Genomic DNA, 43,504 nt, shown 5'->3' with positions numbered 1-43,504 from the left:
CCGCCGTTGCCGCTGGCACGGCAGGCGGCACCAGCCGGGCGATGGCGGCCAGCGCCGCCGGCCATTGCGTCAGCAGCTCGCCCAGCGTTTCGTCGAGTTGCTGTGCCGTGGCGGGGCCGGGACTGGCGCAGCATTGCTCCAGCGCCGCCAGGCTGGCGGCCAGTTGTTCCAGGCCCAGGTTGGCCGCCACGCCGCGCAGTTTGTGGCTCTGCGGCAAGAGCGCCAGGTGATCGCGCGCCTCGATGGCGGCCAGCAGGGCAAGCGGCAAGCGGGGATGCTCGTGGCCGAAACGGGCCAGCGCTGCGTGGTAGGCGCTGTCGTTGCCGGCCCAGCGCTGCAGGGCGCCCGCATGGTGCAGCACTCTTGCGCCAGCGGGCGCGCGGCTGTCATCGGCCGGGGCCGCCGCCAGGCCCAGCACGCGGGCGATTTCCTGCGACAGCGCCTGCCATTCGACGGGCTTGGTGGCGAACCCGTCCATGTCGGCCGCCCGCGCCGCCTTGCGGTGCGCATCGAGCACGCTGGCCGTCATGGCGATCACGGGCACGCGCGGGCGGCCATCGCGCAGGGCGGCGGCGCGGATGGCTTGCGTGGCGGCCAGGCCATCCATGCGCGGCATTTGCAAGTCCAGCAGCAGAATGTCGAAGTCGTCCTGCTGGGCCAGCTGCAAGGCTTGCGCGCCATCACCGGCCGTGACCACCGTGTGGCCGCGCTTGCCCAACAGCAGACTCAGCAGTTCCAGGTTTTGCGGCACGTCGTCGGCGGCCAGCACGCGCAGGGGCGGCAGGCGCACGCTGCGGCGTTCGCTGGCGGGCAGCGCCGCCTGGCGTGCCGGCAACAAGGGCAGCATGACGTGGAACACGCTGCCGTGCGGCACGCTGGCGTCGGCCCAGATACGCCCCTGCATCAGGGTCACCAGCTGCCTGCTGATGGTGGTGCCCAGGCCCGTGCCGCCAAAGCGCCGCGTGGTCGAAGCGTCCGCTTGCACGAAGGGATCAAAAATGGCGTCGCGCCGTTCCGCGGAGATGCCGATACCGCTGTCCCGCACCAGCAGGTGCAGCTGGCCATCGTCGAGGCGCGCCGTCAGGCTGACGCCGCCGCTGGGCGTGAACTTGATGGCGTTGTCGAGCAGGTTGCCCAGCACTTGCCGCATGCGCAATTCGTCGCCATGCAGCACGGCCGGCAGTTGCGGGTCGTACTGCACCTCCATGCGCAAACCCTTGTTGCGCGCATGGACGCCATACGTGGACGCCAATTCATCGACCAGCGCTAGCAGGCTGTAGTCGCGCATTTCCAGCGCCACGGCACCCTTGTCCAGCTTGGCCGTATCGAGCACTTCGTTGAGCAGGCGCAACAGCGAGCGGCCGGACTGGCGCACGGTATTGAGGTGACGCCGCTGCTCCGGCGCCAGCGGCGAGTCGAGCAGCACATCCGTGAAACCGAGGATGGAATTCATCGGCGTGCGGATTTCATGGCTCATGTTGGCGACAAAGCTGGCCCGCGTGGCGGCCGCCAGTTCCGCTTTTTCCTTGGCCATGCGCAAGTCCTCCTCCATTTGCCGCCTTTCGCTGATGTCGAGGATGACGCCGTCGACCCAGCGCACGGCGCCTGCCGCATCGTGTACGACGGTGCCCCGCTCCCACAGCCAGCGCGCCGTGCCGTCGGCATGCAGCAGCCGGTATTCCAGCAGGTAGGGCTCGCCGCTGGCCACGCTGCGGTTGAAGACGCCGACGACGTAGGCGCGCTCTTCGCTGGCGATCAGGCCCGTGATGCTGCGGCGCGGCGTGGCGCCGATAAAGTCGGCGGCCGGATAGCCGGTGACGGCTTCCACGCCATCGCTGATGAACAGCATGGGCTGGTTTTCCGCCGTGGTGCAGCGAAAGGCGATGCCGGGAATATTACCGATCAGCGAGCGCAACTGTTGCTCGCTTTCGCGCAGGGCGGCCAGCATGGCGCGCCGTTCGCTGATGTCGGTAATGAACAGCACATACAAATCCTGGTCGGCCAGGCGCGCGCTGGCCATCGAACGTTGCACGGCCACGGGGGCGCCATCCTTGCGCAGGTAGACGATTTCCTCGCTGGTGTGGGACACCTCGCCTTCGCCCGTGCGCAGGTAGTGCAGCAGGCCGTGTCGTTCCGACTGGCGCACGTCGCTGACCAGCACGCTGATATGGCGGCCGACAATTTCCGCCGACCGCCAGCCGAGGATGCGCTCGGCGGCGCCGTTGAAGTCGATGATGCTGCCGTGCCGGTCGATGGTGATGACGCCGTCGACCGTGCTCGTCAGCAGGGAACGCATCCAGTGTTCGCTCTGGTTCAGGTGGCGAAACAGCTCGCGGTAGCGCAAGAGGCCCACGGCCGAGGCAACCAGGATGGTCAGGGCGATGGTCAGCAGGGTCACGCTGATCACCAGTATCGGCCGGTTGGCATCGGCATCATTGCCGGGCGGAATCGTCCCCACGAAGCGGGCCGCCTGCATGCCCATGTAATGCATCCCCGTAATCGCGCAACCCATGACGCAGGCGCTGATCAGCGTGCGCTGCGACGAGGGCACGCGGCTGCTCCAGCCGCGCAAGCCGAAACGTATCCACAGGGCCAGGGTGGCCAGCGCCACGGCAACGACGAGCGACAGCGCGAACAGCAGCGGATCGTAGCGCAGCGACAGGCCTACACGCATGGCCTGCATGCCCGTGTAATGCATGGCGCCAATGCCCAGGCCCACCAGCAAGCCGCTGCGCAGCAGCAGCGGCGCCGTGACGGCGCGCCGGCTGATGGTGGCCAGGGCCACGAACGAGGCCGCCACGCTGGGCACGATGGACAGCAAGGTCAGGCCCGGGTCGTAATCGACGCTGGTGCTCAGCTCGAAGGCCAGCATGCCGATGAAATGCATGGCCCACACGCCGCAACCCAGCGCCAGGCTGCCGGCCAGCAGGCACAGCAAGTGCAAGCGGCGGCTGATGCTCGCCTGGGCGCGGCTGTACGCCGTCATCTGGAAAGCCATCCACGACGTGAAAATGGCGATCACGAGCGACAGCAGCACCAGACCCGGCGCATGCTGGCCGTGATGCAGCTGGGCCGGGTCGGCGGGAAGGTGGAACAGGTGCTGGACGCTGGCAGGTATCATCGTAGGCAAACGGGTGGCGCGTTGGCGCCGGCATGGACGCCTGCCGCCACTGCGGGTGATCGATGCGAATTACCTTACCAGATTTCAGGAAACAAATATCTTAATTGTAATTATTTTCCCTGTCGTGCAAGCTGTTCCCGAGCGGGACAGGTGGGTCGCGGACTTGTCGTGCCCGTGGAATGGCGATGCTGGCGAGGAAGTTGCCATCAGGAATTGTGTGGTTTTTTTGCAAGGTGCGACGCCTTGCCGGGTGTCATGCTACATTCGCGTCCTGTTTTTTCTGAAAGGATGACGATGCCTTTAAGTGACAACTTCTTGCGGCATAATCAGCAAGCCTGGGATGCCCAGGCTGTACAGAACAGCCCATGGTCGCAGCCTGTCGACAGCGCCACCATCGCCGCGGCGCGCGCCGGGCGGTGGCAAATCCATTTGACGCCCGGCCCCTTGCCGGCCGGCTGGCTGGGCGATGTGCAAGGTAAGCGTATCCTGTGCCTGGCCGGTGCCGGCGGGCAGCAGGCGCCCGTGCTGGCCGCCGCCGGCGCACACGTGACCGTCTTCGATTTATCTGGGCAGCAACTGGCGAAAGACCGCATGGTGGCTGAACGCGACAGCTTGCACCTGGCCACCGTGCAGGGTGACATGCGCGACCTGCGCCACTTTGCCGACGCCAGTTTCGATGTCATCGTGCACCCCGTGTCGAACCAGTACGTGCCCGACATCGCTCCCGTATGGCGCGAATGCGCGCGCGTGCTGGCTGACGGCGGCGTGCTGCTGAGCAGTTTCTTCAATCCGGCCGTGTTCATCGGCGACCGCGATCCGCAATGGGCAAAGCAGGGCTTGATACGTCCCCGTTTTGTGCTGCCGTATTCGGATGTGGAGGATATGCCAGCCGATGCGCTGGCGGCCCGCATGGACAGGGGCGAGGCGCTGATCTTCGGCCATGGCCTGGACAGCCAGATCGGCGGCCAGTTGGCGGCGGGTTTCGTGCTGGCAGGCTACCACGAGGAAATGCATCCCCACCCGCGCTTTGAAATTGAAAAATACCTGCCCAGCTTTATCGCCACGCGCGCCGTCAGGCTGGCGCGCGCGATAGCTTAGTTGTACGGCTGCAGATCGAGCCACACGGCATACGACAGGCGCTTGCCGTTCCACAGACCGCCGCCGCGGATGACGGCGTCGCACGAGGTCAACTGGCCCACCAGGTCCATGCGGCCCAGGTTGCGGCGCAGGCGCAGCGCGTCGTTGTGCGACAGATAGCCGACCAGCACGCCATCGATGAAGACGGCGATGGCCTTGTCCTGGAACGGGTTGGCGTCGTCGCAGACGAGCAGTGCCAGGCATTTTTCTTCCGCATTGCCGGGACCGTGTTCGCCGGCCAGTTTGGCGATGGCGGGCTGGTACATCGCTTCGTTTTCCACTTCCGACGCAAAGCGGCCCTCGTCGCTCCAGTGGTGCGCGGGTGCGCCGGGAGGAATCGCGGGCACGTACTGGCGTACCGAGACGAGCGGCTTGTGCAGCGGTTTGACGGGCGTGCGGCCACTGAAGACGTAGTACAGCAGGGCGATGACGATCACGATGGCAAGCAGGTAAAGCATGGTATCTCTCTGATTTCGAAGGGGGGAGCCGGGCTCGCGGGCGCGCCGCGCGGCGTTGCCGCTACTATAGCAAGTTCGCCGCCCGGATCCGGGTATATCTGGCCATGATCTGCCGCCGGCGCCGCAGCGCCAGCGGGTCGGCCAGCACGATGGGCGAGGCGCCAGTCAAGCCCGAATAATACTGGCCGTGGCGGCGCAGCACGAAGGCGTAGGCGCGCAGCGCGTGGCCGTGCGCCAGCATCCGCGCGTCGCAATCGACCTCGATGGCAAAGCGCAGCCGGTGCAACTGCCACCACAGGGGCAGGTTCCAGGGCATGAGCACGATCAAGGCATGCGCCACGGCCAGCAGCAGCGGATCGCGCGCGGCCAGCCGACATCGCTCGTGCGCCAGCAGCAGCGCTTGTTGCTGGGGCGGAATCAGCTGCAGCCAGACGGGCATCACGATGCGGGGGCGCAGCAGCCCCGCCACGCAGGGGCCGATGCCGCCGCTCAAAAATACCGGCGTGCCCAGCAAGGTGCTCTTTTGCCAGCGGCGCTGGTGCGACAGCAGCCAGGCGCTGCGCAGTAGCAATATCAACAACATGCCCATCGACAAGACAAACCAGCCCAGCTTCAGCTGCGCCTGTTCCGCCGGCATGGCCCCTAGCACGCCGGGCAGCCATGCCAGCGGCAAGAGGACGGACGCGGCGATGGCCGCCAGCCACAGCCAGCGCGTCGTGCGGCCGCGCCGCTGCAGCACGGGCTCGGCGCGCCAGGCGGCAACGCTCAACAGTAGCGCCAGCGCCATGCTGGAAGCCAGCCAGGCCGGCACTAGCGTGTCAGCGCCATGCCGACGGAGGCGGGCGCCGTGTGCTTGAAGCCGAATTGCGCATACAGCTCTTGCGCCTGGCCATCGGCGATCAGGCTGACGTACGCGCTTTCAGGCACCTCCGTCTCGATGAATTGCATGATCTCGCCCATGATGCGCTTGCCCAAGCCCTTGCCCTGGTGGGCCGGCAGCACGGCGATATCGGTGACCTGGAAGAAACAGCCGCCATCGCCGATGACGCGGCCCATGCCCACCACCTCGTCGCCATCCAGGATTTGCACGGCAAACAGCGAGTTCGGCAAGCCCTTGGTTGCCGCCGCCGCGCCTTTTGGGCTCATGCCGGCGGTAACGCGCAGGTGCTGGTAGGTGGCGATGGAGGGAATGGCCAGGCGGATGGTGTAGGGCGATGCTGCGGTCAAGACGGTCTCCTGTGCAATATGGATGGAATGACCATTATAGGCGGCACGCTTTATTCGCCGCGCGCTATGTTGTCCGGAGCGCTTTTGCGCTATGGTGGCGTCATCCATTTATTTGTTGAAAGCACGCCATGTCCGCAGGATTTACCGCCACCGAGTTGTCCGTCATTAATGAAGACGACGCCCTGATCACCACCCTGGCCGCGCCAGCCGGCAAAGGCGAGCCCGTCTACCTGATGCTGCAGCGCGCCGATGAGTATGACGAGCAGGACGTGGCCATGGGCATGGACGAGCCCTACATCGAATACTGTGGTCAGGAGTTCGCCTGGTATGGCCACATGCACGCCGTGATTTTGCATCCGAACCGTTTGTCCGTGCAGATGGATGCCGAGGCGGCCATGCAGATGGATGACGACGGCCAGATCGACGTGCGTTTCAATTTGACGCCGGAGCGCTACGCCCAGCTGCAGCAGGCGCTGCGCACCACGTTCGAGGGCTGTGATTATTATCGCGAGGAACGTTGATTTGCGTGGACGGCGCCGGCCAGTTGGCCGGCTTGCTTGCTCACGCAGGCACTGGCGTAAAAAAACCCGCAGTATCTGGCGATGGGCGGGTTTGATCAGGTACAACCAAGTGTTCTGTGGTGCCGGGAGCCGGAATCGAACCGGCACGCTGTTTCCAGCGCGGGATTTTGAGTCCCGTGCGTCTACCTATTCCGCCATCCCGGCAACGCGAGACGCATTATCACTGATTTGTCACAATCTGGCAAGTTTTATGCTTGGCGTGCGTTTGCAGAAGTATGGAGACTCTTTGAGCGCGCCGATTCCAGCGCAAGAAGCGGAGTGCCGCGCCTGGCCTGCCGTCCTATCGTATCCCTTCATTCACTTGGAGGGATATCCCATGAAGCAACTGGAAAACAAGGTCGCCATCATCACGGGCGCCAGCTCGGGCATCGGGCATGCGGCGGCGCGGCTGTTTGCCCGCCATGGCGCGCGGCTGGTGCTGGTGGCACGGCGGCGGAAGGAGCTCGATGCGCTCGTGGCACAGCTGGCGGACGGCGGCGCGCAAGCCGTGGCTTGCGTGGGCGATGTGGGCGACGCCGCGTGCGCGCAAGGGGCCGTGGCGCTGGCGCTGCAACGCTTTGGCGGCCTCGATATCGCTTTTAATAATGCGGGCACCCTGGGGCCCATGGGGCCCACCCAGGAAGTTGCCCTGGAAGACTGGCGGGCGACGGTCGATACCAACCTCACCAGTGCCTTCCTGGCGGCCAAGTATCAGCTGCCTGCCATGGCGGCGCGCGGCGGCGGCTCGCTGATTTTCACGTCCACGTTTGTCGGCCATACCTTGGGCATGCCCGGCATGGCGGCGTATGCGGCCAGCAAGGCGGGCGTGATCGGCTTGACGAAGGCCCTGGCGGCCGAGTATGGCGCGGCAGGCATCCGCGTGAATGCCTTGTTGCCAGGCGGTACCGATACGCCGTTGGGGCGGCAAGTGGCCAGTACGTCCGAAGCGCTGGCCTTCGTGGCGGGACTGCATGCATTGAAACGCCTGGCCACGCCGGACGAGATCGCCCGCTCGGCGCTGTACCTGGCCTCCGATGCATCGAGCTTTACCACCGGTACGGCGCTGCTGGCCGACGGTGGCGTGTCCATCGTACGGGCATAAAGAGGTGCTGAAACGCCGACGGCCCGGGGATGAGCCGGGCCGTCGGTGGTGCTGCTAGATCAAACTCAGTTGTGAGCCGAGTTCAGCTGACGCGCGATGATGTCGTGGTTGAGCCAGACGACCGGTGCCGGCGGTTCCGACATGGTGTGGAACATCAGCGGGCCCGTGCCTTCCAGTACCAGCGAGCTCAGGTGGTCGGTGATCAGTTCCTTGCGGTCCTTGTGCAGCTTGGTGATGTCGTCCGAGGTGCCGATCATGACTTCGGCCAGCTCCGGGGTGTTGTCCATCGGCCAGGCGGCGAAGTTGCGGAACTGCACGCTGGTGGCGTCGCCATTGTAGGCGGCGATACGGTCGAGCAAGTCTTGCAGCGCAACGCCGTCTTCCAGCAAGCCCTGGCAGGTTTTCCACTGCTCTTCGGCCCAGGCCGCGCCGCCTTCTTTTTTCAGCGCGTCGAGCAGCGGGAACAGGGACAGCTCCACGCCGACGAAAATGTCGGACGAGTTCGTGCGGATTTCCGGGCAATTGAACACGGTGGCCTTGATGCCTTTGTCCCACGCGGCCTTGGCCACGTTTTCCAGGCGCATCTTCGCCAGGCCTTGCGTGTAGTTGCTGTAGGTTTGCCACTGGTACTTGCCGTCGATCAGGATTTCGGTACCGTGGTAGCCGTAGGCGCTGTAGCGCACCTGGCCGCCCGTTTGCTCGATGCGGGCGCGGATGGCGGCGCTGCCGTCGATCAAGTGCTGCAAGGTGTTGGCCGTGACTTCGTCGAAGTTCATCAGGATCAGCTTGCCCAGGTCGCTGTCGAGCAGGGCGCGCGAGGACATGAAGCGCTCGCCGCGGCCTTTGTAGATGCGGTTGGCGATCGCCAGGAAGACTTTGACTTTCGGAATGCCGCCAGCCATGGTGTGGGCGAAATACACATTGCTGCCGTCAGGAATCAGGCTGTCCAGCTCGGCCATGGCTTTCGCCACGGAAGCGCTGAAACGGGCGATGCCGGCTTCGCGGCAGCGTTCGATCTGCGCCCAGTCCAGCTTGTCTTCCTGCCAGCTCTTCAGGGTCATGTCGGCCAGCAGGGCCGTCGGCGTCGGTTCGCCGGCTGGCGCGTCGAGGTCGAAACCGGCCATCAGCGGCACATTGATGATGCGCCCGCCCAGGTTGGCTTCCGCTTCGGCCAGCTCTTCCGCGTTCAGCGGGCGCAGCGCCATGTTTTCATCGCGGCGGCCGACCGTCATGCCGACGATATTCATGCCCGCCTTGCGCGCCTCGTCCAGCAAGCCATTTACATAGCCGCGGCCGAACAGCTCGCCGAACAGCACAAAGGTGTCGCCCTTGCGGAAGATATTTTTTTGCGGGATGTCTCTTAAGGACGTGATCTCGGTCATGGTGTCAATTCATTCTAAAATTAGCAGGGCAGATGGCTGATGCGACTGCCCGCTGGTTCAACATAGTTGTAAATTATGCGCCATTTCAGCGAGGAAAATCCTGTTGCGAACGATTCTCGTCTGGAATGGCATCTTCTTCTGCATGCAGCTCTTATTCTTTCGCCATGGCGTATTTTACGCTGCCACGGGGCACAGCGCCCGCGGACAGGGTCAGATAAGCCCGGAAGGCGCCGATATTACCTCAGCTTGGCCGCGCAGGTAAGCAGAATTGATTTAGAACAAATCCTGCTGGCCCGACACAAGCCGTGAAAAATCGTCGCCCAGGAAGGGCAGGATGGCGTCGGCCACCGGCTGCAGCTGGCGCGTCAGGTAGTGGTGGTAGTCGATGGGCGAGCGCTGCGTTTCCAGCGGTTCCGGCCCCGCCACCGTGATGACATAGCTGATCCAGCCGCCGTTCTGGTATTGCAACGGCCGGCCCTGCGCCAGGTTATAGGCATCGGCCGTGCGCGCCGCGCGCACGTGGGGCGGCACGTTGCGCTGGTAATCGTCGAGCGGGCGGCGCAATCGCTTGCGGTAGACCAGCAAGGCGTCGAATTCGCCGCGCACCGTGCGCGCCACGTAGTCGCGCACATAGTCCTGGTAGGCGGCGCGCTGGAAGATGCGCCGGTACAAATCCTGCTGGAATTGCTGCGCCAGCGGCGTCCAGTCGCTGCGCACGGTTTCCAGGCCCTTGTAGACCATGTCCTCGCTGCCGTCGGGTTTGCCGACCAGGCCCGCGTAGCGCTTCTTGCTGCCTTCTTCCGAGCCGCGGATGGTGGGCATCAGGAAACGCCGGTAATGCGTCTCGAATTCCAGCTCCAGCGCGTTCTCGAGGCCAAACTCGTCGCGCAAGTGGGCATCCCACCAGGCATTCACGTGCGCCACTAGGGCGCGGCCGATCTTGCCCGCCTCTTCGTCGCTATGCGCCGTTTTCAGCCACACGAAGGTGGAATCCGTGTCGCCATAGATCACTTGATAACCGTGCTCGGTGATCAGCTCGCGGGTGCGGTGCATGATGTCGTGGCCGCGCAAGGTGATCGACGAGGCCAGGCGCGGATCGAAGAAGCGGCAGCCGCTCGATCCCAATACGCCATAGAACGCGTTCATGATGATTTTCAAGGCTTGCGACAGCGGCGCGTTGCGCTCGCGCTTGGCCGTCTCGCGCCCTTGCCACACCTGCTTCACGATGGCCGGCAGGCAATGTTTGGCCCTTGAAAACTGCGCACCCCGGTAGCCGGGCACGGTATCGGCTTCGTCGCCACTGGTACCCACCACCAGGCCTACGGGATCGATGAGGAAGGTGCGGATGATGGATGGATACAGGCTTTTGTAGTCGAGCACGAGCACGGAGTCGTACAGGCCCGACTGGGAATCCATGACGAAGCCGCCGGGACTGTTTTCGCCGGAGACGTCGCCCAGGTTGGGCGCCACGTAACCTTGCCGGTGCATCAGCGGCAAATATAAATGCTCGAAGGCGGCCACGGAGCCGCCGCTGCGGTCGGCCGCCAGGCCCGTCACGCTGGCCCGTTCCAGCAAGAAGGTCAGCAACTCGGTCTTGGCGAAGATGCGTGTGACCAGCTCGCAATCCTTGAGGTTGTAGCGGGCCAGCGCCGGCTTGTCTTCGCGGAAACGCCGGTCGATTTCGGCCATGCGCTGGTAGGGATTGTCGATGGACTTGCCTTCGCCCAACAGCGTTTGCGCCACGTTTTCCAGGCTGAACGAGGAAAAATTCCATGTCGCGGACTTCAATGCTTCGATGCCGTCGATGATCAGGCGTCCCGCCGCGGCCGCGAAATAATGTTCCTGCTTGCCGCCATGCTCGCGCCATTCCATGACGGCGCCGCCGCGTCCCAGTTTCAACGGTATCTGGTAGCGCTCGGCGTGCTGGCGCAGCACGCGCAAGTCGAACTGCACCAGGTTCCAGCCGATGATGGCGTCGGGATCGTGGCGCTCCATCCACGTGTTCAGGCGCTCGAGTATCTGTGCGCGGCTGTCGCAGTATTCGAGGTCGAAGTCCAAGGCGTCATCGCCGCCGTTTGGCGGCCCCAGCATGTAGACCTGGCGCTGGCCGCAACCTTCCAGGGCCAGCGAATACAGCTCGCCATGTGCCGTCGTCTCGATATCGAGCGACACCAGTTTCAATGTGGAGCGGTAGCCGGGCGCAGGTTTCAGCTGCACTTCCGTTTCTCCGCTGAACGTTACCGGCGCCGTGATGAAGCGCTCCATCAGGTAGCGCTCGGGCGGGCGGATGTCGGCTTCGTACACGTCGACGCCATGCGCGCGCAGCTGCTTTTCCAGCTTCAGCAAATGCCGGTATTGCTTGCAGTACAGGCCCAGCACGGGGCGGTGGTGGAAATCGCACAGCGACAGGGGACGCAGCTCCGCATGGCGCTCGCCGCGCAGCAGTTGTTGCGCCTGTTCCTGCTGCTCCATGGGAATGAAGGCGACGGCCGTCTGCACGGGCAGGCGCACATGACGGGGCCCGGCGTCCGTTGCCAGCCAGAAATCGACTTCCGTGCCGGCGCTCGTGTCGCGCCAGTGGCGGGTCAGGATGAAGCCCTGTTCGGGCGTGTGCTGGGTGTTGCCTGTCATGGTGCCGTGAGTGTCGGATGTGCTGGCCTGCACATTACAGCAAGCTGACGCAGGGCGGGGGCGGTTGCGGCTATAATTTTCTGCATCGAAGACGATAACAAGAGCGCGCCGCGCCACCCACCCCGGAGACAGCATGCAAGCAATCAGTTATGTACACGGCGCCCACGAGACGCCGTTGATCGGCGACACCATCGGCGCCTACCTGGACGGCATCGCCGCCCGCTACGGCCAGCACGACGCCCTGATCGTGGCGCACCAGAACGTGCGCTGGACGTATCTTGAATTCCAGCAGCGCGTGCACCGCCTGGCCGCCGGCCTGCTGAAACTGGGCTTGCAGCCGGGCGACCGGGTCGGCATCTGGTCGCAGAATTGCGCCGAATGGGTGCTGACGCAGTTCGCCACGGCGAAAGCTGGCTTGATCATGGTCAACATCAATCCGGCATACCGGCGCTCGGAACTCGAATACGTGCTCGACAAGGTGCAATGCAGCGCGCTGATCCTGTCGCCCAGCTTCAAGTCCAGCGACTACCTGGCCATCGTGCAGGACGTGGTGCCGGACATCGCCCGCTCGCGGGCCGGCGCCCTGCAATCGCCGCGCCTGCCGCAATTGCGCCACGTCATCCGCCTGGGCACGGCCGCCACGCCGGGCATGCACAACTTCGATGCCTTGATGGACGGCATCATGAATGCCGACCTGGCGCACCTGGAAGAAGTGAGCGCTGGCTTGCAGTTTGACGACGCCGTCAACATTCAGTTCACGTCCGGCACCACAGGCGCGCCGAAAGGCGCCACCTTGACGCACCACAATATCCTGAACAACGGCTTTTTCATCGGCGAAGCCATGCGCCTCACCGAACGGGACCGCTTGTGCATTCCCGTGCCCCTGTACCACTGCTTCGGCATGGTGCTGGGCAACTTGGCTTGCGTCACGCATGGCGCGGCGATGGTGTTTCCCGGCGAAGGCTTCGATCCGAAAGCCGTGCTGGAAACCGTGCAGGCCGAGCGCTGCACGGGGCTGCACGGCGTGCCGACGATGTTCATCGCCATCCTCGACCATCCTGACTTCAAGCAATACGATCTGTCGAACTTGCGCACCGGCATCATGGCCGGCTCGCCCTGCCCGATGGAAGTCATGACGCGGGTCATCGAGCTGATGCACATGGCCGAAATCACGATTGCCTATGGCATGACGGAAACGTCGCCCGTCAGCTTCCAGACATCGATCGAGGACCCGCGCGAAATGCGCGTGTCGTCCATCGGCCGGGTCCATCCGCACTTGGAAGTGAAAATCATCGATGCGGAAGGGCGCATCGTGCCGCGCGGCGAGAAGGGAGAGTTGCTCACGCGCGGCTATTCCGTGATGCAGGGCTACTGGGGCGACCCTGAAAAAACCAGCGAAGCCATCGACGCGGCGCGCTGGATGCACACGGGCGACCTGGCCGTGATCGATGACAACGGCTTTTGCAGCATCGTCGGCCGCTCGAAGGACATGGTGATACGCGGCGGTGAAAACATCTACCCGCGCGAAGTCGAGGAATTCCTGTATCGCCACCCGAGCGTGCTCGACGTGCAATGCGTGGGCGTGCCGGACGCCAAGTATGGCGAAGAGTTGTGCGCCTGCATCATCTTGCGTCCCGGCACGCAGGCTACCAGCGACGACATCCGCGCCTTTTGCGACGGGCAGATCGCCTACTACAAGATTCCCCGCTACGTGCGTTTCGTCGAGGAATTCCCCATGACGGTGACGGGCAAGATCCAGAAATATGTCTTGCGCAAGCAGGTAGCCACGGATTTGGGCTTGAGCACGGAGTAAGGTTTTCGCCAGCCCATAAAAAAACACCGGGACGCTCGCGCGGCCCGGTGTTTTTTTATGGATTCAGCGTAAAGCTCAGGCCATCGCGGCTTGCGGTGCGCGCGCTGGCGTGCGGCGGCGCATGAAGGCCAGCAAGCCCAGGCCTGCCAGCAGCATGGCATAGGTGCCTGGTTCCGGCACGGCCGACACGTTGACCGTGTTGAAGCCGGCGCCGTTCATCGCGACGTGGCCATAATTGATCGAGCTGACCGAATTGGCGATCAGGGTGCCGTTCATGTCGCCCGAACCCGAGAACGCGCTGTTCGGCGCCAGGATGCTGCCGTTGATGCCGACGTTCTGCAGGTTGGTGGTGGTGGCGTTGGCGAAGTTGAACAGCGTGCGGTTGGCGAAGCTGGCGAAATTGTCGAAGCCGCCGCTCATGGTGATGTTGCTGGCCGTGCCATTGATGATGATGCTTGCCGTGCTTTTCAGCGAGGACAGGTCCAGGGTCAGGTTATGCAGGTTCGACGCATCGATGTTGAAAATATTCACGTCGGCGTTGACATTGCCCACCAGGGTCATGTTGCCGTACTGCGAGATGACGGTACCGTTCGATTGCAGCTTGGCCACGTCGCCCGACAGGGTCGTCAGTTGCTGCTTGGCGCCCGCGAAGTCCAGGGTGGAAGCGTTGCCTTTGCTGATGTTGTTCGTTGGGAACCATTGTGGCGCCGTCAGGGTGGCGTTAGGGTTGCTGACGCCGTACACGGCCGAACCGCCGAGCGTGCCCCAGCCCGTGTTCAGGTTACCGCCAGCAACGACCGAATTGACGGCGTTGCCTGGTTTTTTGTTCGTGCCGACGTTGTAGTTGTCGAGGTAGATATTGCCGCCGGCGGCGATGCTGCCGCCGACGCTGGTAAAGCCGCTGGCGCCGCTGCTGCCGATGTTGCCGAAGATGAAGGCCGAGTAGCCATTGGCGACGCCGAGGTCAACCACGGTGGCCTGGGCCGAAGCGCTGAAGGAGAAGGCGAACAGGGCGGCGCTGATGAGCGGCAAGGTGCGGGTAGCAAATAATTTCATGGACAATCTCATAGTAAATTGGGGGACGAATAGGGCGGGAAAGCAAGACACCGCCATCGCGCAGTCCGCTATTATAATATAAAAAACAATGTTAGTTCAATTTAGGTAATTAACTATATTTTAAGGCAACACTTTTCCTGCGGGCGGCAATTGTCTGGCGGACATAAAAAAACCGGGGCTGGCCCGGTTTTTTTGTACTTACTTGACGCGCTGGTACAGGCGGAAACGCTCCACGTCATCCGTGGGGCGGCGTCCTTCCCACAGTTTGATCCAGTCCGCGCCGTGATGCTCGGGCAGTTGTTCCTTGCTGTCGGGAACCTTGATGCTGTCTTGTAACAAGAACACATCGCATTGCTGCTGCCCCACGCTGGCAAACGGCAGGTGGCCGAAATAGGCGAACGAGGCGCGCTGGGCGGCGCCGACGTTGCTGTTGATGCACTTGCTGCCTGGCGGCAGATGGACGGAAATCTGGTGCGCCACGCTGGCGTAGCTCTTGCTGTAGTTCAGCGGCGGCAGGAACAAGGTCATGATCAGCACCCAGATCAGGATCAGGCCGCCGGACGACAGCACCACGGCGCGCCACAGCACGGCCGGCTGGCGCGAGATGCGCCAGTGCACCAGCGCCACCCAGCCTGCGCTGGCGCAGGCTGCCACGAAGAAAGCCAGCAAGTCCAGCTCGGGCTTGAAGCCGGGCATGAGTTTCAGGGCGTTATGCGACAGTTTCGGTGGCCAGCCCGTCAGGATGGCGAACCAGAACAGCCACAGCGCGAGGGCGCAGATGGTCAGCACCATCACGGAGAACCAGTCGATGGCGTTGATGGCGCCCCGTTTCATGGTCAGCAAGCCGAACGCGGCCATCACGGCCAGCGGCGGCAGCAGGGGCAGCAGCTGGCTCGGGTCGGGATCGGGATGGCACAGGCCCAGGATGGCCAGCATGGCGACAAAGGTCAGCGGCACGACGATGTGCAGCACGTGGTGCTGGCGGCGCCAGGCGTACACGGCCCAGGCGGCGAACGGCCAGGCGGGCCAGAAGAACCAGATGCCGACACGCAAGAAGTATTGCAGGCTTTTCAGGCTCGGGGCGCTGAACTGGCGGCAATTCCACTCCATCCATGCCTGCAGCGGCGAGTGGCCGTACGGACGCAGCCATTCGCCCGGCAGCAGCCAGACGAGGGTCAGCGCGATGCCGATCAGGATGGCCAGCGCCAGATGGCGCACGCTGCGCAGCAGCGGCAGGCGCAGGAAGACGGTGCACAGCAGCAAGGCGATGCTCAGCGCCGCCGGCGTGATCCAGCCGCGTGCGAGGGTCAGGCCGCCCAGCGCCAGGCCCAGCAACGCTGCATTGCGCACGGACGGGCCTTCCACGTAGCGCACGGCGCGGTACAGCAGATAGGCCATCAGGGACACGTACAGCGCTTCGGCCGTGATGTCGTGGCTGTGCTGCAGCAGGCCCAGGCAGCCCAGGTAGATGAGCACGGCGGCATCGGCCAGGGTGCGACCGAAGTCGTCCGGCTCGGGCTGGCCGCCGAAGGCAAGGCGCAGCGGCTGGGCGTCGTTGCGGCGGCCCAGATTGAAGGCGGTGTACCAGACGGACAGTGTGCTGACGACGAAGATGCCGATGGTCGACATGCGCGCGCCGAAGACGTCGCCGTCGATCCAGCCGAACAGCTTGATGAAGATGGCGCCCAGCCAGAAGGCCAGCGGGCCCTCGTCGGGCAGCGACAGGCCGGCGATATTGGGCCACAGCCAGTCGTTCAGGCCGCCATGCGCCATGGTCCACATGATGCCGAAACTGGCGGCGTCATCGTTCTTCCACGGTTCGCGGCCGATCAGGCCAGGCAGGATGTACAGCAGGCCTAGCGCAAACAAGGCCCATCGTGGCAGCGCGAGTGTGGCGGCGGCGGGAAGGCGGACTGGCTTCATCGATAATCGGTATCAGAATAGTGGCAAGACGCGACGAATGGCGTCGGGTATGCGCGAGTATAAAGTAAAGCGGCCAAAGACAAAAAAGGCAGCCGTGGCTGCCTTTTTTCTGGGAGCCGAAGCTGCCCTTTTTTGCCGCAATGCGGCAAAAATTAGCCTGCTGCGACTGCGGTTTTCGAACCAACCGAACCGAACTTCTGACGGAACTTCTCGACGCGACCAGCGGTATCGACGATTTTGTGCTTGCCCGTGAAGAATGGGTGCGATTCAGCCGAAACCTCGATCTTCACCAGTGGGTATTCTTTACCGTCATGGGTGATTTTTTCGCGGGTTTGGATGGTCGAGCGGGTGACGAATTTGAAATCGCACGACAGATCGTGGAAAACAACTTCGCGGTATTCTGGATGGGTATCGACTTTCATGGTCTTCTCTCTAGTTTGGTAGCCAAACAGCACTTCGTCGGTCGTCTTGCTTCTTGACCCGATTGCCGATCACTTGCCAGGGTTAAAATAATGCAACCGCAGATTATATAGCGCTTTCAGGCTGGCGGCAATAAAAAAGCCGCTCGAAAGCGGCATTGCATGATCGCGAGTGATCGGCGTGGCGCAACGTTGGTCGGATTAGCGCGCAAGCGCGTAATCCGACAACACCACCGCCTGCGCCAACAATGTTGTCGGATTACGGCCCTGCGGGCCTAATCCGACCTACGATACACGACAGGCGAATTTAACCGCCGCGGCGCATCATGTCGAAGAACTCGGCGTTATTCTTCGTGGCTTTCATCTTGTCGAGAATGAACTCCATCGCCTCGATCTCGTCCATCGAGTACAGCAACTTGCGCAGGATCCAGATTTTTTGCAGTTCGTTCGGCTTGATCAGCAGTTCTTCGCGGCGGGTACCCGATTTGTTCAGGTTGATTGCCGGGTAGACGCGTTTTTCGGCCAGGCGGCGTTCCAGATGCACTTCCATGTTGCCGGTACCCTTGAATTCTTCAAAGATCACGTCATCCATGCGCGAACCCGTTTCGATCAGCGCCGTGGCGATGATGGTCAGCGAGCCGCCTTCTTCGATATTGCGCGCGGCGCCGAAGAAGCGTTTTGGACGTTGCAGCGCGTTCGCGTCGACACCACCGGTCAGGACCTTGCCCGAGGCAGGGATGACGGTGTTGTAGGCGCGGGCCAGACGGGTGATCGAGTCGAGCAGGATGACCACGTCTTTTTTCATTTCGACCAGGCGCTTGGCTTTTTCCAGCACCATCTCGGCCACTTGCACGTGGCGCGTGGCCGGCTCGTCGAAGGTCGAGGCGACGACTTCGCCGCGCACGGAGCGTTGCATTTCGGTCACTTCTTCCGGACGTTCGTCGATCAGCAGCACGATCAGCGTGATATCCGGGTGATTTGCCGTGATCGCATGGGCGATGTGCTGCAGGATCACGGACTTGCCGGATTTCGGCGATGCCACCAGCAAGCCGCGCTGGCCTTTGCCGATCGGGGCGATCAGGTCGATGATGCGGCCGGTGATGTTTTCCTGGCCATTCATTTCACGTTCCAGGCGCAGCGGCTCGTTCGGGTGCAGCGGCGTCAGGTTTTCAAACAGGATGCGGTGCTTCGAGGCTTCCGGCGATTCGCCGTTGACCTTGTCGACTTTGACCAATGCGAAATAGCGTTCGCCATCTTTCGGGGTCCGTACCTCGCCTTCGATCGAATCGCCGGTGTGCAGATTGAAGCGGCGGATTTGCGAAGGGGAGATGTAAATGTCGTCGGTGGACGCCATGTAGCTGGCGTCGGGCGAGCGCAGGAAGCCGAAGCCGTCAGGCAGCACTTCCAGGGCGCCGTCGCCAAAAATCTGTTCGCCGGACTTGGCGCGTTTCTTCAGGATAGCGAACATCAGCTCCTGTTTGCGCAAGCGGGCCGCGTTGTCAATGTCAAGACCGATCGCCATCTCAAGCAGGGCGGATACGTGTAGGGCCTTTAGTTCGGATAAATGCATATGTGTTGAGTGTCCCGAGACGGGATGTAAAGGTAGGGGAGGGGACTGCGTGGCGTTGATTAATTATTGGGGAAGGCTGTGCACGAATGAGGGCAAAGCCGCTTCCCGGTCTATCCAGTCAGGCGGCGCTGCGGGCGCAGCGCTGCCCATCATACATTAAATGTTGCTGTCGACGAAAGCGGTCAACTGGCCCTTGGCCATGGCGCCTACTTTTTGAGCAGCTGCAACGCCATCCTTGAACAGGATCAGGGTCGGGATGCCGCGGATGCCGAACTTGGCAGGCACTGCCTGGTTGGCGTCCACGTCCATCTTGGCGATCTGGATGCGGCCGGCGTATTCCTTGGCCACTTCTTCGAGGATCGGGGCGATGGCCTTGCAGGGACCGCACCATTCCGCCCAGAAGTCGACCAGTACTGGCAACTCGGATTTCAGGACGTCTGCTTCAAAAGATGCATCGCTAATGTGTTTGATATTTTCGCTCATATTTTCCTCAAATGAGGGTGGGATCAATAATGCCTGGAATTAACCATACGCTGGTTCGCCATCCATGCTTCCTGGAATGCAATGAGAAGATGGGGACAATGGGCACGAATTCAATGTTCTTGGAAGGTGCGACCAGAGGTATGCAGGCGGGGATGGCTGAAATAATAACCCATTTTTTCAAAGCGTGGCGATTATTGCAGAAAAACTTGAGGCATATCGCCAGCATATCGCTCCTGCAGGTGCCGGCAGGGCGCCAAAGCCGCATGCCTGCTGGCCTGCAGCGCCGTACCCGCCCCTCCTGCCTGGTCCTGAGATCAGGCTTGCGCGCTGGCCTGACGCGCCGTGTGCTGCAATTGCAAGTTCACCATCAGCTGCAATTCCGCGCTTTCCATCGGCTTGCGGAAGGTGCCCAATATATGCAGGCCGTTGGCCATGGCCAGGCGCTCGGCCGCCAGGCGCACGGCCGAATGCAGGCCCGACAGCAGGACCACGCCGCCGCGGAAGCCGTTTTCAGCCGCCATGCGCAAGAATTCGATGCCGTCGATGTCGGGCATGGACAGGTCGCAGATCAGCAGGTCCGGCTGGTGCTGCTTCAGGGTCGACAGCGCCTGTTCGCTGTGCGACTCGCAGCGGATGTCGAACGGGCCCATTTGTTCGAGCATGTCGCTGAGCACGTCGAGCATGAAAACGTCGTCGTCCAGCAGCAGCACGCGCAACGGCGCCAGGCCTGCTTCATTGTGTTCCTGGCTTGTTTGGTTGGATACAGTATTCATCGTTCAGTCTTTCTGTTGATATGCATCGCTGTCGATGCCGATACCTTGCCATAGCATAATTTGGCGGTAGCTAATCGTCATTGGCAAAGCTGGTGTTATTCATGATTTGTTCGGTAATCTGTTCCAGCAGGGGCCACAGGCGCGCGACGATGTGCCGTGCCCGCTCCGCCTCGTCGGCCGGTTCGCCCGGCGCCAGGGTTTCCAGGTTGTGGCACAGCTCGGCCAGTCCCAGGGCGCCCACGGTGCGCGCCGACGACTTGATACGGTGCCCCAGTTCGCGCACCTGGTGCACGTCGCCGCGCGCCAGGGCCGCATCGATGTCGCCGAAGCCATCCTGTGTGGTCTGCAGGAACTTGAAGGCGAACTTGCGCACTTTCTCCGGGTTGTAGCCCAGCAACTTTGCCAGGATGGACAGGTCGATCACTTGCGGATCGCCCGCCAGGGTGGTCTTGAAGGCGGGCGCGGCGCGGCTGCGCGCCGGTGGCGGCGGCGTCTCGCGCGCCGGCAGCCAGCTGGCGATGGTCTGGTACATCATGGCCGGCTGGATGGGCTTGGAAATGAAATCGTCCATGCCCGCATCCAGGCAGCGCACGCGGTCTTCGCTGGTGGCCGTGGCTGTCATGGCCAGCACGCGCAAGTGCGCCAACTGCGGGTCGGCGCGGATGTGGCGCGTTGCTTGCAAGCCATCCATCAGCGGCATCTGCACATCCATCAGCACGCAGTCGAACTGGGTCTGGCGCAGCAAATCGAGCGCTTCCTCGCCATTGTTGGCCAGGCAGACGGAGGCGCCCGCTTCCTCCAGCAATTCCAGCGCCACTTGCTGGTTGAAGGTATTGTCTTCCACCAGGAGGATGCGCGCATGCTTGAGCGTGCGCATCACCAGGGCCGCATCGGCGCTGGCGCGCATGGCGGCCGCCGTCTGCACCATGCTGTCGAGCATGGCGGGCGCCGCCTGGTCGGAAATGCCCAGGTTGGCCGTGAACCAGAAGGTGCTGCCGGCGCCGGGGCGGCTGTCGACGCCCACGTCGCCGCCCATCAGCTGTGCCAGCTGCTTGCAGATGGCCAGGCCCAGGCCCGTGCCGCCATATTCGCGCGTGGTGGACGTGTCCGCTTGCTGGAAAGATTGGAAGAGCTTGCTCATTTCATCCTGCGACAGGCCGATGCCGTGGTCGCACACTTCAAAGCGCACCAGACAGTGCTTGGCATCCGCCACCACCTTGCGCACTTTCACGGTAATGCTGCCCTGTTCGCTGAACTTGATGGCGTTATTGGCGTAGTTGATCAGCACCTGCCCCAGGCGCAGCGGGTCGCCCACGAGCACGGCCGGCAATTGCGGGTCGATTTCAAACAGCAATTCCAGGTTCTTGCCGGCGGCGCGCGGCGCCACCACCGTCATCAGGGTTTGCACCACGTGGTCGAAGCTGAAGTTGACGCGCTCGATTTCCAGCTTGCCCGCCTCGATTTTCGAGATGTCGAGGATGTCGTCTATGATGCCCAGCAAGTGCTCTCCGGCAAAGCGGATTTTTTCCAGGTAATCGCGCTGGCGCGGTTCCAGATCCGTCTTGAGCGCCAGGTACGCCATGCCGATCACGCCGTTCATCGGCGTGCGGATTTCATGGCTCATGTTGGCCAGGAATTGTCCCTTCGCCAGGCTCGCTTCTTCCGCCACCTGCTTGGCCTGGTCCAGCTGTTCGGTACGCTGCGCCACGCGCTCTTCCAGATGTTCATTGAGTTCGCGCAAGGCGCTTTCGCTGCGCTTGTGATACGTGATGTCCGTCAGGCTGGCCACCACCATGCCCACCTTGCCGTATTCATCGCGGATGGCCTCGGTATTTACGGACAGCCACGACAGGCTGCCGTCGGGCTGCTGCACGCCCATCAGCACGTCGCGCATGGCGACACCCGTGGACAGGGTGATGTGCACGGGGTGGCTGCGCTGGTCGAAAGGGGAACCGTCCTCGTGGATGGCTTGCCACAGGCTGCGGTTGGACTGACTGGCCGGACTGGCCGCCAGCATGCGCTCGGCGGCGGCATTGCTTTCCAGGATGTGGCCGTGGCTGTCCTGCACCACCAGGCCGTTCGTCACGGCGCCGAACACGGACGCCATGCGCTGGCTCGAGTTCGACAGCGCGATCGACGCCTGGCGACGCTCCGTGATGTCGGTGATCATCGCCAGCGTGCCGCCCGGCTCGCCATTGTCCGACTGGATGCTGGTGCTCGACAGCAAGCCCCACAGGCTGGACTGGTCCTTGCGGAAGAAGCGGAAATCGACCTGGTCCGGCTGGCTGGCGAAGCTGCCGTGGCTGGCCAGGCGGCGCTGCATCAGCAGCTGGCTGTCGCGGTCCATGAAGTCGAGCAGGGGGCGGCCCAGCATTTCCTGCACCGTGTAGCCGAGCATGTGCGCCATCTTCGGATTGACGAAGGTGGTCTTGCCGTCCGCATCCGTCATCCAGATGCCTTCGGCGGCCGTCTGCACGATCAGGCGGTAGCGCTCCGAACTGGCGTGCAGCGCTTCCTCGGCGCGTTGCCGCTGCGTCATGTCGCGCAGCGAGACGATGGAAAACACCTGGCCGGCCATGCGCAGCGGCGACAGGCTGACCTTGGCGGGGAAGTGCGTGCCGTCGCGGCGGCGCGCCATCATCACGCGGCCCGGCAGGCTGTGCCGCCCTTGCGGGTCGCCTGCGGATTGGCCGGCCGTGCTTTCCGGCACCAATTGCTCCAGCGACATGCCCGTCAATTCGGCCAGCGGATAGCCGAAGCAGCGCGCGCCGATCTGGTTGGCGTAATGCACCTTGCCCTCGACGTCGGCCACCAGCATGGCTTCCGGCGCCGCTTCCAGCATCGAGCGCATGCGCGATTGCTCATCCTGCTTGCGTTCGCTGATATCGCAGATGATGCCGCTGGCCTGCGTGGCGGCGCCATCCGAGGCGCGTGTCAGCACGGCGCCGCGCGCCAGCAGCCAGCGCCAGTGGCCATCGCTGTGGCGTAATCGGAATTCGCAATTGAAGGTGCCGGGCGCCTGGCCATCCAGATGCTGGTGAAATGCCAGGCTCAGGCGCGCGCGGTCGTCGCGGTGCACTTCGGCCAGCCAGTCGCCCAGGACATGCTCAAGCTTGGCGCTCTTGTCGCCCAGCACGTCCTGGTACTGGGGCGCGAACTGCAGCCGTCCGGACTGGCGCCGCCAGGTCCAGCCAGCCAAGGCCGCGCCGCGCAAGGCTTGCCCGGCATCCTGTTCCGCCAGGGCGTGCGCGGGCAGGAGCAGGCGGTGCAACCGTTGCCGCAGCCGCCAGGCTTGCCAGCAAGCCAGTCCCGCCAGGGCGGTGGCGCTGGCGGCTGCGTACGGCCACAGCAATGTTGGCGCCATGCCGGGTACCGCCGCCTGCACCGGCAACGAAAGCGCCATGCCTGCCGCCAGCATCGTATGAGCGAGCCGGTGCAGCGCAGGGCGCCGAGGGCGTGATGCGCTGAAACTCGTGTGGCTGCAATACGACAAATGCATCCCTTTCTGGGGCATGATGGAACTGGTCTGACAGTGCATGATGCGCGCTCAAATAAACGCCTGCGGCGCTTTCTGGCGGCAACTATAGCATCGAATATTTGCTCGCAGTAGTTAAGTTCTGAAACGGCCAAAACGGGATTTTTTTTGTCCCGGAATGGCTGTTTTTTTCGCGATTTGGTGAGAATTCGTGAGAAAGTTGGCGCGAAATCGTGCTAACGAATCGCGATGTCTGACCTCAAGTAAAACTTCCCGCGAACTGATAGCGGTGCCCGGGATGCCACATGGTGGCGATCGAGGCGATCTTGCCGCCCGAGCGCGTCTGGCGGCGCAGCACCAGGCACGCCTGTTTCGTGTCGATGGCCAGCATTTCGGCGATGTCGCGCGGCGCCGACAGCGCCTCGATGCTGTAGGTGGCGCCTTGCAGGGGCGCGGCGGCCATCAGGTATTCGTTCGGCGTGATGCTGGAAAAATCCTGCGTCATGTAGTCGGGCGCGCACTCGGGATTGACCCAGCGGTCTTCCACCTGGATCGGCACGCCGTTTTCAAAATGCACGATCAGCGAGTGGAACAGCGGGTGCTCGGGCGGCAGGCCGAATTGCTTGGCCAGCAAGTCGGATGCCTTGGTGCGTTCCAGCAATTGCAAGCTGCTGCGGTGGATATGTCCGCGTGCCCGCACTTCATCGGCGATACTCTTGATTTCCAACAAGGTCGCCTGGTATTTTTGCTGCGCCACATAGGTGCCGGAACCCTGGCGCCGCGTCAGCACCTGTTCGCTGGTCAGTTCGCGCACGGCGCGGTTGACCGTCATGCGCGAGACGCCGAATTGTTTTACGAGGGCTTGCTCGGATGGAATCACGTCGCCTTCCTTCCAGCGTCCGGCGGCGATGCCGGCCAGCAGAAAATCCTTGATGCGCTGGAAAATGGGCGTATTTTCTTGTGTATTGTGGTCGTCCAATGCGGTTTCTCCGGGGCGCGGGCAGGGCGCGCCGCCGGCTGGAGGCGCGATGGCCGATTTTAGCACCGAGCACGATGCCTGCCGCCAGCCTTTTTTGAATTCAAAAGCAAGCGCCGGAGTGTGGCGCGCGCGGGTGCTGGCTATGCTGGTGACTTGGAGCCTATCCCAGTAGGGGATGTATTCATCTACTGGGATAGGCTCTTAATATTGACTTGCACGGAGTTCGCCATGGAACACGCTTACCTGACTGACGATGAACGCTGGGATGCCCTGCAGCGGCGCGCGCCCGATGCCGACGGCGTCTTTTATTATTCGGTGCGCACGACGGGCGTGTATTGCCGGCCTTCCTGCGCCGCGCGTCCTGCCTTGCGCCGCAATGTGGCTTTCCACGTCACGTGCGAGCAGGCGGAGGCGGCCGGCTTTCGCCCCTGCCTGCGCTGCAAGCCGAACCTGCCGCCACTGGCCCAGCGTCAGGCGGCCATCGTGGCCGACATTTGCCGGCTGATCGACGCCAGCGACGAGCTGCCCGACCTGGACAGCCTGGCACAGGCGGCCGGCATGAGCCGCTTTCACTTCCACCGCGTCTTCAAGGTGCACACGGGCATCACGCCGAAAGCGTACGCGGCGGCGCGGCGCGGCGAGCGCCTGAAGGCCGGCTTGCAGGGCGCGGCAAACGTCACGGAAACCTTGTATGCGGCCGGCTTCAATTCCAGCGGCCGCCTGTATGCGGCCACGCCCGGTTTGCTGGGCATGACGCCGGGCGCGTTTCGTGCCGGCGGCAGCGGCGCCGTGATCCGCTTTGCCATCGGCGCCTGCTCGCTGGGCGCCATTCTCGTGGCCAGCACGGACAAGGGCATCTGCGCGATTTTGATCGATGACGACCCGGAAGTGCTGCTGCGCGACTTGCAGGACCGCTTCCCCCAAGCCGAGCTGCGCGGCGCGGAAGCCGACTATGAACAGACGGTGGCGCAAGTCGTCGGCCTGGTCGAGGCGCCGGGCCTGGGGCTGGACTTGCCGCTCGACGTGCGCGGCACCGTGTTCCAGCAGCGCGTGTGGCAAGCCTTGCGCGAGATTCCCGCCGGCAGCACGGTCAGCTATGCCGAGTTGGCCCGCCGCATCGGCGCCCCGCAAGGCGCGCGCGCCGTGGCAGGAGCCTGCGCCGCGAATGCGCTGGCCGTCGCCATCCCCTGCCACCGGGTGGTGCGCAACGATGGCGCGCTGTCCGGCTACCGCTGGGGCGTGGAGCGCAAGCAGGCGCTGCTCGAGCGCGAGGGCGAACGGTGAGGGCGCTGGATTGGCACCAGATCGAAGATGAGCTGAATGCGCATGGCTGCGCCGTCGTGCCGGGCTTGCTCGATCCCGCGCAGTGCGCGGCGCTGGCGGCCCAGTACGACGATGCGTCGCGCTTTCGCAGCCGTGTGGTGATGCAGCGCCACGGTTTTGGGCAGGGCGAGTACCAGTATTGGGCGTATCCGCTGCCCGATATCGTGGCCGCCTTGCGCACGGGCTTGTATTCCCCCTTGGCGGCCATCGCCAACCGCTGGCACGCCAGCATGGGCATCGAGACGCGCTTTCCGTCCAGCCACGCCGATTTCCTCGCGCGCTGCCATGCGGCCGGGCAAACCCGGCCCACGCCTTTGTTGCTGCGCTACCGCGAAGGCGATTACAACTGTTTGCACCAGGACCTGTATGGCGAGTATGTGTTTCCGTTGCAGCTGGCCGTGCTGCTGTCGCGCCCGCAAGACGATTTCACGGGTGGCGAGTTCGTGCTGACGGAGCAGCGCCCGCGCATGCAGTCGCGCGCCGAGGTCGTGCCGCTGGCGCAGGGCGACGCCGTCCTTTTTCCCGTTGCGTTGCGCCCCGTGAACGGCACGCGCGGCAGTTACCGCGTGAACATGCGCCACGGCGTGTCGCGCCTGCGCTCGGGCTTGCGTCACACCCTGGGCATCATTTTCCACGATGCGAGCTGAACGGTAGCTGGGGCGCTTGAGTTTCCATGATTACATGGCATGATGGCTGCTCCTTGTCACTCTTTCATTTCCGCCATGTCCGCGTTGCTCCGCCTGTTGTGCCTGTTGACCATTTTCCTGTTGCCCGCAGCCCATGCGGACGATGCCGTGCCCGCGCTCGTTGCGGAGGCCGGGGCCGTCGTGGCGCCGTCGCAAGCTGCGGCCAGGACGGCGCCGCTGATGTTCGCCAACCGCAAGGTATTCGTCTTTCGCGCCGCGCTGGCCGGCTATCCGCCCGACGAGCGTGCCATCGGTGCGCAGCGCCGCCTGGAAAGCGTGCTGGCAAAAAACGGCCCCTTGCAGGCGAGCACGCGCATGATTCCTGAAGGCACGCAAGTGCTGCTCGATGGCGTGCAGCTGTTCGTCGTCGTGCCCGGCGATGTCAACCAGTTGGCTGGCGACACGACGGAAAGCGTGGCGAAAACGGCAGCCGCCGAGCTGAGCAAGGCTGTGTTTGACTATCGCGAGCAAAGCAGCTGGCGCTACCTGGCCATCGCCGCCGCCGTGTGCGCGGCCGCCACCCTCGTGTTCTGGCTCGTGTGGATGGGCTTGACGCGCTTTTACCGCTGGGCCAAGCGCCGCAGCGGCATCCTGCTGGCCTCGCGCCTGCGCGACGTGCGCCTGAAGAATGTGCGCGTGCTCGACGCCGAACATTACATCGCCTTCGCCTACCAACTGCTGAGCGCCGTGCTGTGGGGCTTGCGCCTGATGGCCACCTATCTGTGGGCCGCCTTCGTGCTGGGCCGTTTGCCGTACACGCGTTCCTGGGGCGAAAGCCTGAGCGGCTATCTGTTCGACGTGGCGGCCGACGTCTTCCACGCCATCATCGGCGCCTTGCCGGGGCTGGTGCTGGTGTGCGTGATCTTCGCCATCGCGCGCCTGATCGCCGCCACGGCCGCCTCGCTGTTCAAGCGCGTGGAAAGCGGCGAATTGCAAATCGGCTGGCTCGACAAGGACACGGCCCTGCCGACGCGCCGCATCGCCAGCGTGGTGATCTGGCTGTTCGCCCTGGCCATGGCCTATCCGTATCTGCCCGGCTCGCACACGGCCGCCTTCCAGGGCCTGTCCGTACTGGTCGGCCTGATGGTGTCGATCGGCGCGTCGAGCATCGTGGGCCAGGGCGCCAGCGGCCTGATCCTGATGTACACGCGCGCCCTGCGCAAGGGCGAATATGTGCGCGTGGGCGACAGCGAAGGCACGGTGGTCGACGTGGGCATGTTTGAGACGCGCTTGCGCACGGGCCTGGGCGAAGAGGTCGCCTTGCCGAACGCGTGGGTGATGTCGCAAACGACAAAGAATTACTCGCGCGCCCAGCCCGGCGGCGGCTTCGTGCTCGACTCCACCGTCACCATCGGCTACGCCACGCCGTGGCGGCAAGTGCACGCCATGCTGGAACTGGCCGCCTCGCGCACCACGGAACTTTCCACTTCGCCAAAACCGTACGTGATGCAGCTGGCCCTGCAAGACTATTATGTGCAATACCGCCTCGTCGCCTACGCCAGCGCCGAAGTCCCCCGCCAGCGCGCCGAAGTGCTGAACCGCTTGCACCAGAACATCATCGACGTCTTCAACGAATTCGACGTGCAGATCACGTCGCCGCATTACATCGATGACCCGAAAGAATCGCAGGTGGTGCCGCCGGAGGAGTGGTTCAGGGCGCCGGCGCACAAGCCGGAGGAGGCGGCCAAGTAAGGTCGCGCGACATGATGCTCGGCCATGGCGTTCCGCGCAAATACCAGTGTCAGCCCGTGGTGTCCTGGTGGTATTGGCCAGGCGCAATGCCTGCACGCTTGCGCTAAGATGCCGGCGTTTCCACGAAAAGAAAGAGAACCATGTCCAGCCCATCTCCCACCGACACCTCCCGCACCGTCCGCAGCCTGGCCGCCGCCCTGATCGGCGACCCGTTCTACCGCACCGTCACGGTGGCTTGCGGCGAGGACGAAGCGGCGCGGCTGGCGATGCTGGAAGCGTACTTCGCGCTGGCGCTGGCCGAGGGGGAGCAGGCGGGGCGCGTCGACCTGGCTGACGAGGTGTGCAATGAGGCCGGCAATGGCGCCGCGATCTGGACGACGGATACGCCGGCAGCACTGCGCCAGGCCGCGTATGCGCAGCGCGAGGCAGCGTTGCGCGCGCTGCTGGGGGAGCAGGGCTACGCCCATTTCACGGCCATCGTCGAGAACATGGAGCACGCGCTGGCGCCGCATGGTTTGCAGGATGCGTGGTATCTGTCGATCGCCGGCATCGATCCCGCCGCACAGGGCCGGGGACTGGGCGCGGCCGTGCTGGCGCCTGGCCTGGCGGCCGTCGATGCGGCCGGCGCCGCATGCTTTCTGGAGACATACAACGAGCGCAGCCTGCCGTTCTATGCCCGCCTGGGCTTCGCGGTGGCGGGGCGGTATGGGGAAGCCGTCACAGGTTGCGATTACTGGCTCATGGTACGGAAACCTCACGCTGCCTGATTGACCATTTTGCCAATTTCTATACACTCGTCTTTTCACTTATTTACTTAATTAAAAGACTTGGAGATGGAAATGCCGATCCCGCGCCGCGCCCTGCTCGTTCTCGCCTGCCTGGGCGCCCTTGGCCACGTTCATGCCGACACGGTCATCGACAATGCCAACGGCTATACGCTCGATGCAAACGGCAAGGTGGTGCGCTTCACGGCGCTGGCCTTTGACGATGCGGGCAAGCTCCTCGCCGTCGGCAGCGCCGCGCAGGTAAAACGCAAGGCGGCCAAGGGCGCCACGCATATCGACGTACAGGGAAAAACCGTGCTGCCTGGCCTGATCGACGCGCATGGCCACGTGTTCGGCCTGGGGACGATTGCCAGCGGCGTCATGCTGTACGGTTCCACCTCGCTGCCGGCTGCCGTGCAAGCCGTGGGCGACTTCGCACGCGCGCATCCGCAACGCAGCTGGATCATAGGCAATGGCTGGAACCAGGAGATATGGAAGCTGGGGCGCTTTCCCACGACTTTGGAACTCGATGCGGCGGAAGGTGCGCGGCCCGTGTGGCTGCGCCGGGTCGATGGCCACGCGGGCTGGGCCAACAGCCGCGCGCTGGCGCTGGCCGGCATCACGCGCGCCACGCCGGATCCCGCAGGCGGCAAGATCGTTCGCGACGCGGATGGCAACGCCACCGGCGTGCTGGTCGACAGCGCCATGGACTTGATGGACGCCGTGCTGCCCAAGCCCGGTGACGTGGAAAACCGCGCCGCCCTCGATGGCGCGCTGACGCAACTGTCGCAGGTGGGCTTGACCAGCGTGCACGATGCGGGCATCGGCCAGATGCAGGACCGGCTTTTCCGCGATTATGCGGACCACGGCAAGCTGACGGTGCGCGTGTACGGCATGATTGCCGACACGACGGAAGACTTCGACGCGCTGTCGAAAAGCGGCCCCTTGAACAGCTATGCGCGCGACATGTACGCCTTGCGCGCCGTCAAATTGCTGTCCGACGGTGCCCTGGGCAGCCGCGGCGCGGCTTTGCTGGCGCCGTACAGCGACGATCCCTCTACCAGCGGCCTGCTGTTCTACAAGGATGATGTCATGCGCGCGAAGATGGAAAAAGCCATGCGCGCCGGCTACCAGGTGAACGTGCACGCCATCGGCGACGCCGGCAACCATCAAATTCTCGATGGTTACCAGGCCTTGACCGCGCAATACCGCAGCGTGGGTCTGCGCCACCGCATGGAACACGCGCAGGTGGTGCAGTTGAGCGATATCCCCCGTTTCAAAAGCCTGGGCATCGTGCCGTCGATGCAGCCGACACATGCCACGTCCGACCAGAACATGGCGGAGCAGCGCGTGGGCCACGAGCGCATCAAGGGCGCGTATGCATGGCGTACCTTCCTCAAGCAAGGCTCGCGCATCGCCTGCGGATCGGACTTCCCCATCGAGTCGCCGAACCCGTTCGAGGGCATCCACGCGGCCGTGACGCGCCAGAACAGCGAGGGTTTCCCGGCCGGCGGCTGGTACCCGCAGCAAGCGATGACGGTGACGGAAGCGCTGCGCTGCTTTACCTTGGACGCGGCTTGGGCGGCGTACCAGGAAAAGGTCATCGGCACCCTGGAAGCGGGCAAATGGGCGGACTTCATCGTCGTCGACCAGGACCTGTTCAAGGTGGCACCGGCCGCCATCGGCAAGACGCAGGTGCTGCAGACGTGGGTGGCGGGCAAGCGCGTGTTCGAGAAAAAATAGCTAGTTTTCGCTTGCAAAAATCTGTTGACTTGGTTGTATAGACAACCTATGCTGGGAGCACCAGAGCGGACCACGCATGTCCGCTCGCACCCTACGAGGAGACAGCATGAACAGCACAATGGACACCGATCCACGCTTTGATGCCAGCCGTACCATCCGCGCCCCGCGCGGCACGGTCATGGCTTGCAAGAGTTGGCAGGCCGAGGCGGCCTACCGCATGTTGCAAAACAACCTGGACCCGGAAGTGGCGGAAAATCCGCAGCACCTGGTCGTCTACGGCGGCATCGGCCGCGCAGCGCGCAACTGGGCCTGTTTCGACCAGATCCTCGCCTCGCTGCGCGAACTGGAAGACGACCAGACTTTGCTGATCCAGTCCGGCAAACCGGTGGGCGTGTTCCAGACCCACGCGGATGCGCCGCGCGTGCTGATCGCCAATTCCAACCTGGTGCCGAAATGGGCCAACTGGGAACACTTCAACGAACTCGATCGCCAGGGCCTGTTCATGTACGGCCAGATGACGGCCGGCAGCTGGATCTATATCGGCACGCAGGGCATCGTGCAAGGCACGTATGAAACCTTCGCCGAGGCGGGCCGCCAGCATTTCGGCGGCGACTGGGGCGGGCGCTGGATCTTGACGGCGGGCCTGGGCGGCATGGGCGGTGCGCAGCCGCTGGCCGCCACCATGGCGGGCGCCGTCTCGCTCAATATCGAATGCCAGCAAAGCAGCATCGACTTCCGTCTGCGCACGCGCTACCTGGACAGGCAGGCGGCCAGCCTGGACGAAGCCCTGGAACTGGTCAAATACCATACCGAACGCAAGGAAGCGATCTCCATTGGCCTCTTGGGCAACGCGGCCGAAGTGCTGCCGGAACTGGTGCGCCGCGCCAAGGCGGGCGGCCTGGTGCCGGACCTGGTGACGGATCAGACGTCCGCGCACGACCTGGTCAACGGCTATCTGCCGCGCGGCTGGAGCGTGTCGGACTGGAAGGCGGCGCAGCAAGACCCGCAGCGCCATGCGCGCCTGACGGTGGCCGCCGCCGATTCCTGCGCCGCCCACGTGCAAGCCATGCTCGATTTCCACGCCATGGGCGTGCACACTGTCGACTACGGCAACAACATCCGCCAGGTGGCGTTCGACCAGGGCGTGCAGAACGCCTTCGACTTCCCCGGCTTCGTGCCCGCCTACATCCGCCCGCAATTTTGCGAAGGGCGCGGGCCGTTCCGTTGGGTGGCGTTGTCGGGCGACCCGGAAGACATCTATAAAACGGATGCGAAGATCAAGGAGCTGTTCCCGCACCACAAGCAGGTGCACCACTGGCTGGACATGGCGCGCGAGCGCATCGCCTTCCAGGGCCTGCCGGCGCGCATCTGCTGGCTGGGACTGGGCGAGCGCCACATCGCCGGCCTGGCCTTCAACGAGATGGTGCGCACGGGCGAGCTGAAGGCGCCCATCGTCATCGGCCGCGACCACCTCGATACGGGTTCCGTCGCCAGCCCGAACCGCGAGACGGAAAGCATGAAGGATGGCACGGACGCCGTCTCCGACTGGCCGCTGCTGAATGCCATGCTGAACACGGCCGGCGGCGCCACCTGGGTCTCGCTGCACCATGGCGGCGGCGTGGGAATGGGGTATTCTCAGCATGCGGGCATGGTCATCGTGGCCGACGGCACGGAAAGCGCGGCGAAACGCCTGGCTAGAGTGCTGGTCAACGACAGCGGCTCGGGCGTGATGCGCCATGCCGATGCCGGCTATGAAACAGCGGCCGCCTGCGCCAAGCGCAACAACCTGAACCTGCCGATGCTTAATCCGAAGTGAAAGCAAACATGACACAGCACTCCAAAAGTTGGACCCTGAAACCGGGCGCGATGACTCTGGGCGACCTGCGCGCCGTCTGGGCCGCGCCCGCGAAGCTGATCCTCGCCGCCGAAGCGTATCCCGTCATCGAGGCATCGGCCGCCGCCGTGCAAGCCATCGTCGCCAAGGGCGATGCGGCCTACGGCATCAACACGGGTTTCGGCCTGCTGGCCAAGACGCGCATCCCCGATGAAAAGCTCGAGCAATTACAGCGCAACCTGATCCTGTCGCACTCCGTCGGCACGGGCGAACTGCTGTCGGACGCCGTCGTGCGCCTGATCATGCTGATGAAGATCGGCAGCCTGGCGCGCGGCTTTTCCGGCGTGCGCCCGCTGATCGTCGACACCCTGATCGCCCTGTACAACGCCGGGATCATGCCGGCCATTCCCGCCAAGGGTTCCGTCGGCGCCTCGGGCGACCTGGCGCCGCTGTCGCACATGACCCTGGCCATGCTGGGCGTGGGCGAGGTGCGCGTCAACGGCGAATTGATGGCGGCGCCCGAAGCGCTGGCGCAGGCAGGCATCGCGCCCGTCGTGCTGGCGGCAAAAGAGGGCCTGGCGCTGATCAACGGCACGCAAGTGTCGAACGCGCTGGCGCTGCATGGCCTGTTCATGGCCGAGCGCCTGCTGGAAGCGGCCATGGTCACGGGCGCGCTGTCGCTCGATGCGGCCAAGGGCAGCGATTCCCCATTCGACGCGCGCGTGCACGCCGTGCGCGGACAGCCGGGGCAGATCCTGGCCGCGCAGATGTACCGCCAGCTGGTGGCGCACAGCGCGATCCGCGCCTCGCACCTGGAAGGCGACGAGCGCGTGCAGGACCCGTACAGCCTGCGCTGCCAGCCGCAAGTCATGGGCGCCTGCCTCGATTTGATCGGCAATGTGGGCCGCACCCTGCTGATCGAAGCCAATGCCGTCACGGACAATCCGCTGATCTTCCAGGATGGTCCCAACGGGCAGGCGGAGATCGTCTCGGGCGGCAATTTCCATGCCGAGCCGGTCGCCTTTGCAGCCGACACCCTGGCGCTGGCGATTGCTGAAATCGGCGCGCTGGCCGAGCGCCGCATCGCGCTGCTGATCGACGCCACGCTCTCCGGCCTGCCGCCCTTCCTCGTGCGCGATCCGGGCGTCAATTCCGGCTTCATGATCGCCCACGTGACGGCTGCCGCACTGGCGTCGGAAAACAAATCGCTTGCCCATCCGGCCAGCGTCGACAGCCTGCCCACTTCCGCCAATCAGGAAGACCATGTGAGCATGGCCACGTTCGCCGGGCGCCGCCTGGACGACATGGCGCACAACACGGCCGTCATCGTCGGCATCGAGCTGCTGGCGGCCGCGCAGGGCATCGATTTCCACCGTCCGCTGAAAACCTCGCCGCACCTCGAACATGTACACCAGCAGCTGCGCCAGAAAGTGCCGTTCTTCGACGCCGACCGCTTCTTCGCGCCCGATATCGAAGCGGCCAAGCAGATGGTGCTGCAGGGTGAGTTGAGCAGCAAGTGCAAGAATTTGTTCGCCCCGCTGTACGCCTGAGCGGGCGCAAGGAGACAAGCATGGATTTCCGCTTCAACGAAGGCAGCATCCCGCTGCTCGTGTCGATGCCCCACGTGGGCACCGACATACCCGACGATATTGCCGCGCGCATGACGCCCCAGGCCCTGGTCAAGGCCGACACGGACTGGTATCTGCGCGAGCTGTATGGCTTTTTGCAGGAGATGGATGCGTCCGTGCTGTCGGCGCGCTGGTCGCGCTACACCATCGACTTGAACCGCCCGCAGGAAGACACGAATCTGTATCCGGGCCAGGATACGACGGGCTTGCTGCCCAACGATACCTTCCACCGCGAGCCGCTGTACCTGGCCGGCAAGGAGCCCGATGCGGCCGATGTACAGCGCCGGCTGCAGCGCTACTGGGCGCCGTATCACGCGCAGCTGCGCGCGGAACTGGACCGGCTGCTGCGCGTGCATGGCGCCGTGGTGCTGTGGGATGCCCATTCCATCGCCTCGCGCGTGCCGCGCTTCTTTGACGGCAAGCTGCCCGACCTGAATTTCGGTACGGCCGACGGCGCCAGCTGCGATGGCGGCCTGACGTCGGCCGTGGTCGATATCGCGCGCGCGCAGGATCAATTTACGGTCGCGCTGAATGGCCGCTTCAAGGGCGGCCACATCACGCGCCATTACGGCCAGCCGGACAGCCGCGTGCATGCGATCCAGCTGGAGATGTGCCAGTGCCTGTACATGGACGAGACGGCGCCTTTCGGCTACCGGCCCGACCTGGCGGCACAGGTGCAGCCGCTGCTGCGCCAGATGATGGCAGCGGCCGTGGCATGGGTGGCGCGTTGAGCGGCTGTCTGTTCGCGCGCCACGCGCTGCTGCCGCAAGGCTGGCGCCGCGACGTGCTGCTGGAGTGGAATGCGACGGGCGATTTGACGGCGGTGACGGACAACGCCGCAGCGCCTCTTGGCACGGAAGTGGCCGAGTATGTCTTGCCCGGCATGGTCAACCTGCATTCGCATGCGTTCCAGCGGGCGCTGGGCGGCATGACGGAAGTCGCCGGCGATGGCCCTGACAGCTTCTGGACCTGGCGCGAGCTGATGTACCGCTTCGCGCGCCACATCACGCCGCAGCAAATGGAAACCATCGCCGCGCAGCTGTTTGCCGAATGCCTGCGCCATGGCTACACGGCCGTGTGCGAATTCCACTACCTGCAGCGCGATATGGCCGGCGCACTGTATGCACGTCCTGCCGAAACGGCGGAACGGGTGCTGGCCGCGGCGCGCCTCAGCGGCATCGGCGTGACCATGCTGCCCGTGCTGTACAGCCATGCGGGTTTCGGCGCACAGCCCCTCAAACCCGAGCAGGCGCGCTTTCGCACCGGTGCAGATGATGTCTTGCGCATCGTCGACGCGCTGGCGCCGCAGCGCGGCGGACAGGTGGAGGTGGGCTTTGCGCCGCATTCGCTGCGCGCGGCCGACGTGGCGCAGATCTGCGCAGTGGCGCAAGCGCTGCCCGCGGACAGCCCCATCCACATCCACATCGCCGAGCAGCAGGGCGAGGTGCGCCAGTGCCTGGACTACAGCGGCCGGCGCCCGGTGCAGTATTTGTACGACCAGGTCGACGTCGATGCGCGCTGGTGCCTCGTGCATGCCACGCATGTGCAGCCTGACGAGGTGGCGTTGATGGCCGCCAGCGGCGCCGTCGCGGGCCTGTGCCCGACGACGGAAGCGAACCTGGGCGACGGCCTGTTCCCGCTGGCCGAATTCATCGCCGCCGGCGGGCGTTTCGGCGTCGGCAGCGACAGCCATGTATCCCAGTCGCCGGTGGAGGAATTGCGCTGGCTCGAATATGGCCAGCGCTTGCAGCGCCAGCAGCGCAATGTGGCCGCCACGCCGGATCAACGCCATGTGGGCGACTACTTGTGGCAAACGGCCTTGCAGGGCGGCGCGCAGGCGGCCGGGCGCAAGCTCGGCGCCCTGGCGCCGGGCTGCCGCGCCGACTTGCTGGTGCTCGACGACGCGCATGTAAACCTGTGCGGCGTGGCCATCGCCGATGTGCTGGGCAGCGTACTTTTCTGCGGCAACGACAACCTGGTGCGCGACGTGCTGTGCGGCGGCCAGTGGCAGGTGCGCGATGGGCGCCACGTGGCGCAGGACGCCATCGCCACCGCCTACAAGCGCACCCTGGCGCAACTGAGGGCACTCTGATGGCGACCTTCATCCCGCAGGAATACCTGCGCGCCGCGCCGTGGAAAAACGGCGGCGGCAGCACGACGGAAATCGCGATCGCTCCCCCTGGCGCCGGTTTCGACGATTTTGACTGGCGTATCAGCCTGGCGACGATCACGGCCAGCGGGCCATTTTCCAGCTTTCCCGGCATCGACCGCAGTTTGATGCTGGTCGATGGCGACAGCGTGCAGCTGACGCTGGACGGCGCGCGCAAGGTAACCTTGAGCGCGGCGCAACCGATGCTGTGGTTTCCCGGCGAAGCGGCCGTATTCGCGCAAGTCAAGGGGCCGACGACGGATTTCAATGTGATGACGCGACGCGACCGCTGCCGCCATCAGCTGGAAAAAATCACGGCGCCGGGCAAGTTGGCGCGGCGCAGCGCGGCGACCCTGCTGTTCGTCGCCGGCGAAGGCCACGTGCTGGCGCGCGGTGGCGAGCAGCAGTTCGCGCTGGCCCGCCATGACGCGCTGCTGCTCGACGCCGACGATGCGCCGGACTGGCGGCTCGACGCCTTGCAGCGCACGGCCGTGTTCCGTGTCGACCTGTTCATCTAGGAAGGAAACACCATGCAAGACTGGGATATGGTCATCCACAACGTCCACCTGGCCACCATGGAGCATGGCTATGGCGAACTGCTGGACGCGGCCATCGCCGTCAAGGATGGCCGTATCGCGTGGTTCGGCCCCGGCGACGAGCTGCCGGCCAGCGGCGCGGTGCTGCACGACGGCCAGGGCTGCTGGCTGACGCCCGGGCTGATCGACTGCCATACGCACATCGTCCATGCGGGCAACCGCAGCGACGAATTCGAGGCGCGTCTGAATGGCGCCAGCTATGAAGACATCAGCCGCACCGGCGGCGGCATCATGTCCACCGTGCGCGCCACGCGCGCGGCCAGCGACGACGAATTGCTGCGGCAAAGCCTGCCCCGCGTGCTGGCGCTGCTGGCCGAGGGCGTAACGACCCTGGAGATCAAGTCCGGCTATGGCCTCGACGCGGACAGCGAGGCGAAGATGCTGCGCGTGGCGCGCAGGATAGGAGAGCAGCTGCCCGTGTCCGTGCGCACCACCTTCCTCGGTGCGCACGCGCTGCCGCCCGAGTATGCGGGCCAGGCCGACTCTTATATCGAGCTGCTGTGCGCGCAGATGCTGCCCCGGCTGGCTGGCGCTGGACTGGTCGACACCGTCGACGCGTTTTGCGAGCGCATCGGCTTTACGCCGGCGCAGACGCAGCGCATGTTTGACGCGGCGCAGGCGCTGGGGCTGCCCGTGAAACTGCATGCGGAGCAGTTGTCGGACCAGGGCGGCGCGGCGCTGGTGGCCCGCTACGATGGCCTGTCGGCAGACCACCTGGAATTTCTGTCGGACGAGGGCATCGCCGCCATGGCGCAACATGGCACGGTGGCCGTGCTGCTGCCGGGCGCGTACTATTTTTTGCGTGAAGTACAGCAACCTCCTGTCATGGCCTTGCGCGCGGCCGGCGTGCCGATGGCCGTGTCCACCGATTGCAACCCGGGCACGTCGCCCATGACGTCCTTGCTGCTGGCGATGAACATGGCGTGCACCCTGTGGCGGCTGACGCCGCAGGAAGCGCTGGCCGGCTGCACGCTGCATGCGGCGCGCGCGCTGGGCTTGCAGCATGAAACGGGCAGCCTGGTGGTGGGCAAGCGCGCCGATTTCGCCCTGTGGCGCATCGCGCGCCCGGCCGACCTGGCGTATGCGCTGGGTCTGAACCCGTGCGCGGGCGTGGTGCATGGCGGTGTCTGGCGTGCGCCGGTGGTAAGCTTGCCGGATTGATTATCCGTCCTGGAGCGCCGCGTGCGTGTTGTTTACTCCTTGTCTTACCTGCTGCTGTTGCTATTCTTCGCCGCCGCGCCCGCGCATGCTCAGGATGGCGGCACCCTGAAGGTGGGTTCGAAGCGTTTTACGGAATCGTATATTCTCGGCGAAATCCTCCAGCAGAGCGCCGCGCCGCACGTCAAGGCCGAGCACCGCCAGGGCCTGGGCAACACGGCCATCGTGCTGGCCGCGCTGCAGGCGGGCAGCATCGACGTGTATGCCGAATACATGGGCACCATCGGCAGCGAAATCCTCAAGCACGACAAAGCCATCGACCTGGCGCAGATGCGGCGCGAGCTGGCGGCGCTGGGCCTGGGCGTGGCCGTGCCACTGGGCTTCAACAACACCTATGCCCTGGCCGTGCGCAGCGATGAAAAAACCATCGCCAGCCTGGCGCAGCTGGCGCAGTACCCGGCCCTGACATTCGGCCTGTCGCATGAATTCATCGGCCGGGTCGATGGCTGGCCGGGCCTGGCCGCCCGCTATGGCTTGCCGCAGCGCCCGCGCGGACTCGATCACGGCATCGCTTATGAAGCGCTGGCGCAGCGCCAGGTGGACGTGATCGACATCTATTCGACGGACGCGAAGATACGCCAGTACGGCTTGCGCGTGCTGGCCGACACGCAGCAGTATTTTCCCCGCTACGACGCCATGCTCTTGTACCGGCTCGACGTGCCGCAGCGTTTTCCCGCCGCCTGGCTGGCGTTGCAAGGCTTGCAGGGGCGTATCAGCGAGAGCGACATGATCGCCATGAATGCGGCCGTGGAAATCGATGGCAAGACTTTTTCCGACGTGGCGCGCCAGTGGCTGGCGTCCGGCACGCAGGCGAACAAACCGGCCGCCGCGCGCAGCAAGCTGCTCGATAAAATCATCGGCGACGATTTGTGGACCCTGACGCGCCAGCATCTGACCCTGGTGCTGCTGTCGGTGGCATTGGCGTGCGTGATCGGCATTCCGCTGGGCGTGCTGGCGGCGTTTTCGGCGCCGCTGCGGCAAACGGTGCTGGCCTTCGTCGGCGTGCTGCAGACGGTGCCCTCGCTGGCCCTGCTGGCGATATTGATTCCGGTGCTGGGCATGATCGGCACGGTGCCGGCGCTGGTGGCCCTATTCGTGTATGCCTTGCTGCCCATCGTGCGCAACACGTGCACGGGCATCTTGCAGGTGCCGCAAGGCTTGCGCATGGCGGCGCTGGCGCTGGGCTTGAACAAGCGCGACCGCCTGCTGCACGTGGACTTGCCGCTGGCCTTGCCCGTCATGCTGGCGGGCGTGAAAACGGCGGCCGTGATGAGCGTGGGCACGGCCACCATCGCCGCCTTCATCGGTGCGGGCGGCTACGGCGAACGCATCACCATCGGCCTGGCGCTCAATGACAACGACATGCTGCTGGCCGGCGCGATCCCCGCAGCCGTGCTGGCCCTGCTGACGCAAGGCTTGTTCGAGCTGGTGGAGCGCTGGGCCGTGGCCGGCCGGCAGCACTGATGGCGTCACGGTTACAGCGAGTGCAGTTTGGAGCGCACCGAGACGACGGCCTGGTGCAGGATGCGTTCGGCCTGGAAGTCGTTCTCGCGCTGTTCGGCGATGGCTTGCAAGTCGCGCGTGTAGCGCTCCAGGCGGGAGCGCAGGTAGGCGCGGTAGATTTTCATGACGAGCGGTTTGGCAGAGACATTCATGATGTGGCTCCCAGATGCGTAACGATGCGTTCATTTTGTGTGAGCGGAATGCTGCCACTTTGTGCCATATCAAATGCCATGACCCCGTCAAATTGGCGCGTTTGACATTGCACAATGCTCCCAAGGCCGAAGATGCCACACTGAATTTTCCCTGCTCGCCTGATCATCATCAGCCGCGGGCCCCTGATTCCCTCAAGCATATTCAAGGAGCGTCGCATGGTCATTTTTGCCGTGGTTGCTGGCTGCATCGCCTGCCTGACAGTGTACCAAATCTATAGAAAATCGCAGGGTGGCAGTGGGGTTGCGCAACAACATATCGGCTTGCACGGCACATTGATTGAACCACGGAAATAATCAGTGTCATCCCAGCGACACCTGGTGACACTTGGTTAGCGGATTTAAGTCAAATGTAAGGCCCGGTAAGCAAATGTAAAGGTCTGCGCTATCGCGAGCGGCAGCGTTTATATTGATAACCGTTGATTGCATTCTCCCCCTCCCACTTGACAATGGGTTCTGCCCCGCGGTGCCGCTAGCCCGCGGGGATTTTTTTGGAACTTACGCTTACAGTTCCCTCATCAGACCGATGTTGGCGTGCCTGCCGACAATTGCGTCAAGGCATCGCCAGCGACGCGGCAGATGCGCCAGTCCGGCATCACGTCCGCGCCCATGCCCTTGTAGAAGTTGATCGCGTTTTCATTCCAGTCCAGCACCGACCATTCGAAGCGGCCGCAATCGCGTTCGACAGCCAGTTGCGCCAGCGCCACGAGCATCTGTTTGCCATAACCCTTGCCGCGCACCGATTGCTTCACGTACAGGTCTTCCAGGTACAGTCCCTTGCGGCACAGGAAGGTGGAAAAATTATGGAAGAACAGGGCGAAGGTCACTACTTCTCCATTTTCCTCGCCGACCAGCGCTTCGCACGCGGGATGGGCGCCGAACAGGCTGTCGTGCAGCATGGATTCCCTGGCGATCATCATGTGTTCGAGTTTTTCAAACACGGCCAGTTCATGGATCATGCCGAAGATGGCGGCCACGTCGGATGCGGTCGCGGGACGGATGGCGAGGGAGGAAGAGGTGCTCATGTTGCCTTTGCTGATGGAGTGGTGGAAAGGGAAGCAATGGTATTCGTCTTGCGCGCGCCCGACGTCAGGGCCCAGGCCACGCTGGACAGGCACAGCACCATGCCCACCCATTCGATGGCGGCGGGCCGGTAGTGTTCGAACTGCACCGACAGCAGGACGGAAATGACGGGCGTGACGACGCCGATATACACGGTCTTTTGGGTGCCGATGCGGGCGATTAACGTGAAATACGCGCTGAAGGCGATCACCGAGCCGAAGATGGCCAGGTACACCAATCCCATCCAGTAACTGGGGCGCGTGGGCAGCTGCCAGGACTGGCCCGTGGCGATGGCCCAGGCGGCCACCATCAAGGTGCCCCACAGCATGGTCCAGGCCATGGTCAGCATCACGTTGCCCGAATGTTCGCGCACTTTCATGACGAGGGCATTGCCTGCCGTGCTCGACACGGTAGCCACCAGCGCCAGGATAAAGCCGAGCAGAAAATGGCCATTGCCGCCGCCCAGAATATCTTGCAGCGCCGCGCCGATGGACTGGTAAAACAGCAGCACGATGCCGCAGATGGCGACGAATGCCGCGCAGCAGGTGCTCCAGGTGATCTGTGTGCCGAAGGCGATGCGGTTGAGCAACGGCGTCCAGAACACCATCAGCGCGAACAGTACGCTGACGAGGGCCGAGACCAGGTATTGTTCCGAGCTGTAGGTGCACACATAGCTGAGGGCAAACGAGGCCAGGCCTTGCAGCAGCATCCATTTTTGCGCGCGCCAAGGCAGGCGCAAGCGGTCGCCGCGCACGGCGCACCAGGCAAACAGGGTGGCGGACGCGAGGCCGAAACGGTAGACCACGGAAACGGCGGGGGCGACATCGCCCAGCTGCAAGGTGATGGCCCAGAAGGTGGAGCCCCAGATCAGGCAGGCAATGATGAACAGGAGAGGAGAGGACATCGCGCAAGTATACGGGCATCGCGCGGGGATGGCGAGTGCGGTCGAGTTTGCTCAATGTGTCGTCAGGAGACAGCCAGGATTGAGCCAGCGCAGTGCTTCTGGAAAATGTTGAATTTATGAAAATATTTACTTTATTATCAAGTAAATATTTTTCCGATTGCATCTTTGAAGGGGACCGCCATGCCAGCCTCACTGCAGATCAAAGTATGGAGCGTGCTTGTGTATGTGGTCGTGACGGCGGTGATTGCCATCTGGCTGCACCCTTCAGTCTTGCTCGCTGCCGGCGCATTCGGCTGAGCGCATGCGCCGGGAAGCGGATCAGTGCGTGACGCGGGTCTTGCGGCCGTCGGACAGCAGGCGCACGCGCTCGCCCGGGCGGAACAGTTCGTCCGCGTCTTGCACGATGGCGCGCATGTCGCCGTTGTCCAGGCGCACGGTGATTTCCAGGCCGGGCTTGTTCGAGGCATTCGCTTCGATGCTCTTGCCGGCCATGCCGCCCGCGACGGCGCCGAGGATGCTGGCTGCGATGGCGCCCTTGCCGCCACCGACTGCCGAGCCGGCCACGCCGCCCAGCGCCGCGCCTGCCAGCACGCCCGTGCCCGTTTCGCCCTTGTCGATGGTCACCTGGCGTACGGATTCAACCGTACCCATGCGTACCGATTGTTCATTTTGCGCCTGGCGCGCATTGTAGACATTTGCCGAGTTCGGTTGTACGGCGCAGCCGGCCAGGGTGGCGAGCAATGCCACTGCAATAATTGGTGCTTTCATGTGGGACTCCCTTGGACAAAAGTTGGTTGCCGATTGCGTCGACCGGCAGATGATGACTTATCATAAGGACACTTGCTGCAGATAACTAGTTACGAATGGTAAAAATCTGTTACCAGCTACACGTAACCGCTTGCCGCTCAATACGCCAACCGCAGGCGCCGGTATAAAAATCCCAGCACGAACAGCGGCCCCACCAGCAAAAAGCGCAAGTCGTCGAGGAACGACGGTTTCTTGCCTTCGATCTGGTGGCCGATGAACTGGCCTATCCAGGCCAGCACGAACAGCGCCAGCGACACGGGCAGGATGGTCAGCGCCGGCATGAGCAGCAACAGGCCCAGCATGGCGGCCAGCATCGCCAGCATGCCCGCCGCAAACGGGCGCGACAGCTTATAGTAATAGTATAAGGCCAGAATACTGCCGAGCAGCGCCACGCTGGGATGTACGCTCCACAGCAGCCCCAGCAAGCTGAAAACGATCAGCGGCACGCACACGATGTGTACCCATTCATTGACGTGGTTGCGGTGGCTTTCGCCATACTGGGCCAGTAGGGTGTCGATGGTGCGCATGGGCGGTCTCGTGTGTGGGAGAAAGGTTGTGCGGGAATTCTACACCGTCGCGTGGCCGGGTAAAATGGCCCTTCGTTTTCCCTTCCGGACATCTCATTTGAATAGCCCAGCCTTCTTGCCAGACGTTGCCGCCGACCCGCGCAAGCGCTGTTTCGCTCCCGTCGTCGACGCCGGCACGCGCTTGCTGATACTGGGCAGCCTGCCCGGCGAAAAATCGCTGGCGCACAGCCAGTACTATGCGCATCCGCAAAACAAGTTCTGGATGCTGCTGGGCGAGGTGCTGGGTGTGGATTTGAAGAGCCAGCCCTATGAGGAACGTCTGGCGACCTTGCTGGCGCACGGCGTGGGCTTGTGGGACGTGGTGGCGCAGGCGCAGCGCACGGGCAGTCTGGACAGCAATATCCGCGACCGCGACGATAACGACCTGGTGGCCCTGGCCGCCAGCCTGCCGCGGCTGCGGACGATCGCCTTCAATGGCGGCACGGCCGCGAAGCTGGGCATCAAGGTGCTGGGCGAACACGCCCAGCGCTACCGCATCGTCAGCTTGCCGTCGAGCAGCCCGGCTTACACGCTCGCGTATGGCGCCAAGTTGCTGCAATGGAAAACACTTCAGCCCTTGTAAAGCTTACGCCGGCGCGTACGGCTGCGCTTCCAGCGGCTGTCCCTTGGCATCGAATTTCAGCGCCACGGACAGTTGCGTCACGCCGATGGTGGCCAGCGCGTCGCAGATGTCGTCGACTTCGTCCTGCA

Annotated in this window: 35 protein-coding genes, 1 tRNA gene and 2 pseudogenes; 17 read left to right on the top strand and 21 right to left on the bottom strand. The window is 64.0% G+C overall.

Annotation, left to right across the window (positions count from 1 at the left end):
* Positions 1-3,121, bottom strand: a 3,121-nt coding sequence (locus tag VM94_RS16425) for an MHYT domain-containing protein (RefSeq protein WP_082127743.1), incomplete at its 3' end; no start/stop codon positions are given.
* 288 nt (positions 3,122-3,409) lie between these two features.
* Here VM94_RS16425 and VM94_RS16420 point away from each other — a divergent pair.
* Positions 3,410-4,219 carry a class I SAM-dependent methyltransferase gene (locus VM94_RS16420; RefSeq protein ID WP_138828979.1) on the top strand — a complete coding sequence of 270 codons (810 nt, stop codon included), beginning with the start codon at positions 3,410-3,412 and terminating at the stop codon, positions 4,217-4,219.
* Here the strand turns inward: VM94_RS16420 and VM94_RS16415 are convergent.
* From VM94_RS16415 to VM94_RS28740, 3 genes are all read right to left on the bottom strand, one after another.
* Positions 4,216-4,716, bottom strand: coding sequence for a hypothetical protein (locus VM94_RS16415; protein ID WP_046684357.1), 501 nt, complete (start codon positions 4,714-4,716; stop codon positions 4,216-4,218). The two genes, VM94_RS16420 and VM94_RS16415, sit on opposite strands and share 4 nt — an antisense overlap.
* A gap of 64 nt (positions 4,717-4,780) precedes the next feature.
* Positions 4,781-5,503 carry a M56 family metallopeptidase gene (locus VM94_RS16410; RefSeq protein WP_138828980.1) on the bottom strand — a complete coding sequence of 241 codons (723 nt, stop codon included), beginning with the start codon at positions 5,501-5,503 and terminating at the stop codon, positions 4,781-4,783.
* 23 nt (positions 5,504-5,526) lie between these two features.
* Complete coding sequence (locus VM94_RS28740; RefSeq protein ID WP_046684356.1) at positions 5,527-5,943, bottom strand: GNAT family N-acetyltransferase; 417 nt, start codon at positions 5,941-5,943, stop codon at positions 5,527-5,529.
* Between the two features lie 128 nt (positions 5,944-6,071).
* Between VM94_RS28740 and VM94_RS16400 the strand changes: the two genes are divergently transcribed.
* Positions 6,072-6,464, top strand: coding sequence for an Imm10 family immunity protein (locus VM94_RS16400; protein ID WP_052140012.1), 393 nt, complete (start codon positions 6,072-6,074; stop codon positions 6,462-6,464).
* Between the two features lie 117 nt (positions 6,465-6,581).
* On the opposite strand, the gene VM94_RS16395 is transcribed toward VM94_RS16400, so the two are convergent.
* Positions 6,582-6,668, bottom strand: a tRNA-Leu gene (locus VM94_RS16395).
* Positions 6,669-6,840: 172 nt separating this feature from the next.
* Here VM94_RS16395 and VM94_RS16390 point away from each other — a divergent pair.
* Positions 6,841-7,605, top strand: coding sequence for an SDR family oxidoreductase (locus VM94_RS16390; protein WP_046684355.1), 765 nt, complete (start codon positions 6,841-6,843; stop codon positions 7,603-7,605).
* Positions 7,606-7,670: 65 nt separating this feature from the next.
* Here the strand turns inward: VM94_RS16390 and VM94_RS16385 are convergent, their stop codons facing one another.
* Entirely contained in the window at positions 7,671-8,987 is a 1,317-nt protein-coding gene (locus VM94_RS16385) for an enoyl ACP reductase FabMG family protein (protein WP_046684354.1), read from the bottom strand.
* A gap of 273 nt (positions 8,988-9,260) precedes the next feature.
* Positions 9,261-11,618 (bottom strand): DNA polymerase II, encoded by a 2,358-nt coding sequence (locus tag VM94_RS16380; RefSeq protein WP_046684353.1) that lies wholly within the window; start codon positions 11,616-11,618, stop codon positions 9,261-9,263.
* A 133-nt stretch (positions 11,619-11,751) separates the two neighbouring features.
* On the opposite strand from VM94_RS16380, the gene VM94_RS16375 reads away from it, so the two are divergent.
* On the top strand, positions 11,752-13,431 hold the full coding sequence (locus tag VM94_RS16375; protein WP_046684352.1) for an AMP-binding protein: 1,680 nt from the start codon (positions 11,752-11,754) through the stop codon (positions 13,429-13,431).
* Positions 13,432-13,506: 75 nt separating this feature from the next.
* Here VM94_RS16375 and VM94_RS29415 read toward each other — a convergent pair.
* From VM94_RS29415 to hutC, 9 genes and pseudogenes are all read right to left on the bottom strand, one after another.
* Positions 13,507-13,626 (bottom strand): annotated as a pseudogene (locus VM94_RS29415) (PEP-CTERM sorting domain-containing protein); the annotation flags it as partial.
* Positions 13,627-13,677: 51 nt separating this feature from the next.
* Positions 13,678-14,487 (bottom strand): annotated as a pseudogene (locus VM94_RS16370) (choice-of-anchor A family protein); the annotation flags it as partial.
* Between the two features lie 198 nt (positions 14,488-14,685).
* Complete coding sequence (locus VM94_RS16365; protein ID WP_046684350.1) at positions 14,686-16,410, bottom strand: ArnT family glycosyltransferase; 1,725 nt, start codon at positions 16,408-16,410, stop codon at positions 14,686-14,688.
* Between the two features lie 152 nt (positions 16,411-16,562).
* Positions 16,563-16,832 carry a type B 50S ribosomal protein L31 gene (locus VM94_RS16360; protein WP_034746247.1) on the bottom strand — a complete coding sequence of 90 codons (270 nt, stop codon included), beginning with the start codon at positions 16,830-16,832 and terminating at the stop codon, positions 16,563-16,565.
* Between the two features lie 304 nt (positions 16,833-17,136).
* Positions 17,137-18,399: a transcription termination factor Rho gene (gene rho, locus VM94_RS16355; RefSeq protein ID WP_010401543.1), complete on the bottom strand. Its 1,263-nt coding sequence runs from the start codon at positions 18,397-18,399 to the stop codon at positions 17,137-17,139.
* A 156-nt stretch (positions 18,400-18,555) separates the two neighbouring features.
* Positions 18,556-18,882, bottom strand: a complete 327-nt coding sequence (trxA, locus tag VM94_RS16350) for a thioredoxin TrxA (RefSeq protein ID WP_034780502.1) — start codon at positions 18,880-18,882, stop codon at positions 18,556-18,558.
* A 314-nt stretch (positions 18,883-19,196) separates the two neighbouring features.
* Positions 19,197-19,655 (bottom strand): response regulator, encoded by a 459-nt coding sequence (locus VM94_RS16345; RefSeq protein ID WP_046684349.1) that lies wholly within the window; start codon positions 19,653-19,655, stop codon positions 19,197-19,199.
* Positions 19,656-19,725: 70 nt separating this feature from the next.
* Positions 19,726-23,058 carry a PAS domain-containing hybrid sensor histidine kinase/response regulator gene (locus tag VM94_RS16340; protein WP_046684348.1) on the bottom strand — a complete coding sequence of 1,111 codons (3,333 nt, stop codon included), beginning with the start codon at positions 23,056-23,058 and terminating at the stop codon, positions 19,726-19,728.
* Between the two features lie 331 nt (positions 23,059-23,389).
* Positions 23,390-24,109, bottom strand: a complete 720-nt coding sequence (hutC, locus tag VM94_RS16335) for a histidine utilization repressor (protein ID WP_046684347.1) — start codon at positions 24,107-24,109, stop codon at positions 23,390-23,392.
* Between the two features lie 228 nt (positions 24,110-24,337).
* Between hutC and ada the strand changes: the two genes are divergently transcribed.
* From ada to VM94_RS16275, 12 genes are all read left to right on the top strand, one after another.
* On the top strand, positions 24,338-25,393 hold the full coding sequence (ada, locus tag VM94_RS16330) for a bifunctional DNA-binding transcriptional regulator/O6-methylguanine-DNA methyltransferase Ada (RefSeq protein WP_046684346.1): 1,056 nt from the start codon (positions 24,338-24,340) through the stop codon (positions 25,391-25,393).
* Positions 25,390-26,079 (top strand): 2OG-Fe(II) oxygenase, encoded by a 690-nt coding sequence (locus tag VM94_RS16325; protein WP_046684345.1) that lies wholly within the window; start codon positions 25,390-25,392, stop codon positions 26,077-26,079. The genes ada and VM94_RS16325 overlap by 4 nt, the downstream gene beginning before the upstream one ends.
* Before the next feature lie 75 nt (positions 26,080-26,154).
* Positions 26,155-27,810 carry a mechanosensitive ion channel family protein gene (locus VM94_RS16320; RefSeq protein ID WP_046684344.1) on the top strand — a complete coding sequence of 552 codons (1,656 nt, stop codon included), beginning with the start codon at positions 26,155-26,157 and terminating at the stop codon, positions 27,808-27,810.
* Positions 27,811-27,950: 140 nt separating this feature from the next.
* Entirely contained in the window at positions 27,951-28,577 is a 627-nt protein-coding gene (locus VM94_RS16315; protein WP_046684343.1) for a GNAT family N-acetyltransferase, read from the top strand.
* 72 nt (positions 28,578-28,649) lie between these two features.
* Positions 28,650-30,317 carry an amidohydrolase gene (locus VM94_RS16310; protein WP_082127779.1) on the top strand — a complete coding sequence of 556 codons (1,668 nt, stop codon included), beginning with the start codon at positions 28,650-28,652 and terminating at the stop codon, positions 30,315-30,317.
* 106 nt (positions 30,318-30,423) lie between these two features.
* The gene (hutU, locus tag VM94_RS16305) at positions 30,424-32,133 is read left to right on the top strand and encodes a urocanate hydratase (RefSeq protein WP_046684341.1); all 1,710 of its coding nucleotides are present in this window, start codon (positions 30,424-30,426) and stop codon (positions 32,131-32,133) included.
* Between the two features lie 8 nt (positions 32,134-32,141).
* On the top strand, positions 32,142-33,701 hold the full coding sequence (gene hutH, locus VM94_RS16300) for a histidine ammonia-lyase (RefSeq protein ID WP_046684340.1): 1,560 nt from the start codon (positions 32,142-32,144) through the stop codon (positions 33,699-33,701).
* Between the two features lie 20 nt (positions 33,702-33,721).
* Complete coding sequence (gene hutG / locus VM94_RS16295; RefSeq protein ID WP_046684339.1) at positions 33,722-34,510, top strand: N-formylglutamate deformylase; 789 nt, start codon at positions 33,722-33,724, stop codon at positions 34,508-34,510.
* Positions 34,495-35,871 carry a formimidoylglutamate deiminase gene (locus VM94_RS16290; RefSeq protein ID WP_046684338.1) on the top strand — a complete coding sequence of 459 codons (1,377 nt, stop codon included), beginning with the start codon at positions 34,495-34,497 and terminating at the stop codon, positions 35,869-35,871. The genes hutG and VM94_RS16290 overlap by 16 nt, the downstream gene beginning before the upstream one ends.
* Positions 35,871-36,446, top strand: a complete 576-nt coding sequence (locus VM94_RS16285; protein ID WP_046684337.1) for a HutD/Ves family protein — start codon at positions 35,871-35,873, stop codon at positions 36,444-36,446. Before VM94_RS16290 ends, VM94_RS16285 begins: the two co-directional genes overlap by 1 nt.
* A gap of 12 nt (positions 36,447-36,458) precedes the next feature.
* Complete coding sequence (gene hutI, locus VM94_RS16280; RefSeq protein ID WP_046684336.1) at positions 36,459-37,685, top strand: imidazolonepropionase; 1,227 nt, start codon at positions 36,459-36,461, stop codon at positions 37,683-37,685.
* A 21-nt stretch (positions 37,686-37,706) separates the two neighbouring features.
* A complete protein-coding gene (locus VM94_RS16275) occupies positions 37,707-39,206 on the top strand; it encodes a glycine betaine ABC transporter substrate-binding protein (protein WP_409929620.1) in 1,500 nt (499 codons plus the stop codon).
* Positions 39,207-39,217: 11 nt separating this feature from the next.
* On the opposite strand, the gene VM94_RS16270 is transcribed toward VM94_RS16275, so the two are convergent.
* The 5 genes from VM94_RS16270 to VM94_RS16245 all read right to left on the bottom strand — a co-directional run bounded on the left by VM94_RS16270 (position 39,218) and on the right by VM94_RS16245 (position 42,754).
* Positions 39,218-39,397, bottom strand: a complete 180-nt coding sequence (locus tag VM94_RS16270) for a hypothetical protein (protein ID WP_034746290.1) — start codon at positions 39,395-39,397, stop codon at positions 39,218-39,220.
* Between the two features lie 575 nt (positions 39,398-39,972).
* Complete coding sequence (locus VM94_RS16260) at positions 39,973-40,479, bottom strand: GNAT family N-acetyltransferase (protein WP_046684334.1); 507 nt, start codon at positions 40,477-40,479, stop codon at positions 39,973-39,975.
* On the bottom strand, positions 40,476-41,420 hold the full coding sequence (locus VM94_RS16255; protein WP_046684333.1) for a DMT family transporter: 945 nt from the start codon (positions 41,418-41,420) through the stop codon (positions 40,476-40,478). Before VM94_RS16255 ends, VM94_RS16260 begins: the two co-directional genes overlap by 4 nt.
* 318 nt (positions 41,421-41,738) lie before the next feature.
* A complete protein-coding gene (locus VM94_RS16250; RefSeq protein WP_046684332.1) occupies positions 41,739-42,188 on the bottom strand; it encodes a glycine zipper 2TM domain-containing protein in 450 nt (149 codons plus the stop codon).
* 137 nt (positions 42,189-42,325) lie between these two features.
* The gene (locus VM94_RS16245; protein WP_046684331.1) at positions 42,326-42,754 is read right to left on the bottom strand and encodes an Mpo1 family 2-hydroxy fatty acid dioxygenase; all 429 of its coding nucleotides are present in this window, start codon (positions 42,752-42,754) and stop codon (positions 42,326-42,328) included.
* Positions 42,755-42,851: 97 nt separating this feature from the next.
* Between VM94_RS16245 and VM94_RS16240 the strand changes: the two genes are divergently transcribed.
* Positions 42,852-43,376 carry a DNA-deoxyinosine glycosylase gene (locus VM94_RS16240; protein ID WP_046684330.1) on the top strand — a complete coding sequence of 175 codons (525 nt, stop codon included), beginning with the start codon at positions 42,852-42,854 and terminating at the stop codon, positions 43,374-43,376.
* Positions 43,377-43,504: the final 128 nt, after the last annotated feature.

The sequence above is a fragment of the Janthinobacterium sp. KBS0711 genome (assembly GCF_000988085.1).
GTDB lineage: Bacteria > Pseudomonadota > Gammaproteobacteria > Burkholderiales > Burkholderiaceae_D > Janthinobacterium > Janthinobacterium lividum_E.
This window is presented reverse-complemented; position numbering and strand designations above follow the sequence as displayed.

Coding starts and splice junctions, on each gene's coding strand:
- VM94_RS16420 (WP_138828979.1), top strand. CDS start 3,410: ATGACGATGCCTTTAAGTGACAACTTCTTGCGGCATAATCAGCAAGCC.
- VM94_RS16415 (WP_046684357.1), bottom strand. CDS start 4,716: ATGCTTTACCTGCTTGCCATCGTGATCGTCATCGCCCTGCTGTACTAC.
- VM94_RS16410 (WP_138828980.1), bottom strand. CDS start 5,503: ATGGCGCTGGCGCTACTGTTGAGCGTTGCCGCCTGGCGCGCCGAGCCC.
- VM94_RS16400 (WP_052140012.1), top strand. CDS start 6,072: ATGTCCGCAGGATTTACCGCCACCGAGTTGTCCGTCATTAATGAAGAC.
- VM94_RS16390 (WP_046684355.1), top strand. CDS start 6,841: ATGAAGCAACTGGAAAACAAGGTCGCCATCATCACGGGCGCCAGCTCG.
- VM94_RS16385 (WP_046684354.1), bottom strand. CDS start 8,987: ATGACCGAGATCACGTCCTTAAGAGACATCCCGCAAAAAAATATCTTC.
- VM94_RS16380 (WP_046684353.1), bottom strand. CDS start 11,618: ATGACAGGCAACACCCAGCACACGCCCGAACAGGGCTTCATCCTGACC.
- VM94_RS16375 (WP_046684352.1), top strand. CDS start 11,752: ATGCAAGCAATCAGTTATGTACACGGCGCCCACGAGACGCCGTTGATC.
- VM94_RS16365 (WP_046684350.1), bottom strand. CDS start 16,410: ATGAAGCCAGTCCGCCTTCCCGCCGCCGCCACACTCGCGCTGCCACGA.
- VM94_RS16360 (WP_034746247.1), bottom strand. CDS start 16,832: ATGAAAGTCGATACCCATCCAGAATACCGCGAAGTTGTTTTCCACGAT.
- rho (WP_010401543.1), bottom strand. CDS start 18,399: ATGCATTTATCCGAACTAAAGGCCCTACACGTATCCGCCCTGCTTGAG.
- trxA (WP_034780502.1), bottom strand. CDS start 18,882: ATGAGCGAAAATATCAAACACATTAGCGATGCATCTTTTGAAGCAGAC.
- VM94_RS16345 (WP_046684349.1), bottom strand. CDS start 19,655: ATGAATACTGTATCCAACCAAACAAGCCAGGAACACAATGAAGCAGGC.
- VM94_RS16340 (WP_046684348.1), bottom strand. CDS start 23,058: ATGGCGCTTTCGTTGCCGGTGCAGGCGGCGGTACCCGGCATGGCGCCA.
- ada (WP_046684346.1), top strand. CDS start 24,338: ATGGAACACGCTTACCTGACTGACGATGAACGCTGGGATGCCCTGCAG.
- VM94_RS16320 (WP_046684344.1), top strand. CDS start 26,155: ATGTCCGCGTTGCTCCGCCTGTTGTGCCTGTTGACCATTTTCCTGTTG.
- VM94_RS16315 (WP_046684343.1), top strand. CDS start 27,951: ATGTCCAGCCCATCTCCCACCGACACCTCCCGCACCGTCCGCAGCCTG.
- VM94_RS16310 (WP_082127779.1), top strand. CDS start 28,650: ATGCCGATCCCGCGCCGCGCCCTGCTCGTTCTCGCCTGCCTGGGCGCC.
- hutU (WP_046684341.1), top strand. CDS start 30,424: ATGAACAGCACAATGGACACCGATCCACGCTTTGATGCCAGCCGTACC.
- hutH (WP_046684340.1), top strand. CDS start 32,142: ATGACACAGCACTCCAAAAGTTGGACCCTGAAACCGGGCGCGATGACT.
- hutG (WP_046684339.1), top strand. CDS start 33,722: ATGGATTTCCGCTTCAACGAAGGCAGCATCCCGCTGCTCGTGTCGATG.
- VM94_RS16290 (WP_046684338.1), top strand. CDS start 34,495: ATGGGTGGCGCGTTGAGCGGCTGTCTGTTCGCGCGCCACGCGCTGCTG.
- VM94_RS16285 (WP_046684337.1), top strand. CDS start 35,871: ATGGCGACCTTCATCCCGCAGGAATACCTGCGCGCCGCGCCGTGGAAA.
- hutI (WP_046684336.1), top strand. CDS start 36,459: ATGCAAGACTGGGATATGGTCATCCACAACGTCCACCTGGCCACCATG.
- VM94_RS16270 (WP_034746290.1), bottom strand. CDS start 39,397: ATGAATGTCTCTGCCAAACCGCTCGTCATGAAAATCTACCGCGCCTAC.
- VM94_RS16260 (WP_046684334.1), bottom strand. CDS start 40,479: ATGAGCACCTCTTCCTCCCTCGCCATCCGTCCCGCGACCGCATCCGAC.
- VM94_RS16255 (WP_046684333.1), bottom strand. CDS start 41,420: ATGTCCTCTCCTCTCCTGTTCATCATTGCCTGCCTGATCTGGGGCTCC.
- VM94_RS16250 (WP_046684332.1), bottom strand. CDS start 42,188: ATGAAAGCACCAATTATTGCAGTGGCATTGCTCGCCACCCTGGCCGGC.
- VM94_RS16245 (WP_046684331.1), bottom strand. CDS start 42,754: ATGCGCACCATCGACACCCTACTGGCCCAGTATGGCGAAAGCCACCGC.